The sequence below is a fragment of the Nitrosopumilus sp. K4 genome, from assembly GCF_018128925.1.
GTDB lineage: Archaea > Thermoproteota > Nitrososphaeria > Nitrososphaerales > Nitrosopumilaceae > HKST03.
The window spans coordinates 847,957-904,953 of record NZ_CP067007.1 but is presented as its reverse complement, the minus strand read 5'-3'; the positions used below and the strand labels follow the sequence as shown (position 1 = coordinate 904,953).

Genomic DNA, 56,997 nt, shown 5'->3' with positions numbered 1-56,997 from the left:
TGTTTCTCCAAAGGAGATAAAAAAAGTCACCAAAGATATGCGCTCAATGGTACAAATTGGCAAAATAGTATACCCTAACATTGCTCATGTGACACTAGATGAATATCTGTTCTCAGCAGTCCAAAAATTAAATTCACAACACTTCCATTTGATGCCCGTACTGTCTCTTGATTACCAACATGTTGTGGGAATTGTAAATGACCAAATGATTATGGATTTGCTTGTTCAAGAAGAACAAAAATAACTATTCCAATTTCTCACATTTACAGCCTTTGACCATGCATTTGCCGTTGCCCTCGTAATGCCTGTAATCATCGTGATAACACCCAATTTTTGAGTTGTTGCAGTGCATGTCCTTCCTTTGTTTTCAGTCAATTATAATTATACATTAATTGTATTGAATGTGTTGGCTGGAATCAAAAGCGTTGGCAGATTTTTCTTGTTTATTGTAGGTGGGTTAGTTGCAATAATTGTTGGCTCTTTTATGATTCGAGGAACCATGCATTTATGGGACAAGCCTGATTCTGATAAAAAATCAGATGAAAATGACTAAAAGGAATGCTGGGAAAATCTAAGTACAATGTTGCAGGACTCTTCTATCCAGAAATCCCTAGATCAATACATCAAAAGACGAATACAGGAAATTCCTTCTGAAATAAAACAAACATTTCCAAATGTAAAGAAGATCTGGAAATGCGACAATGAGTTGGATTTTCTTTATGGGTATTATGTCGGAAAAATAGAGGAAGGATCACTTCGTTATCTGTTAAAAGCAACGCGTGCTTCTGCAGGGGGTTTTATAGATACTTTTGAGATAAGAGGAATAATTGAGATGCAAAAGGAAGAACTTCAGCAAGCAATCAAAGAAGGGCTTTTAGTGAAGTAGAAATACTACGTCGGTTGTATCAAAACATGGTAGGGCCTAAAGATGGCGGATTTGGTTTTGATCAATCAAAAAAATACACCAATGTTGACAATCTGGATGAGATATGCGTCCAATGTCAGGCAGGCCAACATAAAAAATGTCTTGCAAAATCAAAACAACAACCCAACTGTGAATGTGAACACTGCATTGTCTATGGCTAAGTTCTTTTTTTGATGTAAATTTTTTAATAATGTTAACTAGCGACTTAACCCAATGTCAACTCAATTTGAATTCAATTGCACATATTGTGGGAAAGAGTTTGGTGATGATGTTATTGAATTGGCAAAGCATATTGGTAAAGAACACGATCCTGTGAGATCAAAAAACTAATCAATTAGATTCAATAATACGTTTATTGCAGAATATTCATGACCAAGGCTCAAAAGATTGCCGCATGGATTGGAATTATTGGAGGTGGCATTGGGTTTTTCTTCTTCTCTCAATTTGCTGCTGAAGCCATGAGATAATTTGAAAATTAATTATAGTATTATTTTCTGATTTGAATTATGGGTTTGATTTCTGAACAAATAAAAAATTTTTTGAATGTTCAAAAACTAGGCTTTGTGGCATCTGTTTCAGATGGTAATTCTCCAAACATCTCTCCTAAAGGGACCATAATTGGGTGGGATTCAGACACACTTGCATTTGCAGATATTCGCTCACCGGACACAATGAGGAATCTAGAAAAAAATCCTCTTGTTGAAATCAATGTAATTGATCCTCTCTCACGTAAAGGATTTTTATTCAAGGGTAAGTCACGAATAATAAAAAATGGAAAAATATTTGATGATGTTTTGACTCATTATAGAAAAGCAGGAATCCAGAGTCCCATAAACGCTATTGTGTTGGTTAATGTCACAGATGTCCAAGACGTAATTTCTCCGTTATATGATTTGGGTGCAACAGAAGATGAAATTAAATCAAAATGGAAAAAATATTTTGCAGAATTATGATTTGTCTAATGTACCTGTTTTTTTCTTGAGTTTTTCAAACTCTTCTTTGGTTTTTTCATGTTCTTCTCTTTCTTTTTCTAATAATTGCTGAACTGTTTCAAGCTCTTTTTCTTTCATGCTTAGTTTTGACTTTAGTGATCCCACCACTGCACTTGCCGCTTCTATGATCCCACTGTTTCCTTTTTGGCTGTTTGTCTGGCTTGCGATAAATTCTTGTTCTTTTATAGACAATGGTGTGGTAGTATCTGTCATCGGGTTTTCTGATGTGGTTGTGAATTCCTGTCTTGCATTGTATAGTCTGGCATTTACTTCTTCAAGTTCTTGTTGTGCTTGGATTTGCTGTGCACGTATTTTGTGTAATGATTCTTGCTCTGCTGAAACTTGAGATTTAATTTCATCATATTCTTTTGTAATTTTTTCTACTTCTTGTTTGATTTTTGCAAGATTTGATTCTGCTTTTCCCAGCTCATCTATTGATTTTTTGTTATTGTTTAATTTTTCATCTGCACTTTCAATTTTTGTTTTAAGTTCTTTGTATTCTCGCTGAACTGTGTCTAACTCTATCTTTTTTTGGTTTGTTTCTTTTTTTACCTCCATTAGGTTGCTTACTGCTTGCTCGTACTCTTCTTTGACGTTCTGCAGTTTTTGATTAATATCTTCAATTTCTTCTTGTTTTGCTCTAAATTGTGTTTGAAGACTTTCTACTTCTTTTTCAAGCTCTTCTTTTAGAACAAATTCTTCACTGTTTTCAGAGATTACCTCTTCTTTGTTCTCTTTTTTCTTTCCAAAAAGACCCATTGTTTTATTCCCTTTTGCCCCAAAAGATGAACGTTTCTTTATACTTTCTTTGGCCTGTTTTTGATGAATTTGATGTAGAATCCAATTGCGCCTATTATGATACCTCCAATTAGTGCCATTGTTCCAAGTTCTGAACTAGTTGGATTGATGTTTGGTGCCAAAAATAACAACAATGCGCCTAGAATAATTAGCGCAAATCCTCCGCTGTTCTTTGATCTGTTGTGTTCGCTGTGAGCCATTTTAGATATATTCTGCAAGAGTTTTTGCAACTTGTTTTCTGCCAATATCTGAAATGAACGGTCCTATCTTTGGACCTCGTGATGTTCCTAGAATTATTTGGTATAATATCTTGAAGAAATCTTTTGGTTGAACATCATTTGATTTTGCAATTTGGTAAATCGTGTTTTGAATGTCTTCTGGCTCGTTATCTGCCCCAAGTGTTTCTGAAAGTATTTTCAGTGCTTTTTTGGCATTGTCATCTAATTCAATTTCTGCTTTCTCTTGCTGGTCAAACTCGTCTGCAAAGTTTCCTGCAAGTTCGATGAGTTTCTCTACCTTTGGTTCTGGGTTTTTAATTACTCCGTAATCAATTAGCTTTTTCATTACTCTTTCTTTTCTGTCTTCTTTGAAGATCTTTGCAAGTTCTACTAAGAGCCTATAGTTGACATGGGTGCTGGCCTGTTTTGGGATATCTAATAGATTGACATATTCATACAGTCCTTTTGATTTTGTTAATTTTGCTTGGTTGTCTACCTTTAATTTTCCAAAGAATATATCTTCCAATTCATTATATTCGTTCATTAATGATGGAATATCTTCAAATCCAAGCTCTCTTGCACCCGTAATTCTTTTGTAAAGTAATAGTAAGATTGATTTTGGGTCTCCGAACTCTAGCCATTTTTGTGCAGTTAGTACGTTTCCCAGTGATTTTGAAATCTTCTTTCCGCCTTTGTCTAAAAACATCTCATATTTTACGTGGTGTGGATGTGGATAGTTTAAAATTTCATCTGCTACCCAGTCATTTACTTTTACTGAATCCATTATGTCTTTTCCATAAGCTTCAAATCTTATGTCAAATGCTGCCCATCTTGCCGCAAATTCAACTTTCCATGCTAATTTTCCTAAATCTTTTCCAATGTCTGCTTCTCCATCATGGCCACACCCTTTGATCATTTTTCCTCCAATTTCTGCATCATGACACTTGTATCTGACCTTTTTTTCGTTCTCAAGATACTCAAATGATTCTGCAGTGTATAATTTGCTGCAGTTTGCACATACTGGAAAATATGGCAGAAATTTTTGATATTTTTCTTGTCCTACCAATTCTGAAATCTTATCTCCGATCTTTGTACTGTTTTGTAAAATTGTGTGAATTTGATCCTTTAGGAGTCCTTTTTTGTATGTGTCTATTGCTCTTCTAAATTCGTATTTTATCCCTGTTCTGTCAAGCCCATCCAAAAGAATGCTGCTCATATGCATTCCGTATGAATCATGACAACCAAATGGATCTGGGATTAATGATACTGGCTTTGCAAGATGTTCCTCTAATGACTCTGGAAATCCCTCGGGAATTTTTCTTAATCCGTCAAGGTCATCAGAATATGCAATTAACTCTGATTTGTATCCTAAATTTTCTAATGCAAGTTTAACCCCGTATGCTCTGACTGCATCGCCTAAACTTCCTATATGTGGAACCCCTGATGCTCCTAATCCACTTTCTACTCTAAGCAAATCTAATTTTCTTCCAAGTGATTTTTCACGTTCTAGTAATTCAAATGCTAACTTGTCTATCCATGTACCTTTACCGATTACTTCCTGTTGTTCCATTTTCTTTACAATGATTTTGCCATGTATGGCCCATATAACGAATACCCTAATTTTTGATAATACTCTCTTGTTCCTACTGCACTAATTACGAGAAGCTTTTTTGCGTCAAACTCCTTTTTTGAAATATTTTCAGCTTCTTTCATTAGGTGTTTACCAAGTCCTGAATGTTGTATTTCATTTTCTTCTTTTTGTCCAATCTTTAGGGATTTTCCATAAACATGAATTTCACGAACAATGCAATTGTTTTTCACTTCGTCCCTGTGTGCTATGCTGCTGGGTTTTCTTAATCTCAAAAATCCATAGATTGACTCATTTTCATCTTCAAATGACAGGAATACTTCTTTCCCTCCTGATGATTCGTAATCAATTCTGTTTAGTTTAAGATTTGATTCTTGAGATTTTTTATTTGATAATCCTGCTTCTCTACATCTAATACATCTGCATGACAAGCCTTGTTTTTTGAGGTTTTCATGAACAATTTGCCTTAAATTCCCTGATTTTGGGCCTGCAATGATTTCATTTGGGGATATCTCCCTTTGCACTCTCATAATACGTACCCACTTTGGAACGTTTTTCTTTACTTCGGTTAGAACTCTAATCATTTCATCATTTGAGTATGGAGTGTATTCTCCTTTTTTGTATTCATCATACATTGGAGTGTTTTCAATTACTAATGATGGATATATTTTCAGCATATCTGGTTTCAGATTTGAATCTGTGAATAATTTCTTGAAATCAGAAATGTCTTCTTCTGGTGTCACTGTTGGCAATCCTGGCATCATGTGTGCAACAATTTTGTATCCAGCGTCTTTTGCAATTTGAAATGATTCTGTTACGTCATTGTAGTTGTGACCTCTGTTTACAATGTCATAAACTCTTTCTTGTAGTGATTGCACTCCTATTTCTATTCTTGTAATGCCATAATTCAACATATCATCAACATGCTTTTGTTTACAATAGTCTGGTTTTGTTTCTATAGTGAATCCTACGTTTCGAATTTTTGCATGTTCGTTATTTGATTTTGCTTCTTCTAGCGACTTTGAATCAACTCCATTTAATGCGTCATAACATGATTTGATAAAATTTTCTTGATAATCTTTTGGCATGAAAAGAAATGTCCCTCCAACAATCACAATTTCCATTTTAGATGGATCATGTCCAAACGCAATTAGTTTTTCAATTTTGGATGTGATTTGTAATTTAGGATCGTAGTTGTTTTCAATAGCGTTAATTGTAGATGGTTCGTTTCCAGTATAGCTGTTTGGTGAGTTAAACTCTATCCCTCCTGGGCAATATGTGCATCTGCCATGTGGACATGCAAATGGTTTTGGCATCAATGCTACCACTGAAACTCCTGATGCTGTTTTCATTGGTTTTTTCAAGAGCACTTTTCTCAATTTCATAAAGTCTTTTTCATTCACAACTGAAAGAATTTCATGATTTCTTGGAATTCTCTCAAGTGAATATTTTGCACATATTTTTTTTATTTCTTCTTTGACTTGTTTTTTTGTTGGATCATTTATTGTAAGTAAATTCTGTGTAATTTCCGTGCATGCTTTTGATAATACAGAATCTAGTTTACTCATGCAAATTCATACTGATTTAGACATAAATTCGTTAAATATTTGGCTGATTTGATGCCTATCTACGTCTGCTTGTCTTTCTCTTTGTAGTCTTTTTCTTAGCAGCTGTCTTTCTCTTTGTAGTCTTTTTCTTAGCAGCTGTCTTTCTCTTTGTAGTCTTTTTCTTAGCAGCTGTCTTTCTCTTTGTAGTCTTTTTCTTAGCAGCTGTCTTTCTCTTTGTAGTCTTTTTCTTAGCAGCTGTCTTTCTCTTTGTAGTCTTTTTCTTAGCAGCTGTCTTTCTCTTTGGTTTTGATTCTATCTCCACTTTGAGATTTTTTAATTCTGAAATCTCATTTTGAATCCTCTTTATTTCTTCTAAAATCTCTGGTGTTACTGCAGACTGGGTTTGAGACATCTCTTGTCAGTTTGGGACTTTCTGTATAATTTAAGACTTTTTGGATTTTGTTCTTGCTATGGATTACTTACTTGGGGCTGACCACTCTGACTTTTTTGTTCTTTTTTGTATTCCATCTTTAACCAAATTGGAGTGATGATTGTAGTCACTGCAACCATTATGACAATTGTAGAATACACATCTGATGTCAATGCTCCTGATGATACTCCAACTCCTGCAACAATGAGTCCTACTTCCCCTCTTGAAATCATTCCTATTCCTACTCTCATTCCTTGAGCTTTGTCTTTCAGGAACATCATTGCAGGTAGACCGCAACCAAATAGTTTTGTTACAATTGCAATTGCAATTATGATTCCGCTTAGCATGAGTATTTCCAAATTCACTTGTCTAAAGTCAACTTGTGCGCCGATGATTGCAAAGAATAACGGTGCAAAAATCAACCCTATTTTTCCAATGTAGTTTTCGACTTTTTCAAATACTTTGGTGGTTGATAAGGCCATGCCTACTGCAAATGCTCCTACGATAGGTGATAATCCAATTGATCCTGCTAATGCAGCTGCTCCAAAAAAGCACGCAGTAGCAATTCCTTCTACACTGCCTTTTGCCTTCCACAATCTAGGTGTGATTATTTTTGGAATTACAAGCACTGATACTATGAGCATAATTGCAAAGAATCCTAACACTTGAAGGATTGTGATTGTAACTTCCATTATGTCTATGTTGTCTACTCCTCCTTCTCCTCCTGCAATTGACGATACAACAGATAATATGGCAATTGCTAAAATGTCATCTACTACTGCAGCTCCTATGATGAGACGAGCTTCTGGGGTTTTTAATTTTCCAAATTCACTTAATACTTGAATTGAAATTGCAATACTTGTCGCAGTAAGTGCAGTTGCAATTAACATTGATTGTAATGCATCAAATCCAAATACTTGAAAAACTACCAAACCTGCAAAAAATGGAACTACAACACCCAACGTCCCAACTGTAAATGATGATTTTCCTCCTTTGAGGAATTCTTTTGGCGTCATCTCCAATCCTGCCATGAATAAAATTACGATTGCACCGATTTCTCCTAATACTCTTATCTCGTCGTTGATGTGAAGTAATGGCAATCCATCTGCATCAAGAATGTATGCTCCTAGTGCAAATGGCCCTATGATCATTCCTGCAATTAATTCTCCTAATACGATTGGAAGCTTGAGTCTTAGAAATAATTCTGCCATTAATTTTGCAGCAAATAACAGGATTCCTACACCTATGATCGTTTCAATGAAATGTGCCTCAGCTGCCAATTTTTTCCCTATTTGCTTTTAGAAATCGGCAATATAAGGCGATATTTAGTTGAAAATTATTTCGTATTTGTTAAATTATGTGATTTTTGTAGAGTTTACAAAAACTCCTTTCTTTGATGTGATCTGTCCTATCTCTTGACTTGAAATCTTATGTTTTTTGAAAATTGATTTTATTTTTGATGCTTGATCTTTTGGTGACACTACACAAAACCCTACGCCCATGTTAAACGTCTTGTACATTTCTTCGGGTTTTACTCCTTGTTCTTCTATCAGTCCCATTATTGGAGGTAATTTTGGCAGAGAATCGATATCATAGCCTGTTTTTTTGAGCCTCATCATCTTTGTAAATGAGCCTCCTGTGATGTGAGCCAGGCCATTTACTTTGCATTTTTGAATGATTTCTAGTACTGGTTTTACATAAATCTCAGTTGGTCTTAACAATGCATCTCCTATGTTTCCTATTCCTTTGACTTTGTCTTTTACTGAATATTTTGATAGTATTGCTTTTCTTGCTAAAGAATACCCGTTTGAATGAATCCCTGTGCTGTTTGCCCCAATTATGATGTCTCCTGGTTTTATTTTGTTTCCCAACACCATGTCTTTTTTTGATACTAATCCTACTACCATTCCTGCTAAGTCAAATGCAAATCCTTTACCTTCTATCACATCTGGCATTATTGCTGTTTCTCCTCCGACAATTGGCATTGCAGATTTTTTTGCGCCTTTTACCAGTCCTTCGACTATTTTTTTGAAAATTGTTTGATCGTTTCTATTTGCTGCAATATAATCGACAAATGATATTGGTGTTGCTCCAATACAGATAATGTCATTAACATTCATTGCAACGCAATCAATCCCTATTGTGTTGTATTTTTTCATCATGTTTGCAATTACTACTTTTGTTCCCACTCCGTCTGTATGTGTTGCCAAAAGTTTTCCACCAGGAATTTCCACAATCCCTGCATAATGTCCAAACCCATGTGTTATCTTTGCCATCTTTTGGAGTTTGTGTGTTGATGCAATCATTTTTCCAATTGCAACTTGGCTCTTTTTGATTTTAGAAATATCCACTCCTGCTTTTTTGTAGGTTAGGGCCATGATTTGATGCGGATTTGTTTTGAATAAAAGAATTTGCTTGTGGTTTCGATCACATGTACATTCCAGCTATCTCTTCTCTATGTTCTACATATTTTTGAGATAACTCGCTAAATTCTGAATGAAGCCTGTCTTTTTCTTCCTTCAATTCTGTTGTGTCTATGTTCATGTAGTAGAAGCGATTTAATGCTTCAATCAGTGTGGCAGCTGCCGTTGGATCTGGTGCTATCTTGTCTGCCTTGGCAAGCAAGGTCAGCCCTTGAATTTCTCTGACTAGGCATTCATTCAAAATGCCTCCTGGAAGACCTGTGATGAATCCTTGTGGGATCATGCTGATGTCTCTGTCTGCCATTGTTCGTACCAAATCTTCTTCTGCTGCGCAATATGCTTTGTTGTCGTGTTCATTACTTGCAACTCCATCTAAAATGACAATCTCTTTTGAGCCCTTTGATGCTGCCCAATCTAAAATAGTACCTACCAGAGAATACAGTCCTTCCATTCTTAATGTGATTTCACAAATTATTGCACACACCGTTCCTTTTTCATCCGAATAAAATCTGAAGGGGTGACGCAGTCTACCTTTCATGAAAACTGTAGATGGTGGGAGGTATTTTGATCTCATGACTCCTATCTCTTTCATATCTAATTGCTCAATTATGTGGTTAATCGCAATTGGACCTACAAGCCCTGCGCCAACAAATCCTGCAAATATTATTGGATTTTTGAATTCTGATTTTTTAAACTCATACACTTCTGCCTCTGGAAATCCCTCTGCCATCTCTTACGTCGACCCCTTCTGTCTAATTACTCTACTAGCTAAGTATTTTGTTACTAAAGTGTTAGACGTTTTTCTGTTTAGTTGCCTTTTTGCATGAATAAGCTTAACATGAGTCTTCCTTTGTCTGTTATCGAATAGATCATGTTTGATCCTACTGCTTCTTTTTTGACAAAATTATAGTCAACACATAGGTGCAAATAATTCAGAAATGACTTTTTCATCCTGATCTTTGATTTTGAATACAAATCCGAAAACGTCATCGAATTGCCTCTAAGTTGATACAGTAATTTCAGAAGAGACAGTGTGCTGTAATCTCTTGTTCTTGCTTTTACTGCATCTAGTACTTGCTCGTCTCTTTTTATGATAAAATCTTCGAATTGATCTGCTACCTCTACAGGTACGTATGTTAGTCTTGCTCGCATCATACCGTATGGTACGGTACATTACCTTATTAATCTTAAACCCAAGCTTTGTTGATCTATCTAGCTGGTTTTTTTACACTCTTTTTCGTGCCTGCAGATTCAATTTGCTTGTTATATTTGTGAATTTAGAGTAAATCACCCACTTTAAACAGGTCCGTTTTGATGTTTTCTCATGGAACTGGAATTGATGGTAAATGTGGGATTAACCATGGTTGGACTTGTTATGCTCTGTTATGGGGGAAACTGGCTTGTAAACGGCGGTGTTGCAATTGCTAAGAAATTAAGAATCAGTAATATTGTAATTGGAATGACTGTTGTTGCATATGGTACATCAACCCCAGAACTTGCAGCAAGCATAGCTGCGACTGGCGAACACAGTGATATTATTTTGGGAAATATTATTGGAAGTAATATTGCAAACATTGGAATGGTAATCGGAATAGCTGCTATGTTGACTCCTCTTGTTGTTAAAAAGACAACCCTGAAAAAAGACATGCCAATAATGCTTGGTTTTTCATTACTTTTGATTGCATTATCTGTTGATGGTTCTATTTCTCAATATGATGGCTTGCTGTTAGTTGGGTTGCTAATTGCTTTTACAATTTACACATATCGTGATGCAAAATCACAACGTGAAGAGAATAATGAAGAGGCGCCTCCAGAAAAAGGAAATGTTTTCTTGCGTTCATTTGGTTTGATGGGTGTTGGAATCCTGCTTCTTTATTTTGGCGCAGAATTTACTGTAGATAATGCAGTAATAGTGGCTCAAACATTTGGAATTTCTGAACGTATAATTGGATTAACTGTTATTGCAATAGGAACTTCATTACCTGAGCTAATTACATCTGTAATTGCTATCAGAAAAGGCCATGCTGATATTGGAATTGGAAATATCATTGGAAGCAACATCTATAATATTTTGATGATTATGGGTGTGGCATCAGCATTGTATGGCGTTGCTGTTTCGGATCAAGTCTTTGTTGATTATGCCATTATGATTGCATTTAGTTTTGCATTGTTATTTGCAATGATGAAGGGAATAATCTCTAGGAATGTTGGGATTGCTTTGGCAATTGGATATGTGATTTATCTCATATTTGGTTTTTCGCTAAATTAATGACGATATTCATCAAAACCAGTATGGAATTTAACGTTTTAAATTGGAATTACCTTGATTCCTTCTACTTTGATAGATGGTGTAATAGATGGCAATGATGCCCACTGGATGACATTTTTTTGATTATTTCCAACTGATGAAATATTTTGTAATAATGTTGGCAGATTGTGTACTATTCTTGCTGATCTTCCTGGATTGACCTTGCCGTTTTCAATTATCTGTATTCCACTTCTTGCAGTACATGAAAAATCCCCTTTGATTGGATTCACTGCATATGTATACCATAATCTTCCTACAAGTAAACCGTGCTTTGTATCCTTGATCATTTCTTCTTGTGATGTATCTCCTTTTTTTACTCTGAGATTATGGGGTGCTGATATGGGGATAGGTTCAGAACTTCGGCCCATTGGCGAACCTGGTCTTGATGCATTGCCCGTAGACTGTGTGTTTTCTTTAAAACTATCAAAAAGATTTGAAAATGTATTTTTAAAAATTCCTTTTTCTATGAAACTGTTGCTGTTAGTTTCTACGCCTTCATCATCAAATGATTTTGTTCCAATTCCTTGCATTGCATGTGGGTCATCAATTAGACTAAATTCATCTACTGCAATTTTTTGATTAATGTTGTTTGAAAAACAACTCTTCTTTTCTGAAAATGTTTTGAAATTAAAATTTGCTGCAAACACAAACGCCAACAATTCCCCAACTGAATATGGCTCAAAAATTACCGTATATGTGTCGTTTTCGCATTTTTTTGGATTAATTGATTCTATGCACATCTTTCTTGCATCTTGGCCTATTTTTTCAGGACTGAATTGATCTAGTGTTCTACAACATTCTTGGCCTAGTCCAGATACTGGCATTTCGCCCTTGTCTGTCTCTGCATTAATGATACCTGAAATGTATGTGGCTTTGTCATTTAGATTCAGATCATTTGAATTTGACAATTCAAAATTTTCAGATACGATGTTTAGTGATCCTGAAATCGTAGAAATTTTCTTGTCTTGTGCAGAATTTATCATAACTTGTGCGATATCTGCTGCTTTTGTGCCTGAAATATTGTATAACTTGTTATCAAAAGTATTTGGAATTTTTTTGTGGTTTGATTTGTAGGGAAGTGATTTCCAAAATTTTAGCGGTTTTAGATGTGTGGTTGTTTGTAATGCTTTTTCTATCATATCTTCTATGCTTTCTTGTTCGTTTGTTTGAAACGACACACATTTTTTGTGATGGATTAGCCGTATTCCAAAACTCTCATCAAAATTTTGTTTGATTTCTGCAATTTCTGAGTCTGTGATTCTAATTGTTGTGATTTGTTTTTTTACAAACACTGATTCGCATTCATCAATTTCAAATTTTTTACAATAGTTTGATGCCTTCTCAAAGGCAGACATTTACTTTCTCCGTGGATTTGTATATTGGAATTTGTTTATTTTTATCAGTTCTGCATAAGATCCAAACTGTGATGCATCTGAAATAGAATCTAATCCTTCATCTTGCATGCCTTCTTTTTCAAAAGTACGAAGTTTATCATAGTTTGTGTTTCTCTCAGCTGGCACTCTTCCTATTTCCCTGATCATTCTTCTAATCTCTTTGGGTCTAAGCAGTTGTCCGTGCTCTGAACCCGCTGATGTTGATATGCTTTCATTGATTAGAGTTCCTCCGAAGTCATTTGCCCCCCACATTAGTAAGAGCTGTGACATTTTCTGACCTTCTTTGACCCAAGACATTTGGATGTTGTCGATGTATTTGTTTAGCATTATTCTTGCAACTGCATGAGTTAGAAGCACGTCGTTTCCACTACCTCCTTGTTTTATTCCTTCATGTAATTGATGTTTGTACATCGGTGCTTCACTGTGAACAAAATTTAACGGAACAAATTCTGTAAACCCTCCTGTCTCTTTTTGAATTTCTCTTAATTTTGCAATGTGTTTTACTCTGTCTTCTGTGGTTTCAATATGTCCAAACATCATAGTCGATGTTGTGTTGATGCCCAAACTGTGTGCTGTTTTTATTACCTCTATCCAATCTTTTACGCTGATTCTTCCTGGTGATATTTTGTCTCTTAATGGTTGATCTAAAATCTCTGCTGCAGTACCTGGAAGTGTATTTACTCCAGAATCCTTGAGTCTTTTGAGGTATTCTTTGATTGATACCTGAGACCTTGAGGCCCCATAAAGAACCTCTTCTGGAGAAAACCCGTGAATATGTATGTCTGGAATCTCTTTTTTTATCTCTCTACATATTTTTTCATACAGATCTCCTTCCATGTCCGGTGGCAATCCTGCTTGAATGCATACTTCTGTTGCTCCTAACATGTGTGCTTCTTTTGCACGTCTTACAATTTCTTCAGTTGGAAGAAAATACCCTTCTTCCTCTCTAAAATCTCTGCTAAATGCACAAAAACCACATTGTTTGATACAGACATTTGTAAAATTGATATTTCTATTTACTACATATGTTACAGTATCTCCTACTCTTTTCTTTCTTATCTCGTCGGCTACTAATCCGACTAGATGAAAGTCTAATCCTGTTGTATTGTAAAGTCTTAGGCCTTCTTCTTGTGTGATTTCTTTATCTGAAAGTGATTTGTTTAGGATATCGACAACTTGTGGATCAGCGTTTTTGAATAATCTGTCTAAATTAATGGTCATCTCCAATACTCCTCTTTTACTAATCCTTCCTCGTTTTCAATTAATGTCATCTTGTCTCTTAACTCTTTGCTAAGAAATGAAAAAAATTCTGGATATGCCGGGAATCTACACTTGAGATTAAATCCTGCATTTTTTGAATTTTCATTTACCTTGTTTATTGCTGGCCATGCGAATTCTGGATTCACATAATCTGGCGTAAGAGGTGATATTCCGCCCCAGTCATTAATTCCCACTGACAAGAAACTTTGATATGATTTTGGAGAAAGATTTGGAGGTATCTGGATATTCATTTTAGGCATTATGATTCTGGATAATGCAACGATAATTTTGAAGTAATTTTCATTTGCAGATGGGTGGCCATTCATTCTTGTATCTAGTTTTGGTTGAAAATTCTGCAAAATCACCTCTTGTATGTTTCCATACTTTTGATGTATGTTTTTTATTGCAAAAATTGAATCAATGATTTCCTCTGGTGTTTCTCCGATGCCCACAAGAATTCCTGTGGTCATTGGAATTTTCAATTTCCCGGAGTTTTCTAAAATCTTCATTCTTGCTTTTGGTCTTTTACTTGAAGCAAGGTGATGTGGCATCCCTCTTTCAGTTAGTCTTTCACTGATGTTTTCAAGCATTAATCCCATTGAGACATTTGTTTTTTTGAGTTCTCTCATTTCTGCAATTTCTAAATTGCCTGCATTGGTATGTGGAAACAATCCCTTTTCTAATGCTTTTTCAGATGCATGAATCAAATATTCTGCCGTAGACGCAAAGCCATTTTTATTGAGCCACTCTCTTGCTTCTTTGTATTTTTCCTCTGGTTTTTCTCCTGTTACAAATAAAACTTCAACACATCGGTATTTTTTTGCCATGTCTAATAATTCTGAAACCTGGCTCTTTGACATTAGAGATAGTTTTTCTTCGCCTGGTTCTGCTTTGTATGTACAGTATGAACAGGAATCTTTACACAGGTTTACTAAATTGAAAAATGCTTTTTTTGAAAATGTTACCGTATTTGATTTGAATTTTTTTCTTAGTGTTTGAGAAGTTGAAAACAATTCATTAGCGTCAACTAGGGCATTCTCATAAATCTGAATTGCTTCGTCTCGTGAGACCTCTTTGTTATCTAAAACGTTGTTTAAACTCTCAGAGTTTAATACAAGTTTGTTCAACAGAAATGAATCTTTTGTAGGAGTATTTATGCTTGATTCTCTTAATTTCCGTTTGGTCTCTCTTCCAAAGTGATTGTTACGTTGGTAGTTCGTCCATCTCTTAGAATCTCTAGGATCATTTCATCTCCCACTGACTTTGCTCTCTGAAGGTGAATCAAAATATCGTCAATCTTTCTTACTTCTTTTCCGTCAACTGAACGGATGATGTCTCCTCCTTTTGGATAATTTATGCCATCAACTGATATGATGTCTTCTGAACCTCGTAATCCTGCTTTTGATGCAGGGCTATCATCTACTACTGTTACGACCAAAAACCCTACTGCATCATTAAGGTTCAACACTTTGGCCAAATCCGGATCAATATCTCTTCCTGAAATTCCAATCCATGGATGATTGTATTCTCCTTTGGCAATTAAATTGGGAACAATCTTTGCAATTGTCTGTGATGGTACTGCAAATCCTACCCCTGTAAATTCCCCCGTTGTTGATTGAATGGCTGTGTTGATTCCAATAATTTCTCCTCTCATGTTCAATAATGGCCCTCCTGAATTTCCAGGATTTATTGCAGCATCTGTTTGTATGACATCTGGAATTGAAAAACCAGAACCTGATGGTAACAATCTGCCCAATTGACTGACAATTCCGGCTGTCATTGAACCTGATAATCCAAATGGATTTCCGATTGCAGCAATTTGTTCTCCTACTTTGAGATTTGAAGAGTCTCCTAAAGTTAATGGATGTAATAATTTCAAATCGGCATTTACTTTGATAACTCCGATATCTGTAAATTCATCATACCCTATAATGTCTGCATTGTATGATCTCCCGTCAAGAAAAGTGACTATTACTTTTGTTGCATCGTTAATTACATGTGCATTTGTGATGATGTGTCCTTTTTTATCAAAAACAAATCCGGATCCCACTCCGTTTGATGACTCTGATTCTCCTCTTTGAACATTTACTCTGACAACTCCTGGTTCTGATTTCTCAAAAATCTCTACTAATGAAAGTTCTTTTGTATATTGACTTGATTGACCAATTGCACTTGGAATGTTTGATTCTGTCTCAATAATCTCTGGTTCTATTTGTGTGGGTAACAAAAATGCCCCAAATACTGCAACAACTATTGCAGCACCGACAATTCCTCCAATTAACCCACTTGACTTATCCATGCGATTCTAGTTTTTTATTTTTTATATAAAAGGCTCACTACTATACGCTGATTGAACTTTGAACATGATCCTTCATTGAATAACTGCGCCCTCTCCATGATACTGATGAAGAACTTTTTGCTTGAACCAACCCTGCCAAAAATCCAAAAACAACAACAAGACTTCCAATTGGTGCAAATACTGAATATTTCAGTTTCAAAAATAACGCCTTTTTGACTTCGATTACAGAACCTGTGTAGATCAGAATTGATGATAATGTAGACGTTGCAAATAATACTGAAAATGAAATAGAATCTAATGCAAAAACTGCAGAGTATATTGTAAATGGAAATGGCATAAAAAGCAAAAACAATACTGCAAAGAAAATTCCTATGGCAATTCCTCCACTCTGCAGATAAAGCGGTATCATCAAACGCTTTAATGCATTCCACAGCGTTGTTCTGTCTCTTGCCCAAACAGCGCTGATTAGGTGTTCTCCTCTTACCATCTTTATTTTGTATCCTTGTTCTTTGACTTTTTTTCCTAGTGCCCCATCTTCTATGATTTCTTGTTTTACCCCTTCATGAGTTCCAACCTCGTCGTATGTTTTTTTCTTAATTATGAAGAAACTTCCAAAAAAATACCCTGTATTTTTTGCTGGATCATTAACCTTGAGAGCGGAAAATCTTGTGTGAAGAAATGTGGATATCATTGGCAGTGTAATTTTTGTCCAAAAATCAAATGAGAGCATTTTTGGAATAACTGACAAAGCATCAAGATCAAATGAAAGCAAATGTGCAACTGCAAGTGAAATCACTGTCTCTTTGTGTTTCGTGTCTGCATCTGTAAATAACAACAACTCTCCTGTTGCTTTTTTGTATCCTTCCATACATGCCCAGTTTTTCCCCATCCATCCTTCTGGTTTTGGTTGTGCATTGACATGAATTATTTTGGAATCTTTTTTTCCATACTCTGAAATTATTTTTTCTGTATTGTCTTCTGATGAATCATTAATTACAATTATTTCATAGTTTTTATAATTTTGATTGATCAATGATTCTAGACATTTTCCAATATGCTCTTCCTCGTTTCTTGCTGGAAGAATGATTGAAACTTTTGGGGTGGTGTCGTTTGTTTTTTCAAACTTATCTAAATACGGCGTATGTCTAAAAGAATCTAGCATTGATTTTATTAAAAACATCCATGCTACTGCAATTCCAATCATTATCGAAGTGAAAACATAGTTGAAAATATCTACTGCAAGTTCCATGAAATTACATCTCTGCTTCTTCTTTGATATTTTGCAATGCCTGCTCGGTTCCGCTTTTAATGTGGTTTTTAATCATTCCTGTAAACATACTCATCATTCCTGTTAATTTGATATCCCAAACTGCCTCTAGGTTTGTTTTCCCATCTTGAGGTATGATGTTGAGTGTTTTTGTTCCTTTGATAATCCCCTTTGTAAATACGGCCTCAATCTTTTCTTTTGGTTTCATGATTACTTCTTGCATGCATTTTTGATCTCTAAATGCAATTGTGATCTCTCTTTTGATGGTGTTTCCTTCTTTTGAAATGGTCTTGGTTTCTTTAGTCCCCTTCCAAAACTTTGGCTCACTGTCAATATCTGATACTATTTCCCAAACTTTTTCCACTGGGGCGTTTATTTGGATTGATGTTTCAATTATTGCCATCTCTACACACGTTAATTCCGCATTAAATATATTAGATTCCTAGTTTGTTAGAAATAGACTGTGATGGGCAATTTGCCTAAAATCCGGAACCGTAACTCCAGTTCTAATGGCATTTGCCAAACTTCCGTCACAGTCACTTACACTAAAAAAATGAAACCTTCAAAATACATGCCAAAAATTGGAACCTTTGATGGTGCGGGCTTTTGGAAAAATGCTTTTGCTCATCAACGCGGAAAGTTACTAAAAAAAGTAAATGTGCCTGAAGATCAAATTGTTGCTCTTGTGAACAAAAAGTATCAAGAGCTTCCTGCAGCACTAAAATATGATATTGAAACAAGTGGAATACAAAAAAAAGATCTTTTGTAAATTCGAAATTCATTTTAACAGGAAAACTTTGGGGTAATCATGACAACAGTAACTTATGATGATTTTGCAAAGTTAGACCTTCGTGTTGCAAAAATTGTTTCAACTGAACCCATACCTGGAAAGTCTAGAATTGTTAAAGGGACTATTGATTTGGGTGATGAAAAACGTGACGTCATTATTGGTGGTGCACAATATTATCAACCTGAAGACATTGTTGGAAAAACTGTAATTGTTATTGCAAACTTGGAACCAAAAACAATGGCTGGTGTTGAATCAAATGCAATGTTGTTAGCAGCTGATGTTGATGATAAGCCATACTGGCTTACTGTTGTTGAAGATGTTCCGTTAGGAAGCCCAATAAAGTAATTAATTTGAAAGGGAGTCCAACTTACCTCCCTTTATCCATATTTTCAAAGTAGATTCTTTGGGAATCATTTTTTCTGAATTGGATGCATCTGATTACAAAATTTGTATAAAAGATTTAGTTTAGTTATATACTGATTTTTTATTTAAAAGAGAAAATGAATGAAATTGGGTTTTGACCTATGATTAGTCATAGATCATTAGGTCTTTTTCTTCTAATAGTGCATGTAAGTTGTTTACTGATCTGTAAACATCTGGTTCTTTTTTAGCTCCTGTACAGACAAGTTTTCCTGACGAGAATAACAAAATGACTGTTTTTGGATCTAACATTCTGTGGATGAGTCCTGGAAATTGCTCTGGTTCATACATACTTCTTGGAAGTGTTCTGGCAGCTTGCTCTAGGTGAATTTTTCCACCCAAGTTAATTGAAGCTACGATATTTTGAATTTCAACTACGGCGTCTTTTTTTACTTTAATGCCGCCTTTTCGAAGTTTTTGAACAACTGTCTTTACTGCTTTTCTTGCCATTTCTTCTGATTTAGAACCAGTACATACCATTTTACCTGAAGTAAAAATCAGCGTTGCAGTTTTTGGACTTTTTAATCTAAATACAAGTCCTGGAAACTGATCAGGATGATATTCTACGTCTGGAAATGTTCTGGTAATCTCATTCAAATCCATTTTTTGATCTACAGAAGCTGAGGCTACTACATTTTCCACGCTTACAATAGGTTTTGTTTGTGGCATATTCAGATTTTTTCTATCTGAACTATAATAAAAGCACTCGCCATTTTTTCACCTTCCAGTACAGATTTTTTACAGTTTTTGGCATCAAAACTAGTCTTTTCTGGTACTGTGACGAATGATTTAATTTGGATCCAACGATCGCTGAGTTATTGGATTTTAGTAATTTTGACATTGATCAATTTTTTGGATTTGGTGATGATACTAATCCTTTAATGATGTTAATCTGGATAATTCCAATTTTCATTTTCATTTTCTATGGTCAGAGGATTCAACTTCAAGTGACATCTGGTGAAATCAAAAAATCAATTAAAAAATTGGAATTGTACAAAAACGAATCGCGTACTGAACTTATAGATTATGTAAAAAAATCTATGAAACCAAAAAATGATCCTACTGAAAAAATTGACAGATTCTTAGATTATTTTACAATTATGCCTGTTGATATGGATCCTAATGGAATTGTTGAAAAAGTGAGACATATTGTAAGGTCTAGAGAAGATTTTTCAAGAGAACATGTAAAATCCTTGTCTCCTGATACAGATGAATTTGAATTAACCAAAGTTCAAACTTTACTTGAAATTGCCACTTCATTGCAAATGATTTACAAAGTAATCAATCATCTGTTTTTAACTGCAAAAAAACAAAACAACTATCCATTAATTTTGCCCTTGCAAATGATACTTCCTTTTATAATGGAAGAAGCCGAAGCAATCCACAAAGCAATATCTGCTTTTAAACTTGGCCAACCTGTAGGTGACGGAATTGGTCCTATGGTTGTTGGTAAAATGATGTTAAATACTGAAAAAAAATCTGCTGCATTCCAAACAGTATTGTCTCAAACAGAATATGAAGGAAGAAAATTATTTTTGTTAAAAGCTGAAGGTCCTGGTTCTACTGTTGGAAGACCTGGAGATGCTGTTGAAAAAATTGTTTCTGAAAATAAACTTGATCTTATCATTATGGTTGATGCTGCATTAAAGATGGAGGGAGAAGATTCTGCAACAGTTGCACAGGGATTTGGAGCTGCCATTGGTGGGATTGGAACTGAACGCTATCAAATTGAAGAAATTGCATCCAAAAATAAAATTCCTATTTTTGCAATAGTCATTAAACAATCTGTTAAAGAAGCAATTAATTTGATGACCAAAGAAATTGCAGACAAAGCCGACAATGTGCGCTCTCAAGTATATGAAATGATTCAAGATAATACAAAGCCTGGACAATCTGTTTTGCTAATTGGAGTTGGAAATACTATAGGAGTTCCACAATGATGTTCTCTAAAGAAAAAATAATTCTTCCATACACCTTAGAAAAGTGTAATTCGTGTAAAATGGAACGAAAGCGAAGTTTCAAGGAAGGTGATTGCTTGTTTTCATCTATAAACAAATGTAATTCTTGTGATGGTATGATGGTCATTGAAAAAATCTTTGGTGAAACCGTAGAAAAATAGATTCTATTCTGCTGCGGTTGTCACTGTTACCCCGTTTTCATTTGGAATGAACGTGTGCTCTGCTTGTGCAACTCTTTGTTCATTTACTTCGATTAGCACAGGATATGCTTGAACTGCTTTTTTCTTTACTAGGTGCTCTAACAATTCTTTTGCTTCTTTTACTTCCCATTCTTTGGTAATCCATCTTAATGCAAATGGCAGCATGTTGAAGTTTTCCCAAATAAAATCGAGCAGTTTATCTGCCTTTTCGTTCTTTGTTTTCTTTCTAGAATTTATTGCAAAAATGTTTTTGATTTGTCCATTTCTGACAAAACCTCCGCCGTTTTCAGTTGTAACAAATGGTTCACATGCGTATGCTGTGTTTTCAGATAATGAAAATCCTCCAATTGACCAAATGTTTGGGATTGATTTTCCAGCATGAATTGTATATTGTTCTAATGAATGACCACTAAGATTTGCAATGGGTTTGTATCCTAATTGCTTTATTGTTGTCTCTATTGTTCTACCGATATCACTTGCCTTAACACCTGTTTTGATCATTGACATTGCATTACTTAGCGCATCCTCTGCTGCTTGCACTAGCCCATCATACTGCGGATCATAACAAACAGTCACAGCAGTGTCTGCAATGTATCCGTTAATTTGTGCACCGAGATCAATTTTTACTAAATCCGAATCAGTAATTGTTATTGGATCGTTTGGTTCGGCCGTATAATGTGCTGCAATTTCATTAATACTTGTATTTACTGGGAATGCGCATTTTGCTCCTCTTTTTCTAATCTCCTCTTCTACCTCTTCACAAATTTCATAAACTGTTTTACCAACCCAGTTTTTCTCCCTTACTCTCTCTCTTACTTCTGCAGCAATTTTACCTGCTTTGATATAGTCATCTGTTTGCAATGATTTTGTCTTCTTTTGTGTGCCTTTAAAATCATTATCTGTCAAGCTTAAATTGGGCAACTTTTACGATTTACTGGGATCGTGGTCTAGCTTGGTATGATTCTGCGTTTGGGACGCAGAGGTCGCGCGTTCAAATCTCGCCGATCCCACCACTCAATCATTATGTTATTATCAAATCACATGCTAATACTCTTGCCGAGCAATGAGGAAGAGTTAGAGTAATGACTTTAGATGAAGTAAAACTAATGGCTCTGAGCTCCGGCACGTTTTTATGAATTCTTTCCAATTTTGATTCAATTGAAATTTGAACGTCGAGATATCCTCTTGATAGTTGGATTGTTGTTGTTTATGGTAGGATTACTGCCATTCATGGCTCCAATTTATGCTGCTTTGGTTGTGATTGCAATGTATTTTGGCATCAAAATCTATGTTGGTAGGCGCAAAAAATCAATAGAGATGGATGTTGGGGAAGGTCTATGTGCTGAATGTGGCTCTAAAATATTCAATAAACGGTGTCCTCACTGTGATTCTCAAAACGAATGATTCCTACGCACACCTTAAAACTGAAATTGAATAACTTAAGATATATGACTTTAACAACTAGCTCAACTTTTCCTCAATTTCATTCTAAAATGAGGCTGTTACCGACTCAAAATAGACAATTACGATGATTAGAAATATTGCTATACTGTTTTCCGTACTTTTTCTAGGAATAATCATAATTCCTGCTAGTGCTCAATCTTTTCCTGACCATGTCGTAATTAACGAAGTTGACTTAAATCCTCCTGGGGATGACTCTGTAAATATTTCAGAATGGGTTGAGCTTTACAATCCTACTGATTCTAAAATTGATGTTAGTGGATGGGAAATTGCATCCACCACTGTTTTGAAAAAAACAATGACAATCCCTGCTGGAACGATCATTGGTCCTGGAAAATTCTTAAAATATTCTTATCAAACTGTTTGGTTTACTGATTCAAATGATTCTATTGAACTGCGTGACAAAAATGGAGTTGTAATCGACAAAACTCCTTTGTTTGCTGATTTGAAAAATGATTTTTCATCATGGCAAAGAATCTATGATGGATATGATAATGATTCCATTACTGATTGGAAGTTTGCAACATCAAATGCTGGCTCTTCAAATGGAAAACAAACCTTCTCTGAGGAACAACAGGGAACATATGTTACTTTGTCTGTAGATAAACAACATTATCTTTTTGGAGAGACTGCAAAAATATCTGGAAAAGTTTCTGAAGAAGTAGTGATTACTTATCCGTATTTCCAACCTGAAAAAGTTATCCTGACAATTTCTGGTCCAAATTACAATAAAATTGTTGAACTATACCCTGACATGAATTTGAATTTTAAAACATCTTTGAATCTACAAAAAGTTCTTGGAATTTCTGAGGGTACATACAACTTGAATGTAAAATATGCTGGTGCAACTTCTCAGACAAGTTTTACCGTGGGTGATAAAATAATTGAAACTGAAATTGTTCAAGAAGGTTCTATAACTCTTCAAACTGACAAATCTGTATACATCCCTGGGCAAACCGTTGTTTTAACTGGGACCACCTCTAAAATAATTCCACTCGAAGGTCTAAAATTCACCATAACTAATCCTGATGGTATTGTTATTGCAAATGGCAATCTGTTTCCAACAAATGGAAAGTTCACCACCACTGTATTTGTCAGTCCTGTCAAGCCTGTATATGGTACCTATGAGGTGATTGGCGAGTATTTTGACAAGGCAGTAAAAACAACCTTTGAAGTTTCTAAAGACGTAAAGGAATCTGTGCCTATTTCACTTTGGACTGACAACGTAGCATATGGATTGGGAGAAACTGTTCAGATCAGTGGACGATTAAACAACATTTGGATCCCTTCACTTGACTTAGAAATCATCCAAACGAAAAATACTTTAGGCTCTACTACTAGCACTTCAAGTTTTAAAATCTTAGATGTTGCGCGAATTCAAGGTGACGGTTCATTTGCATATTCATTTAATATTCCAAATGAACAACAACGATTAGGTGATTACAGAATTACAGTGTCTAAAGAAGTTGGCACTGCTTCAAAAATAATCCATGCAGTTGTGAATCCAGACGAATTTGTTGTATCTGATGAACCCTTGACCCTTCAAACAAACAAACCCTCATATGATTTTGGAGAGACGTTGATTCTAGATGGGTTCATCGCAAATCCTACAACACGTTCTAGCTTTGAAACCGCTGTTGTAACAGTTTTTGTTTTGAATAATGATGGCACTCCTGTATCCATAATGGGTGTTCCTGAAGGTGCTAGGACAACTAGCAAAGATCAACTAGTTGTCGTGCCTTACAAATTAACTGCCATACCTGAATCTTCTGGCAACTTTAATGTTAAATTAGATATCAACAAAAATGCCTTCTTTGAAGGCACCTACAAATTAAAAGCACAATACAATGATCTGACAAAAATAATTTCATTTGATGTTGTTGATCCACTAAAACAAACAGGTTCTCAAACACTTACTTTAAACAAAGAAGTGTTTGGCTTGGGGGAGAAATTACTTTTGAGCGGTATTTTGCCTCCTACTGGTCAAACTTCTGTAACTGTATCTCTTACAAAACCTGACGGTAGTGTGAGAAATTCTGGTGCAACAATTGAAGATCAAAGGTTTTCTTGGACTTGGACTACCCCTATTTCTGAAAAACCATTGGCTATAAAATCTGAAGGCCGCTCATTAACTGTGTCAAACTACGGTGTTTACAAGATAGAGGCTTCAGTTCCTGGATATTCAAAAACCATTTTCTTTAAGGTATCCTCTGATCCTGAAAATGACTCGCTTAGCTCAACGCCTATCTTTGTCTCCACTGAAAAATCAATTTACAATGCAGGTGAAAAATTAAAGGTGGTTGGAAATGTTATCCCCCGTCAACAAGGTGATGAGGGCTTGGTTGTGCCTGATCGTGTAACAATACGTGTCTTAAGCGGCACATTCCCTTACAAACAAATCCTGGAATCTCAAGTTTATCCTAAAGTAGGTGGCTCTTTTGAGAGTCTGTTTGATTTGCCTATCACTGTGTTCTCCGAGGGTCAATACAAAATACATGCAATTTATCAAAACAAAAAAGTTGAATCCTCATTTGGCGTTGTAAATGACTTTACGTTTGGTTCTGATGATGATGTTGAACTATTATTGTCCGCTGATAAGGCTGAATACTATCCAGGTGATGTTGTAGTGCTTTCTGGAAAACCCAATAAACTGATCTACTTGGAAAAATTTGATGTCAGCGTAATTAAAAAATCTGATACCGAAATAACATGCGGCTCATTTTTCTGTGGAAAACATGTTGGAAAAGTAACCACTTTAAGACCTAGCCCCTCTGGTTCATTTACTTATCAATTTCCGATAATTGATTTGCCTTCAAGTATTGGCAAATACGAATTTACAGTTGATGCTGATTTTGACACAAAATCCCTTCCATTCAATGTAGTTGAAAGACCTGCTGAGATGAAAACACCTTCAACTATTATCGAAAAAGAGAACCGAATCACAGAATCTGATGTGTCTGTTACTATTTTACAAAAATCTGTGGATGGAAATAACGTTGCACCCCGAGTATTTTCTGGTTCAATGCTTACCAATAGAGTTGATCAGGCCGATGTGAATCTGAAAATTACATCTGAATCTGGTGTTTGCATTATTGGACCTGATTTGGAATGTCTTGTAAAGGAATCCACAAGAAAACCTGGGCAAATCTATGAAGTTGTTGAAGTTGATGGTATGAGTCTTAAGGTCAGATATAGTGGACCAGATGTGCGTCTGGAGAAATTTGACATTCTCCCAGAATCCTCTGAAGAATTTTTATCTGATATGACTTGGAATGTAAGTATTCTAAAAGATGATCAGGCCTCTAGGTTCTACTATAAAATAAACTACAAGACACTAGAGTAAGTTCCAAATACTCTTCTTTTGCAAAATTATTGTGAAGATTCAAGTTTTGATGTTTTATCAAGATGATCCAAAAAAGTGCACAGCTGCTAAGATGATAAAGTTTGGACTTGCAAAAAGCATTAAAAAAATTACAAGCAAAAGTTTGGTTTTGGATCCTTTCTCAGAGCACTTCTTATTGCCTAGTGAAAAAACACTGGCCAACACTATTGTTGGGATTGACTGTTCGTGGAATTTGGCAGAGCAAGCATTTTCAAAAAAATTTGATGGGATAAAGAGAAAACTTCCCCCCCTTTTGGCGGGAAATCCTGTAAATTATGCCAAACTTAACAAATTGACTACTGCTGAAGCACTTTCTGCTACTCTCTTTATCTTAGGTTTCAAAGATGATGCCCTGAAACTGCTTGACAAATTCAAATGGGGTCACACCTTCTACGAGCTAAACCAAAATTTATTGGATGAATATTCCAAGATTGAATCCGAATCTCAAATTGATGATATTCTCAAAGATTATGGGTTATCAAATTGATTTTATTTTTTTGATAATTATGATTGCAGTGATAATTATAATTGGAATTATTATCCATGCGATTTGATACACGTCATATGTGTCAAACTCTACTTTGTCTTGATTTGCTTTTGGTAGTTCTTCATAGCTTTCTGTAACAAGAAAACTAGTCGTATAGTAATCTGGTTTTAACACTTTACTTGAAATTGCAAATATTTTCAGACTGTTTGCGCCTACATCCAATCTGTTGATGGTATCCTCTTGGAGATGAACCTCTGTTGTATTTGATCTGACCTCTGTTGACTCTGAGGCTATTACGTTTCCCTTGCTATTTGAGACAAAAAAGAGAATAGAATCTGCATTAATTGTTGATACTTGTATGCTTATGTCTGAATTTTTGTTGATGATTTTGGGCATCTCTATGTGTGATATTTTGGGAATTTTTGCCGCCTCAAATTCTGACCAATGTCCTACTTCAAATGGATATGTGGAATCATTAAAACTGCTTACTGCTATTGTTCGTGATTCTGGTGAATATGATTTTAAGAAAAATGGTCCATTACTAATTACTGCATGATTGTTGGTTTCTATCCATTTTATTGATGATTCATATCTTGAATCAAAATATTCTTGATTGTTCTCAAAACCCTGAAAAACTTCTGGAATGTAATTTGTTCTTTTGAATTCTTCCAAATATTCTTGAATCAGTTTAGAATCTTTTGGAATGATGAGTGATACCCAATTGACATTTTTACTTGTGGCTCCTGATCTGGAATATGATACCTTTCCATCAAGCACTGCCTCTTCCATTGCTGCAGATATTTCCCATGGTATCGTGCTCCATAACGCAGCCCAATCTGCAATTTCTCCTTCATCAAAATGCCAATAATCTACATAAACTTCTATTGTGTCTTCGTCAATTGGATTGATCCCTTTTATTGTTTGAACTGTTTGTGCAGCTCTTGGTGTAAACTCAGTATCAAATGTTTTGTCATTTTCGTTTATCTGCGTACCCCATTCAATTGTAAAGTATAATGAATACAAAATATCATTCATATCCATCATTTGCCCATTATGCCATTTGCTAAATTCAAAATCAAATGTAACTTTGCTAATTGATTGTGTTTCTGGTGATACATTGACCCACTCTTGATTTTTTGGATCCCAAATCATTGCATCTTTGGGTACGTTCATTTTGCTGGTTGGACCTGCTGTTTCAACATTCCAACTTGCTCTTACTGGGAATGTTTCTCCAGAAAATGGATGTTTGAATGTTATAGGGTCCGAAATTATTCCCCAAATATGTCTACTATAACTATCGCTTAAACCCATCACTGGATTCCATGCCCCTTGATAGATTTGCTTTACCCCTATTACTAATTCCTCTTTGTCACCTTTGGCGTTTATTGGCGTGAATCTGCTTGGAACACCTGCACCAAAATCATTTACTATGCCATTGATTTTTTCATTTACAACATATTGATCAATCTTACTTGCAAGAAAAATTCTCACGGATTCATTAATCCCTTCTGTTATTGCCTCTTGAATCAGACTGCTTCTTTCTTCTGATGATTCAAAAGTACCTGTGTAGATCTTCTGTGTTAACTCGTCAATTTTTTCATTTTTGTAATTCCAATAATTTGGGTCATTGAATCCTGGCATGTTAGAAAACCATGGGGAATACATCTGTCCTATCCCTACTGAATCATATCTTACAAATGCTGATCTTCCCCACCCTTCTGTGTATAAATTCCATTTTAGATCTGATGGGTCTGAACCATATACTATTACAAACGCCTTGTTCAAATCTCCGAATTCTTTTTTCACCTCAAATCCTATGTTTTGTAGTTCTGAGGCTAAAATCTCCCCAATTGATTTTCTTACAGGATCATCGCTTCTGATAAAGATTGTAATTTCGATTGGTTTTCCATTGAACATCCACTTTTCATTAATTTTTTTGGCATCTTTTGACATTAATGCATCTGAAATCATTTCTTCTGCAAGTGTTGGGTTGTATCTGAAATTGAATTTCTCTAACTGTTCTATGATTGTAAGGTACTCCGGATCTGAGGGGCTATAGTATGAAATCATTGGAGATCCATATCCTCCCATAAGCTCATTTACAATTAATTTTCTATCCACCAGATAGTTCAAAGCAAATCTTACTTCTTTAATTGAAAACGGGTTGAATTTTTCTGTCTCTGCAGGATTTGTTAAAATACTGTATGATCCTCCCGTTGAATCAAAAATCCGTAGCCCTTCTCTTGAATCTGAACTCTCTAACCTATCTGATGAAATTCTATAATAGTAAATGTCTAAATTCCCATTTCTTACTTCTTCTAATGCAGTATTTTCATCTAAGTATTGAATGAATTTTACTGTTTCAAAAAACGTACTTTCTCCAAACACTTCGAATCCAGAAAAAGTTCCTCCCAACAGAGCTAGTATGAATACTAGCAATAGTTTCATGACTAGTCTCTTTAGTTGAAGTACTAAAACCTATTTAGAATTCTATTTCATAATAACCTGAATTTTTTACTCTTAAGACCTATATCACGTTGATTAAAACAAAATGAAAATGAGATTTTTCCCAAACATGATTGAAGGGTTACGAGGAATAATCCCTGGCGGTATTTCTGCAAAGGATTTTGCTGTAATTACAAAAACTTCAGAGTCTGACTCGGAGAAAGTTTTAGATGAATTTGTTAAACGTGGTATAGGGGCTAAGGGTGAAAGTCTGTATTATTTTGAAACCAGTGATAAATTAAAGGCTGCAATTGAATTAATTCAAAATGGTTTTCCATTAGACGAGATATCTGTCATTTTAGACTGGAAGGATTTTGAGGGTCTTGTAGCTGAGATTCTTTCATCAAAGGATTTTGCTGTAATTAAAAATCTCATCCTGACAAAGCCTAGGATGGAAATTGACGTAATTGGAATTAGATTGGGTGTTGCCATGTTAATTGACTGTAAACATTGGAAGCGGTATAGTGCCAGTGCATTGACTGAAGCTGTAAAAAAGCAAATTGAAAGGACAAAAAAATATGTCTCAAAAACACAAAATGCATTAGCAGTACCTGTTATAGTCACTCTGTATCAAGACAAAATTGACTTTATTGAGAACGTTCCAATAGTGCCTGTTTTTCAATTCTCGTCTTTTATTGATGAGTTTTATGGGAATCTGGATAACCTGAAAACTATAGGAACAAACTAGTGACGAATAGAATCACACTGCCTATCAGGAACCCTTTAGTTATTTTCAAAGAGTTATCCAGAGCTTTTGAATAATCCTCAAAAATCCCCTGACCCATTATTTTGACTTCTGTTTGATTTTCTAATATTTCGAATTTACCTGAAGTTGTTTTCTCTTCTGCATTCTTTGCAATACTAAAGAACCACTTTGATAACTTGTCTGCACTTGTAATCAAACCTAATTGGTAGTATCCATTTTTGTTTCTGGCTTTCACTGGTGCAAAATGTGTGTCTGAGGTGCAAATTTCTAACAGATTGTAATCTCTTTTTGCAAAGTTTTCTACAATTTTCTCTCTTACTCCATTTTCCATATTGTTTGCATCTGCCCATCCTAAGAAGTATTTTTTTTCATTAATTCTGAGACATACTATTCCTAATCCTCCCATTCCTAAATCTTCTGTCCATACATCCATGTCGTCAGAATTTGCATATCCGAATTCTATTGGATAATTTTCTTTTGTTATCAGGGAATCTAAACATGATTTTGCAGCCTTTAGCATGTCTTCTCCGTCTTCTTTTGAAATTTCAGGACCCATTGCATTGTGACAATCTACGATCATTATCCTCGTATAGTTTCTATTCTTTGCATATTGTTCGATCTCTGTTTTCATGTAACTTGGAATATCCTCCATGCCGTGAGGTGATAATGACAAAAACAACAATGGATTATTGCCAAATAACAATCCTATGACTCTGGCTTTGTTGATTTGAACTGTTACTGGTTCTGTACAAACAAGACCTTCTTCAGTTACCTTGCTTTTGTCTAAATTCTTCAAATAATTCTCAACTTCATTTTTTGATGGTAAGTTTAACGCATGATCAGAAATACTATGCATTACCATTGCAGATGCATCTAGGTTTTTGTAAATTAGGTATGGGATGTTGCTTCCTCCTACTGGATGATATGGTCCGGGGTGAATCTCTGGCAAAACCATTCTAAATTCTGAATTTCCTTCTGATGATAATAATCGAATTTGAGATGTTGACACTTTAGTTTTGCTTGAGCGCTGCTCCATTATCTCTTCTGCTTCTGTGTAGTCGTTTCCTTGGGATGCAAGATATGCTTGAATTGTTTTATGTGTACTTTCCATTCCTGGTCTTCCTGCTCTATCTGTCAACACTGACCACACACTTGCTATGATCAAAAACGCTATTCCATATGCTAGTGTAATTGGATTTGTTAATGTCTGAATCCATATGTCTTGTGGAATTAAAACCAAAAACATTGCTAAAGGTTGCACAAAACATATTGCCCATGCTTTTTTGATACTTGCTCCTAATGTAGTTGTAAAAATCCCTATTCTGAAACTTGCAAACAAAAACATTCCAAACGTTACAAAAAACAAAGATGCCTCTTTTACTAATACAACACTTGCTAGCAGTCCCATGAATAATGTGACTACCCATAACATATTTGCAAAAAGTGATGCATGAAGTACTTTTGAATATTCTTTCTTTTTTGTAAACCTCGTATCAATTAATTGTGATACTGCTAAAACCCCCACTACAAGTGGTATTCTCCACAAAAAATCTTCTGAACCGAAATATCCAAGATATGTTGTCGCAGTAATTACTGCTCCTATGGCCAATGACGCAACTAGAGAAAAGTAATGAGATGATGGATTGATCAGTGTAAGGGAAAACCTGTTGTGTATATTTGAAACGTCGTCTGAAGATTTTTCCATAATTTGATCACGGAGCTAAGAAGATATCGATTGCCCATGAGATTGCAATTAAACTAATTGGAATTGACACCACAATTTTTGGATCTATTCTGAATCCTTTTGTCTCATCTTCAAAGAAACGCATGAGACCTCCGCTTGATGCTGGAAGTGGTGCTGATTTCTTTTTACTGCTCATGGTAGCTTTTGTCCCCGGATTTTTACATAAAAACTTTATTGTTTGTTTTTTATCTTATCGAGCGTCTCCATAATAGAATTGATCGATTTTAGAATTTCTTGCTGTTTTTCATGATCTTTTTCTGATTCTAACTCTTTTGATAGATTTTCAAGTTTCTTCTCTAAAATAGATTCCAATGTGCTTTTTTCCACTTTTTTATCTACATGTGGAATCTTTCTGTTTTCTGGCTCTCTTCCACAATTGACACACAAGGCTTTTCCGTCTTTCATCACTCTTACCCCTGAACAGTATGGGCATGGCTCGCTAAGTAATGTGGCCCCGTTGAGAAGCATTTCTGCTGCTTTTTTTGTAAGATCTTTTGACACACTTCATTTTGATTTTTCTGTCTAAAAAATCATTATTTGACTATGGAATAAATCCAAACAAGGCTTAATAGTGCGTTAAATGGCATCTTCATAGAACGTATGGCAGTAATTTGTAATACATGTGGTCTACCTGAAGATCTATGTGCTTGTGGCGAACTTGCTAAAGACAGTACTAAAATTATAATTCGTTTGGAGACTAGAAGATTTAAGAAAAAAGGAACTATGATTGAGGGTCTGGATCCAAAATTAAACAATCTAGAAAATGTTGCCAAAGAACTCAAAAGTAAATATGCTTGTGGTGGTACTGCAAAAGATGGGTATATCTTTTTACAAGGAGACCATCGAGACACGATTAAGGATTCTTTGATTAGTTTGGGCTTTCCAGAATCAAGCATTGAACTCCATTAGACCAAAATTGCAAGAGTCTAACAAAATTCTTCAAAGTTTAGGTATTCCACATTCTGCATTACTATCTGTTATTTTTGGAATGATGTTGTTATCATTTCCAATGGGATTGTTTGTTGTTTTTAACACTGATCTGGGATCTGACATTAATTTTGATTATCCTCTTTTTGAGCTTAGTTCTTTTAGTGGGCTGGATCTTTCATTACCATTTGCTGTGACAATTGGTGATGCATTTGTATTGTTGTGGTCCCTCTATGCAATTCTTTTTGCAATGTCTATTTTTGGACCAAAAAATGGATTTTTGCAAACTTTATCCCCGCTTCTTTCTTCTGGAAAAACTGTTTCTGATTCGAATTATCTTGTTTCTATCACAAAATGGTTTTCCATCTTAATTCTGGTTTCAGCTATTGTTACTTTGACTCAAGAGGGGTTTGGAATTGAAACTTTGCCCCCTCCTGCTGACAATGATTTGGAGCAATTCTTGCTTGTAACATTGGCTCCCCTAGCTGAAGAGATTGGTTTTAGGGCATTATTGATAGGAATCCCTGTTTTTGCATTATATGCCCATAAGTTTTCTGCAAAGTATTTTTTTAAATCCCTTTGGAATCCTAATGCAAATCTACACGTTTATGATTCAAAAAAAGCTCTGGTTTTGATTGTGCTTGTTGGAATCCTTTTTGGATTTGCCCATATTGCCACAGGTGAACCGTGGAGTGAGGGTAAATTTGCACAGGCTTCTGCAAGTGGAATTATTCTTGGATGGCTATACTTTAGATTTGGTCTATTACCTGCAATTGTTGTTCACTGGGGGACAAATTATTTTATTTTCTCTTATGCACACTTTGTATCTCAAATAAATGAAATTTCAGTCGATGAAGCATTTTATCACCCACTGTTAAATTCTATGGAAGTGATCTTTCTAATTTCTGGTGTTGTTTCTTTAACCCTCTTGATTTTGACTTATTTTAACTCAAAAAAGAAATCTCAATTAGAGATTTAATGCAACTTTAAGTCCTTTGTATCTATTTCTGATGGTGACCTCTGTAACTCCTGCAGCTTCTGCTACATCTCTTTGTGTTTTGTTTTCGCCATTTGTCACACATGCTACGTAAAGAGCTGCTGCTGCCAATCCCATGGGATCTTTTCCAGCTGAAATTTTATTCTCTTCTGCTGTTTGCAAAATCTTTGTTGCTTTTCTTTTAGTTTTTTCAGATAGCCCTGCTTTGCTTGCAATCCTGGAAATACATTTGACAGGATCAACTACTGGCATTTTCAAATTTAACTCTCGTAGTAATAGGCGATAACATCTTGCAATGTCTTTTCTTTTTATGTTACTTGCCTGCCCGATATCTTTTAGTGTTCTTGGTGTTTCAGTGTCTCTACATGCAGCATACAATGCTGATGCAATGAGTGCAGATATTGATCTTCCTCTAACCAATCCTTTTTCTAATGCCTTTCTGTAAATATAAGCTGCTTTTTCAATTACTGCATCACCTACTGCAAGTTTGTCTTTTAATCTATCAAGTTCACTAAACGCTTGTCTGAAGTTTCTGTCAACTGGTTCATGAACTTGACTTCTGCTGTCCCACGTTCTTAGTCTTTCAATTGTACTTTTCATTGATGCTGTAAGTGGTTTTCCAGTAGCATCACGATTTTGAGGATTGATTACAGTTGCTAATCCCATGTCGTGCATTGCAAGTGATGTTGGAACTCCTGCTCTGCTTTTGTTTTCTCCTTCATTCGAAAATGATCTCCACTCTGGTCCTGATTCTTCTACTTTGTCAGTAATTACAAATCCACACTTTCCACAAAAATTTTCCCCAGTATTTGCATCTGTAACTAGGGTGCCTTGTCCACATCTTGGACATCTGTCTTTTGGATTTACACTTTTAACCATTCATTTTACCTCGCGAACTTTTTATGATAATATTTAACCATTGCTGATTCATTTCTTATAAGTCTGTTGGTGATCTCATGCATAATTTAGCGTATTTTTGGAAAATTTGATTAATTTGATTCTAAAACACTTTTGATTTTTTGTGTGATGTGTGGTTTTTCGTTTTGTTCTAAAAGGAATTCTAAATCTTCAATATTATCAACATCCCACATTATTCGTTTTGAAAACACAAGCGCTACATTTCGTGTGTGAACCTTAGCAGTATTCATGTGGATTTTGTAACTGTCTTCGTCATAATGGGTCTTCATTAAATTCACTGGCATACGTACTAGTGCATTTGTTCCGTCAAATCTTCTAGATGGAACTACAATTGCAAAATTTGGTGGTATCTTGTAGTTTAGAATAAAATCGATATCTTGTGTTTTGATAAATGGTATGTCTTGTGGAAATACTATTGATGCATCAAATCCGTTTTCTAATAGATACTTGTCAGCTAAAGCCACAGCTCCATTAACACTTTTTTCTTCATCGTCTATGATTGAAATTGCATTGAATTTTTTTGCCATGTCTATTGCACTTTTTTCTTTTGTCACAACAATTATTTTTTCAATTTGAGGTGATATTGATAATGTATGTAAAATTTCTTCTAGCATGATTTTGCATAATTCTTCTTTTTGACTATCTGATAAATTTAGGCGCGTTTTTGCTTGTGAAAAAGTCTTTACTGGAATGATTGCTGCTATTTTCAAGTTATACGTGCACTTGTTTTAAAATGAAATTTGCCAATGCGTCTTCGGCAATTTTATTTTTCATTGTGATTTTTGTGTCGTAAACTTTCATGTCTAGATTTTGAATTTTCTTTATCAATAATTTATCCTTGGAATCTACAATTATGTTTGAACACACATCAGAGTACATCTTTGCAAGGCCATATGCATTTGTTTCAATCCCTGCAGCTTCCATGTATTTTGCAGCAGGTCCTGTTATTGCCTTGTCTCCGATTAATGGACTTACTGCAACAACCTTTTTCTTTATTTTTGATAACTCTTTTCTAATCCCTTTAATTTGTAACATTGGACCAATTGATGTTAATGGATTTCCTGGTGCTAATATGACCATATCTGCATCATGAATTGCATTTACTGCTTCAGGATTTGGTCTGGCTTTGTCTGCACCGATATATTGAATTCCTTCTACAGGATCTTTCCCTCTGTGTTTTACCCAGTACTCTTGAAGATGTAATTCTCCTTTGTCTGTTATGATTCTTGTCTCTACGCTGTTATCTGTAACAGGGATTATGTTTGCACTGACTGCAAATTTCTCACACATCCATTTTGTAATATCGCTCAAATTTTTGCCGTTTTTTAACATGTTTGTTCTGATCAAATGTGTTGCAGCATCTCTATCTCCAACTCTGAACCATGTCTCTTCTCCAAATACTTCCATCTGTCTTAGAAAATTGAAAGTGTCTTTTTTGATTCCCCATCCTTTTTCCTGATCTAGTAAATCTGCTAACCCATAGACAATTGTATCTATATCTGGACACACATACAATCCGTATAACCAGTAATTGTCTCCTACATTGCTTACAACATTAACTTTTGATTCTTGAGACACCAGTCCTCTGACTAACTTTACTGAACCTGTTCCTCCTGCTAATACTGTAATCATCCTATTTTCTCCTAAAACTGTTAAAGTCTACATGATTCACTACATATTACTTTTTCAAAAATCGTCGATCTGATTTTCGTTTGACTGGATAAGTTTATTACTTTCAGAATCAGCAATTTTCTTGTGTCTAGGGCTATACTGTTAACAGTATTAATTGCTGGATTAATTGTATTTAGTAGCAGTTCTGCAGCATTTGGCGCACAATTAGATGCAAGAATTAATCCTAATAATGCTGAATCTCCATTTAAGATGAACTACCAAAAGACATTCTTTATTGAATATCCAAACGGTGGTCAACTCTTTGATGAACTTCATCAAAAGACCTGGACAATTTCTGGAACTGCCGATTCATCAAACCCAGGCGTTCAGCATTTGATAGAAAAATTAAACCAGAATATTGCCGATGATGGTAGTCAGGCCAGAATTTCTGATCTTAATGTTATCTATGATATTCATCTTAAAGGAAGAAACCTCAACACTTCTATTGATTATAAAATCATCATTGAAGGAACCCTTACTGACTATGTTATCACAAAAGATCAAGTCCGAACTTTGATTGATTTGGGTTGGCGAGGGCTTTCAACTAATGAAAAAATTGTAATTGACGGTGTTGATATTAACCACCCAATTAACCTTATTCAAGAAGAAGAACCCACTCTTTATAATGTTCTAAAAGGTACTGAAGGTGAACAAATTTTTAATAAAAAAATGATTGATGCTGATTTTATCTTAAAACAACCATTGACAAATTGGCATTTCTTGTTTGATCCAACTGGCATCAATGTGGATGCAGGAACATTTGGATTGAGTGAGGATATTTCTGGATTTGTTGTCTCTAGCTGGACTATGGGTGAAAGCAGTCTAAGGGAAGGCAGACAAGTAGAAAGAGTCTTTGAAGCAGAAGTTACTGCTGATCAAAGATATGTCTTTAGAAGTGTTCAATCCTCTGATCAGGGAAATCTTTACGCTATTGGATTTGGTGCACTAGATGTTTTAGATGGTGTTGAAATTGCTGGTGTTACTCCAAAGCCTCCAGAGGGCTATGCCACAACTTCTACTGGTGAATTTCCTATCTTTATCGTATATGGAATGGCAGCAATGGCAGCCATTGGTGGTGGTGCATTCTTCATGTTTAGTAATCGAGCATTAAAGAATCAACAAGAGGGTCAACAGGGAATTGCTCCTGATAGATTAGTTGGTTATCAAACAAGTTCCTCTTCTGGCGGTTATCAAACCAACAGAGGAGAGGCACAACTAAGAGATGAGTCTGATTACACACAAACTCGTAGTGTATATGAGGAATCTGCCCCTCAAGAAACAACCACTCCTCCTCCAACAGATGCTAGCAGGGAAGAAGCAGCATGTGGATGTGCTGCATCTGCAGAAATGGGCTCTGAATGTGATTGTGAAATGCAAGGCTCATGTCTTTGTGATGCAACATGTGGCTGTGCTGCAGATGTGTGCAAAGAACATGTAAGTTCTATGCAATAATCTGAATATTTTCTATTTTCAAAAATTTTGTGTGCTGGGAGTAACCCTCCTTCTGTTTTCACGATATTACGCTTTGCAGCCTACCTGAACCTGGTGCAAGATCCTATGGTTCTGTTTGGCTTTGCTCCATATGGGGCGGCTCTTTCATTCCTTCTCTGGCAATCTCAGGTTTTACCATCACAGTGCACCAGGTTGGATTTTTTCTGCTCCGTTGCCAACCATCTCTGGTTATCCATCTCCGGATCATATTTCTTGCATGGAGGGAGGAGTTTCCTCTGCCGTAGCAGGATGTCGTGCTCCAGCTCACTACTTGTAATGGTTTTGATTTAATTTGAGTATTGCTTTTTTGGCTTTTTTCCTATTATGAATAATGTTCCTAAATCACGTTTCCATTTTTGATTGCCTCTGGGATTTTTGATTTGTTTTGTTTTTGTTTCAAACCCTGCATCATTGAAAAGTCTCCTCCATTCTTGTTTTGAATGTAGATGCATCTTTAGATTCATCATCTTTGCCCACCTTGCAGTTGCCTTGTTGTCTTTATAGAAATCAGTGCCACAGAAAAACTCTCCTTCTGATCTTAACATCTTAAAAATTTTTGATAGTGATTCTTCAATTGAATCTACATAGTATAACGACTCCATGGAAAAAACATAATCAAATTTTCCTCTGTATCTCCAAGACTGAATATCTGTATGGATGAAACTTTCTTTCTTTGATATTTTCTTTTTGTTTGCTTGATTGATCATTTTCTTGCTTTTGTCTATGCCTATTGCTTTTTTACAGTTTTTTTCTTGAGCGATTTTTCTTACAACCCATCCATTGCCACATCCTACATCTAAGAACGTAAACGGTTTTTCAAATCTGATTGTTTTTAGAAAACGCTGAACATTTTTTCCATGCTCTCTTTCCATTAATTCTGCTCTGCCGTTTTCAGCCCATTCGTCAAATGTTTTCTTTACCGGATCCATGATTTTTTGATGTCTTTTTTACATTATAACCTTAAGTTTACTGGTTTTGGGTATGAACAAGTTCTACGTTTTGCTTATATCAAAAACATGTGTTGAGATATTGAAACAAAATGCCTGATGAATCTTGTAGATCTTGTGGTGGAACTTTGGTAAATTATTCAAAATGTGTTGAATGCAATCAAGTGAATCAATTAATTTGTAAAAACTGTGGTCTGTTAACATCTGAACAATTCCATTCCCTTTGCATGTATTTTATTGAGAATGTTGCTACATCTGTGCCCGGTATCAAGTCAGGCAACTATAATCTAGTTGCCTTGACTTGATTCTAAACAATTTGAACAGTTCTTACTAATTATGCCTGCCTAAGTTTTAAGTAATATGAGCGCAGGTTTTGATCTCTGTATGCAAAAATTTGTGGTCTGGGGTTTAGCAATTCTACTTTTAATGCCTGTTTATGCAAGTGCCCAAACTCCTGATAGAATTACCCTTCTTGATAATTTTGGTGAATATGATTACGGTGAACCTCTGTTCATTTATGGAAATGTGGCAAATCTGCTTCCTGACTCTTTTCTGATAATGCAAATTGTCAATCCTGAAGGTGACTTGTGTCAAATACAGCAACTGATTCCTATGTCAAACGGTGTTTTTCTTAGTGATTCTATTCCTTTAGAAGGCAGAATCTGTGGGTTGCCCGGAGAATATGAAGTAAAATTATTTTACGGTGATTATTCTACAAATGCTTTCTTTTCTGTATCTTCAACTGAATTTAACGAACCAACAAATGAAGAAAAGACTATTGAAGCAAGAATTTTGGTCACTGATTTTCTCTTATTGATTGATGATACTTTTGGACTGGATTCATCAAATCAAATTGATGTATCTCAAAACAACATTGATGAACTAGAAAAAAATTATGTTGATTTATGGTCTGAATTTTATTCTGAATCTTTCTTGTTTGAAATCACTCCTATTATACGACCTGTTATCTCCTCCTCTCTTGATTCGATTGAATCTTTATTAGAGAATAATGAGATTTCATTTGAAATTGCAAAATCTATTGAGAGTTCAATATTTTCTGCAATATTTTATTATGAAATAGGAGATAAAAAAAGAGCAATCGATATTTTGTCTGATGCATTTGTTGACATACAAAATGTAAATCCGGAAAAAACCCCTGCAAAACGAGCGCCTTCTTTTGATGAATTAGAGGAGAGCTTGTTGAACTTGATGAAAAAATCAGACACTGTAATGAATAGAACTGTAAAAGAACAAATTGGATTTATTTTTGCTCGAGGAACTGCTCCTGTATACTCTGGATATATTTCAGATTTGATTGACTTGCTCTCAAAAGCAAGATTTCTTGACATAGTTTCTAGAAATGAAAGTACCTTGTATGGGGTAGTTAACAGTGACTGGGAATCACTAAAACCTTCTCTTCAATCAAAAGATACTATTGAAGAATTACTTGAATCAAAAGATCGTGTGTCATCCTTGTATGATGCAGCCATTTTGCTTCGTGAATTAGATAATGTGGAGAGATTTATCTCATCAGATAATGAGGACAACTCTGATTTGGCCAATCTTATTGCTCCTGATTGGAACAATTTGTCTTCGGATTTGGAACTTGCCTCTTCAGTCAGTGACATCCTAGAGTCTGAAACAGAAATACGACAAATGAAGCAGATTGTTGATATCTCTTCTCGACTTTCTAATGCAGTTGAAATTTCTAAGACAAGCGGATTGAGCAGTCCTTTTGTTGATGACTGGGAATCCCTTCTTTCTAGAGTTGGAAATGCAGATTCTCCTGATGAGATATTGGGTATTGTCTCTGAATTTGATGCTTCTATGAATGAACTTCGTGAAAAAAGAAACCCTCTCTCCATCATGAAATTTGAATATCAATCCATGAAAGAAAAAGCTGAACTGCAAGCAGATTATCGAAACCTCTTTCTCATTAACAACGCATTAAAAATTCTAAATACTGCTGAAAAGATGAATTCTGGCAATCCCTCTGTAATGAGAATTGATCGAATTGAGGTCTTGCTGACATGGGTGAATTCTCAGGCCCCAAAAATCAAATCTGATTTGGATTCTTATGATCAAGATGCATTAAAAGTTCGTGCAAGTGATATTTTACAGCGTGCAAAATCTCTTGAAAATCTCGTTGATTTGAGTCTCAGGAAAAACAAATTCCTTCCTGGATATGTTGATTTTACAGAATCATTTAATGAAGAAATTGATCAAGTACGTGATCTTGTAATTGCAAATGATCTTGATGCTGCAGATAGATTGGTCAGAGAACTCTTTGATGAATGGAAAAAAGTTTCAAAAGCATATGAAGATGATCCGTATGGTTCTGATGTTGGATATAGTGGTGATGAATTAATTCGAATTGATTACCGTGAAAAATTAGAAAATCTTTCCAATGTAGTCAATACTTTCTATAATAGCGGGTTTGCAGCTTATGCTGAAGAATATAATCAGATGACTTCTGATGCTTATGAATTAATTGAAATTGGAAATTTCGTTGATGCAGAGTCTAAAATCCTGGAAATTGCAGAATTCTTGAGTGAATATCTTGTAATGACTCATCCGAGCATCATTTATGATATCAACTATGATCCTGAAAAAGATATTTGGATAATACACGGTTCTGTTGAAAAATCCATTTTTGATAGACGAGAAAACCTTTACGTCACAATTTACAATATGGATGGAACCTCTCATAGTAGTTTAGAGTTTACTGATACCAAACACGGTGATTTCTATACTCAATGGATTGCACCCACTGAGCCTGGTTTGTATGTTGTAGAACTTCAATTCAAAAACACCAAAGCAACTCAAATAGTAAATGTCAGTGAACAATTTGAGAATGTTTACACTCCCTCTGATCTGAACATGGTTGATTTGGCTAGGGATTTTGAAGAATTACAGACTTTTATAGAAAAATTCAGTGGTGAGCCATCTGTGTCTCATCCAAAAATTTCCTCTCTCATAAACGAGATTAAGTTGGGTTTGGCCAATAGGGATGCTGAGCAAGTTGATGATAAACTAAATGATCTCAAATATGCCATTGAGCGATATCTCCCAATACGTTCACGCTCTGCAGTAGTCGAAGTAAACTATGAAAATGATGAATTAATTGTTGCAGGAGCTGTACAAAAAACACTTGCCTTCAGAGAAGATCTCTTTGTTGATGTATATGATCAAAGAGGAAATCTTGTTGAAGAAATTGCATTAAAAGACAATTCCTCTGGCTTGTTTAACGAAGTATTGTCAAAACCATTTGAATCTGGAACTTATGTGGCACAACTACAATACCATGATGTTGTTGTGACTGATTTCTTTAATGTTCGATGAAAGATTATTTTGCATTTTTTACTATGTTGAATAACTGTCTTACTGCTAATTTTGGATGATGTGCTGCAAGTTTTACCATGTTTGATAATCCAAAATCTGCTTTTATAAAATCCAAAAACTCTTCTGGATTGAGCTCATTTATGATGTCAAGCTCATTATCCCATTCCTTGTCTGATAGTCCAATCCATCTATCTTGAACTTTGGATGCGGAATTTATCTTGGATTGGATTTCTTTTCTCCAGTTGTCTTCATATGGCATCAATGATTTTTCATTTGTGTTTCCTGATTTTATTGCATTTGCTGAAACTTTTCCAGCAACTCTTCCAAATTTTATCGCATATCTGATTCCTTCCAGAACAAGAGGATTTGCTTGTCCTGCTGAATCTCCTACTAACATTAAGTTATTGTAAACAGTCTTCCTTGATAATCCGTCATTTGGAATTAATCCATAATGAAACTCAATTGGAGTGATTTTTCCTAGTTTTTTTATTGGGCCTAATTTTTTTTCCATCAATTCTTTTAATCTTTCAGTAGGATCTACATTGGATTCTGGTTTACCTATTCCTACTCCTATTCTTACAATTTTTTCTGAAATTGGGAAAATCCATGCATATCCTGCTGGAGAATATTCTTGACCTACCATTAACCACCATGTGTCTCTTTCAACATTTTCAGCTTCTACTTCGTATTCGGCCCCTGCACCAAATCTTTCCCACTGAGTAACTAGATTCATCGCTTTACACACTGTTGAAGGAAAACCGCTAGCATCGATAACAACTTTGGAATGGAATTCTATCTGTCCGTCCTGATTTGTTCCTTTAACCCCTACAATGTCCCCGTTGCTATTTTTTATTACGTCTGAAATGTTTGTTTTTACAAAAATTTTAGATCCTTGCATTTCAGCTTGTTTTGCCAACCATCGATATGTTTTTCTCACATCTAAAACCGCTGCTCTGTATTCTGTATCGCTAATTGTTACTTCGTTATTTGGAGAACAGAATGAAAACTTTTTGATAGGATTAAAGCAGTCGTTTGGGATGCCAAACTCTTTGATGTTCTGAATCCATGTAACCCCACTAGTCCTTACTGTCTCTGCAATTGTTTTTTCTTTTTCAATCAATGCAACACTAATGCCGTTTTTTGCTGCCTCAAATGCTGCAGATGACCCTGCTGGACCTCCTCCTACCACAACAAGATCAAAATTGAATTTCTGTACCAATTAATCTAATTTTAAAATGCTTGGATATAATTTTGAGTATTTGATACTATTTTTTCAAAACAGGCGTTCCTGTTGAATCGTTTTCACGCTCTGGATCAAAAGTGCTCATGTGTGCAGGATCCCTGTGCATAAAACTATGTACTTCGCCTTGCTTTTTTCTACAAAATTTTGAATGAATTGTTTCTTGCACTTTTAGAGTATCTTCATTTTCATGAAATAACCTCTTACCACATTCTGGGCATGTGCTTTCAGGCATAAATCCTGTCTGTATCAAATCTATTTAGATGTTTCAGAAAAACTGTTTTTTCATTGATTTTATGAAAACCTAAACTTTAATGCATTATTTTCTCTTGTATTTGTAATGGCCGAACTTGAAATTTCTTCATTCTTAATTTGGTCTGTAATTACAGCTGTAATTATGGGTGTTACTGGAATAAGCTACAGGTTATACTTGAGGAGAAAAAACAATGAGATCTCTTCATCTTGAGAAAAAAGGACTGCGATGTTTGGCAATTGCTGAAAGTTTTAGACAGAATTCAAAAAAATCAATTCTTTGCGGTTTAGTTATGAGACGTGATTTTTTAATAGATGGGTTTGTTTTTGGTAGTGCTACACTGGAAGGCGATGATGCCACTGATGTAATTTTAAAAATGTATGCTGATCTAGAACGACCTGATGTCAGCTATGTGATTATTTCTGGATTGATTGTATCTTTGTATAATATTATAGACATCAAAAAATTATTTGACAAGTTACAAATTCCTATAATTGGAATAACATACCACGAATCATCTGGAATAGAATCTGCAATAAAACATCATTTTCCAGAATCATACAAATCAAAAATTTCAGAATACAAAAAACTTGGAACTCGAGAAAAAATCACATTGCATACATCCAATGATGTTTTTATCCGAAAAGAAGGCTGCACCACTAATGAAGTTAGAAAAATCCTTGATGACTTGACATTACAAGGCTCTTTTCCTGAACCAATACGTGTGTCTCAGTTACTTGCTAGGACCTTGCTCCAAAAAGGTCTAACCTTCTGAAGCTGCCTTTCCGCCATCTACGTTAAGTATGGTGCCTGTAATCCAATTTGCTTCATCTGATGCTAAATACAATACTGCATTTGCAACATCTGTTGGTTCTCCGATTCTTGCTAATGGAAGTCTTTCTTCTAGAACCTTTCTTGCTTGAGGATCGTCAAGATATGGTTTGATCATTCCTGAATTAATAATTCCTGGATTGACACAATTACATCTGATGTTTCGTCTTGCATATTCTACAGCTATTGCCTTTGTGAACATGGAAATTGCTGCCTTTGTTGATGAATATGCTGCCAAATGTACTCTTGGAATAGCTCTTTCACCTGAAATTGAACCAATGTTGACTATTGCGCCATTTCTGACCTCGTACATTTTCCCCAATACCGCTTTTGTCATGTGAAATACTCCGAATAAATTCACATCGATTAATTTTTTAATTTCTGAATCTTGCATTTGGTGAAAATGAACAGGATCATTAATTGCTCCTGCGTTATTTACTAAGATGTCTATTTTGCCATATGTGTCGACAATTTGATTTACTGCTTGTTGTACTTGTGATTCATCTGTAAGATCACATGTCACTGAAGCTGTTGCTTCTTCGTTTCCGATTTCTTTTCTTGCTTTTTCTAGGCCTTCTAGATTTCTTGCAACTAGTATTACTTTTGCACCTTCTTCTACGAGTCTTTTGACAACTCCTTTTCCAATATCACTTGATGCCCCAGTGACAATTGCAACTTTATCTTGAACTCTCATGATTTCTGATGATTATTGTATCTTATAGAATTTTTGGTATTTTTCACTCTTAATTCTGTCAATTATGACTCGTTGATTTTTTTGATATATGCTAATATTCCAGTATAGTCTATCTTTCCAAATCCCATATCTGATGCATTTTCGTAAATTTCTTGAGCCTTTTTTATCATAGGCAAATTAACTCCGTTTGATTTTGCATAATCAGTTATTGTAGCGATGTCTTTTTTCAAGTTTTCTAGAGTAAATGTTGCATCAAATTTATCATCAATCATTTTGTACGCTTTTTTCTCACTCATTCCTGTTTTGAAATAGGTTGAATTCAGTATTTCAAGAAATATCTTTGGATCTATATTGGATGCCCTGACAAGAGTAATTCCTTCAGACAACGCAAGTGCTAACATGGCAATTTGAAGATTCATTGCCAATTTTACTGAATGTGCAATGCTTTTTTCTCCTAAATAGAATACTCTATTTCCTATGGTTTCAAACACTTTTTTGAATTTTTCAAACGTTGATTTGTGACCTGATGCCATGACTACTAAATCACCTGATATGGCTACATTTGGTCCTCCCATAACCGGAATGTCTAGTTTGTTTATTTTGAATTTTTCAAATTCCTCTGTAATTTTTTCCGATTCTGATGGGTCAATCGTACTCATATCTGCTACTGTCAATCCATCATGTTTTCCAAAAACAATTCCGTTATTGTCAAATGAAATTTGACGTACTGCCTTTGAATCTTTTACAACTATGATGACTATCTCTGAGTTTTCTGCAACTTGTTTTGGTGAATCTACGACTTTTGCTCCTTTACTTTCCAGTTCTTTTGTTTTTTCTCTTGTTCTGTTGTATACTGTCAAATTATTTCCTGCTTCTAACAAATGCAGTCCTACTGCGTTTCCTAGCATTCCAGTGCCTATGATACCAATATTCATGATCTGATTTTCTCCGTTTTGTGATTTATTTTCTTTCTTCATCTTTTACTTCCCATTGACTGTTTCCAAATCTTGATGCTTCAAATTCAATTTGTCCAATTGTTTTTTCGCCTTTTCTTACTTTTGCATAATCAAATTTTCTCATTTTGAAAATTCTTTCTTTTGGTTTGTAACCTCCTTCAATAACTTTGATTTTGAATCTTTTACTTGCCTTGATAATCATCTTTCTTGCTACCTGCACATCTCCAATCCATGAAAACATTTCAAAATCCCCAAAATTTTTTGTGCTCACAGTATAACCATACAGTCTTGCTTCTAACTTGGACTTTTGAGATTTAGTCTGTTCATTTAACCATTCGATGACTTCTTTACCATGACCTTTTTCTATCCCAAATGTCTCTGAGTCTTTCATTTATTCAAAATAATATTTTAAACAATAATAATCATTTCAAAATCTGTTAAACTAAAATAATGAATTTGCAAACAAATCATATGCTTACTGTGGATTGTAGGGAGGTTGTCTCAATCAAAAATGAATTATTAGTTTATGTCTCAGATCAAGTTGCCGCAATTCCCACCTTGAAAAATCATCAATTTACACTGTCTATGTTTGATGATGATGAAACCATAGATACAAGCGTAGTTATCTCTTCAATAAAGGAATTTTTAGATTCTATTGGTGAAGGTCATAACTTTGCGGTAATAAGCAACAACGACGTTATTTCGATAAGATCAATAACTGGAAAATCAATCGAACGTGATTCGCCCCCACCAACTGGAGAAATGTTTTCATGTACTCATTGTGGTTTTGTTACTCGCTATGAAGTGGAATACCAAAACCATATGAAAATGCATTATCTCTAATTTTCATTAAATGAAAACACTGTTCTTTTCTTAAATTCCGGAATTTGTTCTTCTATTGTAAAATCATACAATGGAAAACGTTTTTTGTATTCTCTAAGGAAACTTATTGCAACTTGTTTTGTTTTGAATGTTGTTCTGATCCCCTCTAGATTAAACTCTTTTCCAAATGTGTCATATGCAATAATGTTGTATTGATTTGACCTTACATGATATTTTGTACTAAAAAACCAAATAATCCCAAAACACATAACAAAAAAACCTGTAACTGCTTTGTCTAGAATTTTTTTCATGAGTTGGGTTTCAACAGGATCTTTATAAGGACTAGGTGCAGAAATTCCTTGTGGATAAACCTTCAAAAAATAATGTCACAAAAGTATATTGTACTAAATGTGATTCTGTTTTTGACTCCCGAAAAAAATTTGAAAAGCATCTTGATGAACATGCTGGCGTATCTTGTGATGTTTGCCCTATAGACACTGCTATATCCAAATTCACTAATTTGTTTAAGAGGAAATCTTCTCATAATTTGGAATAAGTTTTTTAAACAATTTTAGTAATTTTCTGTATGAAAAAAGGAATAATCATAGCTGGTGTAGTTGCTGCTGTGATTATTGGAATCATTACATCTTATTCATCTTCTTCTTCTGAACAACTCAATATGGACATGACTCGAACTCATGGTACTATTTCTACTGCTATGGGCTCCGCACTACTGGGAGATCCCTCTGCTCCTGTTACTATTGTCGAATTTGGCGATTACCAATGCCATCAATGTTATAATTGGTTTCATAATACCAAACCCTCTGTTTTTAAAAATTATGTGGATACTGGAAAAGCAAATTTTGTCTTTGTTGATCTTGCCTTTTTAGGACGTGATTCTCCTAAAGCAGCTCAGGCAACCTATTGCGCTGAGGATCAAGGGAAATACTGGGAATTTCATGATGTATTGTATAACTCCCAGGAATCTCAAATTGATAATGGATGGGCAAATTCTGAGCGATTGAAAGCTTTTGCCTTTAGTCTTGGTCTGGACATGGAATTGTTTGAAAGTTGCCTTGATTCTGGCAAGTATTCAAAACGTGTTCAGTACAATATTGCTGAAGCAAAGAAACATGGCGTAAGAGGCACTCCTGGATTCTTTATTGTTGGACCTGATGGACAGCAACAACAAATTAGTGGTGCACAACCCTATTCTGTTTTTAAACAGGTAATTGATTCTATGATCTAATATGACAAATACTCTGAATCTTGTATTTTCAAATCTCAGATACGTGGTATTGGCATCGTTGATTTTCATTTCGATGTTGATGGGGCTGCTGATAATCTCTGAGTATATTTTCCTTGAACCTTATGTTGTAAGCCATATTCCTAAAGGGACTGAGCTTGGTTTTACACTAATTGTTATTTTATCTGGACTTTCTGCCCTTGTAATCCCAATGAATGTTTATCGAATTAATATTTTAAAAAGCTCCAAAAAGAAGATGGGTGGCAGTGTTTTTGGCTCATTTATTGGAGCAGCTGCTGGTGCGTGTAGTTGTGGGCCTATTGGGTTTGCAATTATCTCTACATTTGGAACTATTGGGGCAACTGCATCTGCATTTCTGACAAATTTTGAAATTCCTATCAGAATTGCAGCAATCATACTATTACTCATTACGTATTTTACTACCCTCCGATCCTTGAAAATTGAATGCAAGGTTAATTCTTGAATCAATAGACTAAGAATTACCTATTAGACAATTTTTTACAACCTTGAAATGTATCTTTTAGCAAAAGAATCCTTTTTTGTGACGCTGATATTTGTCCCAATTAGGCCTAGTAGAAGAGATCCAGAAGATGATGAATTAGAGAATAACGACTAGTATTCTCTATGTTTATTTTATCTGTAAAAATGAGTTTGTAGGAATGTCTATGTTTGTATTGTTTTTTAGTTGAATGATTTTTGTTAAAATTTCTATTCCTGTGATTGTTCTGATACTGGGTTTGCTAAAAAAAGAATTTGCATCTACTGCAAACACTTTTCCTCCTTTGACTGCTCTTAATGAATTCCATTCTTGATTATTTTTTAGAATTTGATTATATTCTTGAACTGTCCTTTTAACATCAAAACCGCATGGCATTAATATTATTGTGTCTGGGTCTGCTTCTCTGATCTCTTCTATTGTTAAACGTCTGGAATGTTCTCCTGTTTTACTGATCATATTTTTCCCTCCTGCTATTTCTATCATCTGTGGAACCCAATGTCCTGCTGTGAAAAATGGTTCTATCCATTCAATTGCCAAAATTTTAGGACAATTGCCGTTTCTTATTTTTTCAATTCTTTGAATTCTTATTTTTAATGACTCTACTATCTGTGATGCTTTTTCTTGTTTGCCCAAAATTTCTCCTAACTTAATGACTGAGTCGATGATCTCATCTACGTTATGTGGATCCATTGAATGAAGAATTGGTTTTTTATCCAAAATTTGCACTGCCTTGTTAACCTGATTTGTATATGCTGCACACACTTCACACGTCTCTTGAGATATGATCAAATCCGGATTTGCACGTTTTAGATTTTCTTCATTTAAAACAAAAATATCTTTTCCTTCTTTTAGTAATTGACATGTTGTCTGATCAATTTCATTACTGCTGAGATTATTAGAATCCACTACTGAATTAATTACTATTGGTTTTGATTTTGCCCCTTTGGGATAAAGACATTCGTGTGTTACTCCTGTAATTTTTGCTTCTTCTCCAAATTCATATAGCAACTCTGTGGCGCTTGGCAAAAATGACACAATACTGTTGATTGGCATTTGTTCAACTTGGATTTTGGCCCTTAAACATGATACGTTGACTGTATGTCAATTTGTGCTATTAGGCAGATTAATAGGCTTATGCTAGGCACGTTTTTTGGTTGTCGGCAAATTCTCAAGATATTCGAAAATCAATTCTTGCAAAATGGCATGAGGATTTATCCAAATATGGCAATCTTCATTCTTCTGATTCTGTAAGTGGTTCGAGCCCTCCCTCTGTTTTTGTTGGTTCTTACAACTATCCCAAGGTCTTCGTCGGACCGATGGTCCCTCCTATTCACGGTGATACTGAATTACTTGATAACCCTGAAAAATGGAGCGGAAAATCACTGGAAGAAATTGTAAACTTTCGACTTAATTTGGTTAGGGGAATTCAAAAAATTCCTGTAAATCAAACTGAGGGGAAGTATCTTGAAAATTTACAAGAGCTTGCGATGTCTTCAAAACCTACTGATTCTGATTTAGAATTTTTTAAATCAACATCTTCTAATATTTCCCTTGATGGTGAAAGTGCCCCTTTTGGTCCTATTGGTGAAATAAAATCTGCAAAATTTTCACATTCTTCCACTGAGAAATCAATTGAAAAAACATTCTATGATCATGACCTAAAAGCTCAGGATGCTGTTCTAAATTTGTATAACTCTGGAATTGAAATCTCAAAAATTCAAAAATGTTTTAGCATTGGTATGCTTGGACATGACCGAAAACTAGTTCCTACAAAATGGAGTATTACTGCAACCGATGATATCATATCAAAATCTCTTGTTGAAGAAATTTTAGACTATCCATTAATTGATTCTTATCGTATTTTTTCTTTTGAGCATTTGGGAAATGTTTTCTCAATAGTGTTGTTTCCTCACAGGTGGATATATGAAATGATTGAAGCATGGTATTCAAATGGTGTTTTGGGATTTGGCTCTGATCATGAAGATGCAAGAGGAATTTCACATCCTCCTGCAATTGCTGGAGCATATTTTGCTGCAAAGCTTGCAGTATCTGAGTATTTGTCAAAACACAAAATCCAATCTGGGGTTGTTATTCTTCGAGAAATCAGACCTGAATATGCAATTCCTGTAGGTGTTTGGCAAGTTAGAGAGGGTATTCGTTCTGCTATGAAACAGAATTATCTTCTTGCTGATACTTTTGAGAACGCTTTAGATTTGGCTTCTAAAAAAATGAGCATAAGTAAAACTGAATGGTTGTTGAAAGGAAATATTGTAAAATTAATGAAACAAAAAACAATTGCTGATTTTTTCTAGCCATTATGCTCAACTCCTTTAGTTATTTCAAAACATAACATCTCATTTCTAATGTATATTTTTGATAGACTCTTGTCATGAGTTCATTAAGATGCAAAAAGTGTTCAAAAACCATCCCCAAACATGAAAACTATGCTGTAGTGTTATTCTTGGTTCAAGATAGGATTTCTGAACCAACATATGAGCATCTTTCATGTCCTGAAAAATTTTCTTGTTCTGACCAGTGTTGAGCTATTTATTGGCCAATTTCTGAAATTCCCATATTGCAAAATTGGAATCTTATGGCCGGAATGGGTATTATTGCTAGCCCAATTCTATTTGCCTTAGTTGTATTCCCTGACACTTTTAGCTTGAGCTGGAATCAAGGTCGTGGGGGATTTCTGTTTGCTCTTGTTTTCATAATTGCCGAATTAGTTGGACTAAAAATTGTAATCTCTAAAAAGAGATTAATTTCTGTAATTCCTCTGGCATCTCTTATGATTGTGTATTTGACAAGTTTGGAATATGGATTACGCGATTATATTTTAGATTCAGCTGAACATTATGGTGTTCAGTTAATTTACTCGTGGACTTGGTTATGGGATTTTGTATTGATGACTTTGTTTGTAATGTCTGCTCTGAGCATGTTCTTTGGTACTAGATGGATTCGTATTGCACCTGCAGGCCCAATATTCTTGGGAGGGAGTGCGATAATTCTTTCATTGGATGCATTTTTCCCCTATGATTCACTTGGTCCATTACAATACGTTGTACCTTACCTTGTTCAAACAAATGTCTGGCTAGTCACTTTGTTTGATCTAGGTGTTGCAACAGCTCGTGATAACATAATGTTCCTTAAAGGCGACTATGGCCCTATGGTCCTCCAAGTTTTTTGGCCATCTGCTGGAGTTCACAGTATTATCATCTATTCCTTAGTGATGGGTGCATTCTTACTAAAAATGAATATTCCACGACATAGAAAATCAATTTACTTTGCACTTGGAATTTGCGGAACAATTGGTGTAAATGTAATCCGAATATTTTCATTATCTTGGTATGCTCTAAAAGTAACTACTGATGCGGCTAAATGGGAAGAATTCCATTCAGTAGCTGGAGAAATTCTGTTTTTGCCTTGGCTCTTTATCTTTTTATTAATTGTAATTCTAATTGAATCTAAGAGATTGAAAAAATTAGAATCTGAAGGAAAATCTGTCTCTAAAAGTAACTAGTGATACTGCTTTGACCTGAAATCTCAGACAATTCTGAAACTTTCACGCCTAATCGTCTAATTGTTATTTGTTGATCAATTAGTGCATCTTTTAGCAATTGCTCTGCATTCTTTTCCAATTCTTCCAAACTATCAGTTGGATTTCTCAGCATTCTAGATTTTGTTTTATTTGACAAGTCTGATTGAATGAATTGAACCCCTACTGATTTGAACATTCTATTGTTGTTTAGAACAATCTTGTGCAATTCTTTACATAATTGCTTCAAATTCTCAGATAAGAAATCAAAATCTTTTGAATCTTTTTTTAGTGTGATAAGTTTGCTAAATTGAATTGTTGGTTCTCTTTCTTTAACCGGGTCTGTGTTTATACCTCTTACTGAATTAAAAATATAGGTACTACTTTTTCTTCCAAATTCTTTATTTAACGTAAATACATCTAATTTTTTTAAATCTCTTACTGTCTCAAGATTCATTTGAACAAATCTTTCTTCCGTTTTTTTACCTATTCCTGGAATGTCCCTTATTTTTAATGGATCTAGAAAAGCCTCTACTTTTTCAGGTGGCACTATTGTTAACCCGTCTGGTTTTCTAAAGTCTGAAGCTATTTTTGAAATTAATTTATTGGGTGACACTCCTATGGAACAACTCAGTTTGAGTTTTTCTCTAATTGCATTCTTAATTTGTTGAGCAAGATGGCTTGCTTTTTCATAACTTCCATCTGTTCTTTTTGTAACGTCTAGATATGCCTCATCTCTGCCAACATATTCAAAAACATCTGAATTTTCTTTCATTATTTCCATTCCTTTTTCAGACATTTCACTATAGAATTCAAAATCAACTGGCAAAAATACTGCATCTTCTCTTCCCTCTAATCTCTTTTTTGCAAACATTATGGGAATTCCTGATTTTACACCGTATTTCCTTGCTGTGTAATTAGCAGTGGCAATAGCTCCACTGTCTCCTCCTCTGTCTGAAAAAACACACACGCACACTGGTTTTGATTTTAATTCCGGCTTGCGTATCTCTTCACACTGGGCATAAAAATAATCAAAATCAATGTGGAAAACTATTCTATTTCCCAATAATCTTTGTATGGTTTTTGATTATTACTATATTTTGAATTCATTAAATATTGTTCAATTCTTATGTTGTTTATGGATTCGCCACTTTCTTCAGGTGAGGATGGAATTAACATAAAACCTGAACAAATGGAAAAAGAAAAACTGTATCATTGTATTTTCAAAGATAAAATCCTTTTAGTTTTCAAAGATTTTCAAGATGTACTGAACTGCTATGAGATAGAGGAAAAAAACCTTGTAGATAAGGTTAAGAATTCCAAAAATATTGATGTTGAAAAAATTTTAGAGGACTATATCCAACAACAGAACCTTAAAAATAAATAAAAGCCAGAGCACTTTTCGTTATTAAGGAATAGAAATTGAGTGATCCAAAAAAATCCAAAGATGCAGAAGATATTTTGTCTGAATTTCAAGATTCACAAAAACCAGAACCAGAACCACAATTAGATGCACCAGAACCAGAACCACAATTAGATGCACCAGAACCAGAACCACAATTAGATGCACCAGAACCAGAACCACAATTAGATGCACCAGAACCAGAACCACAATTAGATGCACCAGAACCAGAACCACAATTAGATGCACCAGAACCAGAACCACAATTAGACACTCCTCAAGAAAAACAAGAAACAAAATCTGAAGAACGCGATGTAATTTTTGTAGGCACTAAACCAATTATGACGTATGTTTCAGCAACACTTACTCAACTTGCTAATATGGAAACTGTTACTATTAAGGCAAGAGGTAAACGAATCACACAAGCAGTAGATGTTTCTCAAATGATTGTAAAAAGAATGGATACTGTTGGCTATGTAATTAGTGATGTTAGGATTTCGTCGGATTCACTCACTTCTCAAGATGGAAAACAGCGTAACGTTTCTACTATTGAAATTGATATTACAAAAAAATAAGATCAGAAATCTAATTTTAGTTATTTTGGTAGCGACAACGGTTATCACATTGGTTAACGTCTCATCAAATTCATGTGGTGTAAAACATATTCAGCTCATCAATGATTTGAACATTTATGAAAATTCATTAGATCCTGAATTTTGTGAAGAAACACTTGAAAAAATATATTCGTTTAATGAACAATGTGAGCCTCAAATGGAAATTTTAGATTGTGGCTAAATCACGTCGTTTAGAAATGTGATTCCAAAATATATCAGACTGATGCTTAGTCCTAACATCATGATTTTGTAATTTTTGTTTGATAAAATTCTTGCACTTTTTTTTGCTAAAAACGCAACTGAACCTAACCAAGCAAAATCCATCCAAATATGTAGCAAAAATAATACTATGATTCCTCCAAATGCCCATATCATCATTGCATCTGAAATTAATTTGAAACCTACACTTAACCACCATGCTATGAAAAATGGATTCAGTGCGCTAAGTGTAATTCCTGCAATTACTGCTCCGTGTTTTTGATCATTTTGTAATGTTTTTCTTTTTTGAAATAATGATTTTATTTGGATTCCTGCGAAAATAAAGAGTGTAATTGCCCCTACTATTGAAATAACTGTTCTAAACTCTGGAAAAACTTCTAATGAAAACACTCCTATTCCTAAAAGAATTACTAGGGGGAACTCAACAATTGTATGCCCTGCGGCCATTTTTATTCCTGCTCTGGTGCTTTCCTTAGTGCCATAGACAATGTTTGCTGCAAATAATGGACCTGGTGCCATCACTCCTGATGCCGATATTATTACTACTGCAAATACAAAATCTAGAATATGGTTCATTTGTCTAATCTGATAATCTGAATTTTTCTCTCTTCTGATTTATCTGTACATCGTGTCTTTTAATTGCCTTGATTCTTCTTCGGTTTCTTTGATCATGACTTCAGCTTTTTCTGCTTCTTTCTGTAATAGTGACATGTCACACGCAATTCCTGGAATCAGTTTGCCCATTGCCTCACAAAGTTTTGCACTTGATCTAAAATCAGGACCTGTTCCATCTGAATGAAATAAAATAACAATCACATCTTGTTCCATTAAACTTGCTTCATTAAGTAACATTCCTGGAATTCCTGGAACAACGCCGTTTTCTAATACTTTGAAACCTACTTCTTTAATTTTTTTCCTAGCTTCTTCGGTGCTTCCAACTGCAACTACCTCTTCTGATCCTTCAGGAGTTTTAACTGCAACGCTACTTACAACTAATTTAATTTTCTTTTTTCTTGCCCAGTTTAACATTAATCTTGCAGCAGTTCTGTGTAGTGATTCATGAAGTGTAAGATATGATAGGAATATTGAAACTTTAGACTCTTCATTTACAAATATTCTTGTAGGAAAATTTGGTTTTCCATCTTTAATTAGACTGATGGGGGGAAAACTATCTGACGATATGACTCCTGTAATTGAAAATTTTGAAGTATGAATCATCGATTCTGTTGAAATTGCACTGCTGAATCCTACTGAGGGAAATCCATCTATCAAATAACCTCCTTCAAGATCCATTTTTTTTAATTCTCTAATTCTCATTTTTGTAGACAATACATTATTTTCAAATGAATTGAATAAAGTTTTTACTAATTTGAAATACTATTTTTTTAATTTTGCAAGTAATGCTGCATAAATGAATGGAAGTATTGTTGTTACTTCTGCATGCAACGTTGCTTGTCGTGCTCTTTGAGTAACTTTGCCCCATGATATTGCCTCTCTAACCAGTGCACCGCTAAGACTGCCGTCAAATTCTTGTGCAGTGGTTATGTAAAACGCATAGTCTAATCCTTCTCTGTACTGATTCCACCATAATGTGTGATGTTTTGAAATTCCTCCCCCTAACATCAATGCTCCTGATTTCTCAGCCTTGAAAATTAAACCTGATAACAAATTTGCATCTTCAGCCAAATTCAATTTAAAATCACTGTGTTTTTGTGAAAATAACCAAATCTGACTACCGACTGCACCATCCATTATTCCTGGAACAATGACGTTAATGTTGTTTTTGTATGCCCAATACAGAAATGAATTCTCTCCTAAGTTTTTTCCTATCATTTTACAAATTTGGGCTGTGGACATTTCTTTTACTCCTTTTTGATACTCTTCTTCCAAAAATGACTGCATCTTCTCTTCAATTAGTGGTCCGTAACTGTCCATTGGCACCAACACATTTCCTAATCTATGGATGTTTTGATCTGCTAACTCTCCATCATCCATGGTAAACGATCCTTCTTTGTAATTTGAAAAATGTCTTGCAATGTCATGATCTAATGCACCGCATGTTGTAATGGCTACATCAAACCATTTGTTCTTCATCATGTCTTTGATAATTCCTCTTAGCCCTGTTGAAACAACTGCTCCTACAAATGAGACAAATCGTAAGCATTTTGGATCAGTGATCATCTCTGATAAAATATTTAGCCCATCTGAAAGATTAACCGATTCAAATCCTCCTGATTGTGATAATTCTTCAAATATTTTTTCTAAGGATGTATTTGAATTTATTTCGATGTCTTTCACAGGTCTACCGGGCGTTACCATGTCTTATTCCCTTGATTACGATTATAAAATTCTGCCTTGAAAAATTGGAATTTCTTTTGGTGTTTTTAAGAAAACTTTAAACCCGCCTAATAACACCAAATTTCGAATGACAGGTAGAATTAAGGTAGGTTTAGTTGGTATAGGAAATTGTTTTTCTGGTTTAATTCAAGGTATTGAATATTATCGTCAGAATCCTTCTCAGCAAGTAATAGGAATTATTCATGATAAATTAGCTGGTTATGGAATTCATGATATTGACTTTGTTTGTGGTTTTGATGTGGGTGAAAACAAAGTTGGAAAACCTTTGATGGAAGCAATTTACGAATACCCCAACATGGTAAATTGGGTTCCTAAAGACACCATGCCAAAAACTGATGCCAAAGTCTATGAAAGTCCTATTTTAGACGGTGTAGGGTTATGGGTTGAAAATAGAGTAAAACCAATCAAAAGCTCAAAAACTACTGAAGAAATTGCTGAAGAAGTAAAAAAAATTATCAATGAAACAGGGGCTGAAATTATTGTTTCTTATTTGCCTGTAGGTTCAGATAAAGTAACTGAGTTCTGGGCACAGATTTGTCTAGATACTAATACTGCATTTGTAAATTGTATTCCTTCGTTCATTGCATCTGATGAAACATGGGCAAAAAAATTCGAAGAAAAAAATATCCCCTGTATAGGTGATGATATCAAAGGACAAGTTGGTGCTACTATCGTTCATAGAACTTTAGCAAAACTATGTAATGACCGTGGTACAAAAATTGAAAAAACATATCAAATCAATGTTGGTGGTAACACTGACTTTCTTAACATGAAAGAGCAAGACCGATTAGTCTCAAAGAAAATTTCTAAAACTGAAAGCGTTCAAAGCCAACTTGATGAAAGGTTAGATGATGATCAAATCTATGTTGGTCCTTCTGACTTTATTCCTTTCTTAGGTAACACAAAACTCAT

At 35.0% G+C, this 56,997-nt stretch carries 63 protein-coding genes, 1 tRNA gene and 1 other RNA gene (2 of these 65 cut by a window edge); 28 read left to right on the top strand and 37 right to left on the bottom strand.

Features of this window, described 5'->3' with window-relative positions:
- The 4 genes from NsoK4_RS05440 to NsoK4_RS05425 form a co-directional block, all read left to right on the top strand.
- Positions 1-244: the 3' end of a cation:proton antiporter gene (locus tag NsoK4_RS05440; RefSeq protein ID WP_211685916.1), read on the top strand. Its footprint begins 1,367 nt before the window's first position; only the last 244 of its 1,611 coding nucleotides appear in the window; the start codon falls outside the window, past its left edge; its stop codon occupies positions 242-244.
- A 162-nt stretch (positions 245-406) separates the two neighbouring features.
- Positions 407-553 carry a hypothetical protein gene (locus tag NsoK4_RS05435; protein WP_211685914.1) on the top strand — a complete coding sequence of 49 codons (147 nt, stop codon included), beginning with the start codon at positions 407-409 and terminating at the stop codon, positions 551-553.
- A 27-nt stretch (positions 554-580) separates the two neighbouring features.
- On the top strand, positions 581-886 hold the full coding sequence (locus NsoK4_RS05430) for a hypothetical protein (protein ID WP_211685912.1): 306 nt from the start codon (positions 581-583) through the stop codon (positions 884-886).
- A gap of 545 nt (positions 887-1,431) precedes the next feature.
- Positions 1,432-1,878 carry a pyridoxamine 5'-phosphate oxidase family protein gene (locus NsoK4_RS05425; RefSeq protein ID WP_211685910.1) on the top strand — a complete coding sequence of 149 codons (447 nt, stop codon included), beginning with the start codon at positions 1,432-1,434 and terminating at the stop codon, positions 1,876-1,878.
- Here NsoK4_RS05425 and NsoK4_RS05420 read toward each other — a convergent pair.
- The 9 genes from NsoK4_RS05420 to NsoK4_RS05380 all read right to left on the bottom strand — a co-directional run bounded on the left by NsoK4_RS05420 (position 1,873) and on the right by NsoK4_RS05380 (position 10,076).
- Positions 1,873-2,676, bottom strand: coding sequence for a DNA repair protein (locus tag NsoK4_RS05420; RefSeq protein ID WP_211685908.1), 804 nt, complete (start codon positions 2,674-2,676; stop codon positions 1,873-1,875). The genes NsoK4_RS05425 and NsoK4_RS05420 overlap by 6 nt on opposite strands.
- Positions 2,677-2,714: 38 nt before the next feature.
- Positions 2,715-2,915 carry a hypothetical protein gene (locus tag NsoK4_RS05415; protein ID WP_211685906.1) on the bottom strand — a complete coding sequence of 67 codons (201 nt, stop codon included), beginning with the start codon at positions 2,913-2,915 and terminating at the stop codon, positions 2,715-2,717.
- A gap of 1 nt (position 2,916) precedes the next feature.
- On the bottom strand, positions 2,917-4,503 hold the full coding sequence (gene lysS, locus NsoK4_RS05410; RefSeq protein ID WP_211685904.1) for a lysine--tRNA ligase: 1,587 nt from the start codon (positions 4,501-4,503) through the stop codon (positions 2,917-2,919).
- 5 nt (positions 4,504-4,508) lie between these two features.
- A complete protein-coding gene (locus NsoK4_RS05405; RefSeq protein WP_211685901.1) occupies positions 4,509-6,089 on the bottom strand; it encodes a tRNA uridine(34) 5-carboxymethylaminomethyl modification radical SAM/GNAT enzyme Elp3 in 1,581 nt (526 codons plus the stop codon).
- 55 nt (positions 6,090-6,144) lie between these two features.
- On the bottom strand, positions 6,145-6,480 hold the full coding sequence (locus NsoK4_RS05400; RefSeq protein ID WP_211685899.1) for a hypothetical protein: 336 nt from the start codon (positions 6,478-6,480) through the stop codon (positions 6,145-6,147).
- Positions 6,481-6,536: 56 nt separating this feature from the next.
- Positions 6,537-7,778, bottom strand: coding sequence for a cation:proton antiporter (locus NsoK4_RS05395; protein WP_211685897.1), 1,242 nt, complete (start codon positions 7,776-7,778; stop codon positions 6,537-6,539).
- Between the two features lie 75 nt (positions 7,779-7,853).
- Entirely contained in the window at positions 7,854-8,876 is a 1,023-nt protein-coding gene (gene purM, locus NsoK4_RS05390; RefSeq protein ID WP_211685895.1) for a phosphoribosylformylglycinamidine cyclo-ligase, read from the bottom strand.
- A 49-nt stretch (positions 8,877-8,925) separates the two neighbouring features.
- On the bottom strand, positions 8,926-9,651 hold the full coding sequence (locus tag NsoK4_RS05385) for a proteasome assembly chaperone family protein (protein ID WP_211685892.1): 726 nt from the start codon (positions 9,649-9,651) through the stop codon (positions 8,926-8,928).
- A gap of 77 nt (positions 9,652-9,728) precedes the next feature.
- Positions 9,729-10,076, bottom strand: coding sequence for a hypothetical protein (locus NsoK4_RS05380; RefSeq protein WP_211685890.1), 348 nt, complete (start codon positions 10,074-10,076; stop codon positions 9,729-9,731).
- Positions 10,077-10,245: 169 nt separating this feature from the next.
- Here NsoK4_RS05380 and NsoK4_RS05375 point away from each other — a divergent pair, with 169 nt between their 5' ends.
- The gene (locus NsoK4_RS05375) at positions 10,246-11,190 is read left to right on the top strand and encodes a calcium/sodium antiporter (protein WP_211685888.1); all 945 of its coding nucleotides are present in this window, start codon (positions 10,246-10,248) and stop codon (positions 11,188-11,190) included.
- Positions 11,191-11,228: 38 nt separating this feature from the next.
- Here the strand turns inward: NsoK4_RS05375 and NsoK4_RS05370 are convergent, their stop codons facing one another.
- Genes NsoK4_RS05370 through NsoK4_RS05345 form a run of 6 tightly spaced genes read right to left on the bottom strand, consistent with a single transcriptional unit; the run spans position 11,229 to position 17,852 of the window.
- Positions 11,229-12,584: a TldD/PmbA family protein gene (locus NsoK4_RS05370; protein WP_211685886.1), complete on the bottom strand. Its 1,356-nt coding sequence runs from the start codon at positions 12,582-12,584 to the stop codon at positions 11,229-11,231.
- Positions 12,585-13,844, bottom strand: coding sequence for a 5-amino-6-(D-ribitylamino)uracil--L-tyrosine 4-hydroxyphenyl transferase CofH (cofH, locus tag NsoK4_RS05365; protein WP_211685884.1), 1,260 nt, complete (start codon positions 13,842-13,844; stop codon positions 12,585-12,587).
- Positions 13,841-15,010, bottom strand: coding sequence for a 7,8-didemethyl-8-hydroxy-5-deazariboflavin synthase subunit CofG (gene cofG / locus NsoK4_RS05360; protein ID WP_211685882.1), 1,170 nt, complete (start codon positions 15,008-15,010; stop codon positions 13,841-13,843). The genes cofH and cofG overlap by 4 nt, the downstream gene beginning before the upstream one ends.
- Before the next feature lie 41 nt (positions 15,011-15,051).
- The gene (locus NsoK4_RS05355) at positions 15,052-16,182 is read right to left on the bottom strand and encodes a S1C family serine protease (protein WP_211685880.1); all 1,131 of its coding nucleotides are present in this window, start codon (positions 16,180-16,182) and stop codon (positions 15,052-15,054) included.
- Between the two features lie 40 nt (positions 16,183-16,222).
- Positions 16,223-17,431: a glycosyltransferase family 2 protein gene (locus NsoK4_RS05350; RefSeq protein ID WP_211685878.1), complete on the bottom strand. Its 1,209-nt coding sequence runs from the start codon at positions 17,429-17,431 to the stop codon at positions 16,223-16,225.
- Positions 17,432-17,435: 4 nt separating this feature from the next.
- Complete coding sequence (locus NsoK4_RS05345) at positions 17,436-17,852, bottom strand: type II toxin-antitoxin system RatA family toxin (RefSeq protein WP_211685876.1); 417 nt, start codon at positions 17,850-17,852, stop codon at positions 17,436-17,438.
- A gap of 150 nt (positions 17,853-18,002) precedes the next feature.
- On the opposite strand from NsoK4_RS05345, the gene NsoK4_RS05340 reads away from it, so the two are divergent.
- The gene (locus tag NsoK4_RS05340) at positions 18,003-18,218 is read left to right on the top strand and encodes a hypothetical protein (protein WP_211685874.1); all 216 of its coding nucleotides are present in this window, start codon (positions 18,003-18,005) and stop codon (positions 18,216-18,218) included.
- A gap of 39 nt (positions 18,219-18,257) precedes the next feature.
- Positions 18,258-18,584, top strand: coding sequence for a tRNA-binding protein (locus NsoK4_RS05335; protein WP_211685872.1), 327 nt, complete (start codon positions 18,258-18,260; stop codon positions 18,582-18,584).
- A 183-nt stretch (positions 18,585-18,767) separates the two neighbouring features.
- Here the strand turns inward: NsoK4_RS05335 and NsoK4_RS05330 are convergent, their stop codons facing one another.
- Positions 18,768-19,328, bottom strand: coding sequence for a TATA-box-binding protein (locus NsoK4_RS05330; protein ID WP_012214981.1), 561 nt, complete (start codon positions 19,326-19,328; stop codon positions 18,768-18,770).
- A gap of 149 nt (positions 19,329-19,477) precedes the next feature.
- Between NsoK4_RS05330 and NsoK4_RS05325 the strand changes: the two genes are divergently transcribed.
- Together NsoK4_RS05325 and NsoK4_RS05320 are read left to right on the top strand one after the other, a co-directional pair.
- Positions 19,478-20,599: a DUF1512 domain-containing protein gene (locus NsoK4_RS05325; protein WP_211688950.1), complete on the top strand. Its 1,122-nt coding sequence runs from the start codon at positions 19,478-19,480 to the stop codon at positions 20,597-20,599.
- Positions 20,596-20,778: a hypothetical protein gene (locus NsoK4_RS05320; protein WP_249110994.1), complete on the top strand. Its 183-nt coding sequence runs from the start codon at positions 20,596-20,598 to the stop codon at positions 20,776-20,778. The genes NsoK4_RS05325 and NsoK4_RS05320 overlap by 4 nt, the downstream gene beginning before the upstream one ends.
- Before the next feature lie 3 nt (positions 20,779-20,781).
- Here NsoK4_RS05320 and map read toward each other — a convergent pair whose 3' ends face one another.
- The gene (map, locus tag NsoK4_RS05315) at positions 20,782-21,678 is read right to left on the bottom strand and encodes a type II methionyl aminopeptidase (RefSeq protein ID WP_211688946.1); all 897 of its coding nucleotides are present in this window, start codon (positions 21,676-21,678) and stop codon (positions 20,782-20,784) included.
- A 75-nt stretch (positions 21,679-21,753) separates the two neighbouring features.
- Here map and NsoK4_RS05310 point away from each other — a divergent pair.
- The 4 genes from NsoK4_RS05310 (at position 21,754) to NsoK4_RS05295 (ending at position 26,147) form a co-directional block, all read left to right on the top strand.
- A tRNA-Pro gene (locus tag NsoK4_RS05310) sits at positions 21,754-21,830 on the top strand.
- Positions 21,831-21,975: 145 nt separating this feature from the next.
- Complete coding sequence (locus tag NsoK4_RS05305; RefSeq protein ID WP_249110992.1) at positions 21,976-22,221, top strand: hypothetical protein; 246 nt, start codon at positions 21,976-21,978, stop codon at positions 22,219-22,221.
- Between the two features lie 124 nt (positions 22,222-22,345).
- Entirely contained in the window at positions 22,346-25,621 is a 3,276-nt protein-coding gene (locus NsoK4_RS05300; protein WP_211685870.1) for a lamin tail domain-containing protein, read from the top strand.
- A gap of 31 nt (positions 25,622-25,652) precedes the next feature.
- Positions 25,653-26,147, top strand: coding sequence for a DUF367 family protein (locus NsoK4_RS05295; protein ID WP_211685868.1), 495 nt, complete (start codon positions 25,653-25,655; stop codon positions 26,145-26,147).
- Here NsoK4_RS05295 and NsoK4_RS05290 read toward each other — a convergent pair.
- Complete coding sequence (locus NsoK4_RS05290; RefSeq protein WP_211685866.1) at positions 26,139-28,595, bottom strand: ABC transporter substrate-binding protein; 2,457 nt, start codon at positions 28,593-28,595, stop codon at positions 26,139-26,141. The genes NsoK4_RS05295 and NsoK4_RS05290 overlap by 9 nt on opposite strands.
- 109 nt (positions 28,596-28,704) lie before the next feature.
- On the opposite strand from NsoK4_RS05290, the gene NsoK4_RS05285 reads away from it, so the two are divergent.
- On the top strand, positions 28,705-29,340 hold the full coding sequence (locus NsoK4_RS05285; RefSeq protein ID WP_211685864.1) for a hypothetical protein: 636 nt from the start codon (positions 28,705-28,707) through the stop codon (positions 29,338-29,340).
- Here the strand turns inward: NsoK4_RS05285 and NsoK4_RS05280 are convergent.
- The 3 genes from NsoK4_RS05280 to NsoK4_RS05270 are packed head-to-tail and all read right to left on the bottom strand — an operon-like array spanning position 29,324 to position 31,603.
- A complete protein-coding gene (locus NsoK4_RS05280) occupies positions 29,324-31,063 on the bottom strand; it encodes a DUF2070 family protein (protein WP_211685863.1) in 1,740 nt (579 codons plus the stop codon). The two genes, NsoK4_RS05285 and NsoK4_RS05280, sit on opposite strands and share 17 nt — an antisense overlap.
- Before the next feature lie 7 nt (positions 31,064-31,070).
- Positions 31,071-31,238, bottom strand: coding sequence for a preprotein translocase subunit Sec61beta (locus tag NsoK4_RS05275; RefSeq protein ID WP_211685861.1), 168 nt, complete (start codon positions 31,236-31,238; stop codon positions 31,071-31,073).
- Positions 31,239-31,273: 35 nt separating this feature from the next.
- Positions 31,274-31,603: an Sjogren's syndrome/scleroderma autoantigen 1 family protein gene (locus NsoK4_RS05270; RefSeq protein ID WP_211685859.1), complete on the bottom strand. Its 330-nt coding sequence runs from the start codon at positions 31,601-31,603 to the stop codon at positions 31,274-31,276.
- Between the two features lie 99 nt (positions 31,604-31,702).
- Between NsoK4_RS05270 and NsoK4_RS05265 the strand changes: the two genes are divergently transcribed.
- Together NsoK4_RS05265 and NsoK4_RS05260 are read left to right on the top strand one after the other, a co-directional pair.
- Positions 31,703-32,011: a translation initiation factor gene (locus NsoK4_RS05265; RefSeq protein ID WP_211685857.1), complete on the top strand. Its 309-nt coding sequence runs from the start codon at positions 31,703-31,705 to the stop codon at positions 32,009-32,011.
- A gap of 7 nt (positions 32,012-32,018) precedes the next feature.
- On the top strand, positions 32,019-33,008 hold the full coding sequence (locus NsoK4_RS05260; RefSeq protein ID WP_211685855.1) for a CPBP family intramembrane glutamic endopeptidase: 990 nt from the start codon (positions 32,019-32,021) through the stop codon (positions 33,006-33,008).
- Here the strand turns inward: NsoK4_RS05260 and NsoK4_RS05255 are convergent.
- From NsoK4_RS05255 to cofD, 3 genes are all read right to left on the bottom strand, one after another.
- Positions 32,997-33,905, bottom strand: coding sequence for a transcription initiation factor IIB family protein (locus tag NsoK4_RS05255; protein ID WP_211685853.1), 909 nt, complete (start codon positions 33,903-33,905; stop codon positions 32,997-32,999). The genes NsoK4_RS05260 and NsoK4_RS05255 overlap by 12 nt on opposite strands.
- Before the next feature lie 110 nt (positions 33,906-34,015).
- Positions 34,016-34,654, bottom strand: coding sequence for a 2-phospho-L-lactate guanylyltransferase (gene cofC, locus NsoK4_RS05250; RefSeq protein WP_211685851.1), 639 nt, complete (start codon positions 34,652-34,654; stop codon positions 34,016-34,018).
- 1 nt (position 34,655) lies between these two features.
- Entirely contained in the window at positions 34,656-35,576 is a 921-nt protein-coding gene (gene cofD, locus NsoK4_RS05245; protein WP_211685849.1) for a 2-phospho-L-lactate transferase, read from the bottom strand.
- Between the two features lie 123 nt (positions 35,577-35,699).
- On the opposite strand from cofD, the gene NsoK4_RS05240 reads away from it, so the two are divergent.
- On the top strand, positions 35,700-37,067 hold the full coding sequence (locus NsoK4_RS05240) for a hypothetical protein (RefSeq protein ID WP_211685847.1): 1,368 nt from the start codon (positions 35,700-35,702) through the stop codon (positions 37,065-37,067).
- Between the two features lie 29 nt (positions 37,068-37,096).
- Here NsoK4_RS05240 and rnpB read toward each other — a convergent pair.
- An RNA gene (rnpB, locus tag NsoK4_RS05235) (RNase P RNA component) lies at positions 37,097-37,374 on the bottom strand.
- A 19-nt stretch (positions 37,375-37,393) separates the two neighbouring features.
- Entirely contained in the window at positions 37,394-38,035 is a 642-nt protein-coding gene (locus NsoK4_RS05230) for a bifunctional 2-polyprenyl-6-hydroxyphenol methylase/3-demethylubiquinol 3-O-methyltransferase UbiG (protein ID WP_211685844.1), read from the bottom strand.
- Between the two features lie 402 nt (positions 38,036-38,437).
- Here NsoK4_RS05230 and NsoK4_RS05225 point away from each other — a divergent pair, with 402 nt between their 5' ends.
- A complete protein-coding gene (locus NsoK4_RS05225) occupies positions 38,438-41,395 on the top strand; it encodes a hypothetical protein (protein ID WP_249110990.1) in 2,958 nt (985 codons plus the stop codon).
- Positions 41,396-41,399: 4 nt separating this feature from the next.
- Here the strand turns inward: NsoK4_RS05225 and NsoK4_RS05220 are convergent, their stop codons facing one another.
- The gene (locus NsoK4_RS05220) at positions 41,400-42,614 is read right to left on the bottom strand and encodes an NAD(P)/FAD-dependent oxidoreductase (protein WP_211685842.1); all 1,215 of its coding nucleotides are present in this window, start codon (positions 42,612-42,614) and stop codon (positions 41,400-41,402) included.
- Between the two features lie 46 nt (positions 42,615-42,660).
- On the bottom strand, positions 42,661-42,870 hold the full coding sequence (locus NsoK4_RS05215) for a hypothetical protein (protein ID WP_211685840.1): 210 nt from the start codon (positions 42,868-42,870) through the stop codon (positions 42,661-42,663).
- A 105-nt stretch (positions 42,871-42,975) separates the two neighbouring features.
- On the opposite strand from NsoK4_RS05215, the gene NsoK4_RS10125 reads away from it, so the two are divergent.
- Positions 42,976-43,101, top strand: coding sequence for a hypothetical protein (locus tag NsoK4_RS10125; RefSeq protein WP_256438668.1), 126 nt, complete (start codon positions 42,976-42,978; stop codon positions 43,099-43,101).
- A complete protein-coding gene (locus NsoK4_RS05210; protein WP_211685838.1) occupies positions 43,082-43,663 on the top strand; it encodes a DUF99 family protein in 582 nt (193 codons plus the stop codon). Before NsoK4_RS10125 ends, NsoK4_RS05210 begins: the two co-directional genes overlap by 20 nt.
- Here NsoK4_RS05210 and NsoK4_RS05205 read toward each other — a convergent pair.
- The 3 genes from NsoK4_RS05205 to NsoK4_RS05195 all read right to left on the bottom strand — a co-directional run bounded on the left by NsoK4_RS05205 (position 43,652) and on the right by NsoK4_RS05195 (position 45,760).
- Complete coding sequence (locus NsoK4_RS05205) at positions 43,652-44,413, bottom strand: SDR family NAD(P)-dependent oxidoreductase (RefSeq protein ID WP_211685836.1); 762 nt, start codon at positions 44,411-44,413, stop codon at positions 43,652-43,654. The genes NsoK4_RS05210 and NsoK4_RS05205 overlap by 12 nt on opposite strands.
- Positions 44,414-44,475: 62 nt before the next feature.
- The gene (locus tag NsoK4_RS05200) at positions 44,476-45,390 is read right to left on the bottom strand and encodes an NAD(P)-dependent oxidoreductase (RefSeq protein ID WP_211685833.1); all 915 of its coding nucleotides are present in this window, start codon (positions 45,388-45,390) and stop codon (positions 44,476-44,478) included.
- Positions 45,374-45,760, bottom strand: a complete 387-nt coding sequence (locus NsoK4_RS05195; protein WP_211685831.1) for a hypothetical protein — start codon at positions 45,758-45,760, stop codon at positions 45,374-45,376. Before NsoK4_RS05195 ends, NsoK4_RS05200 begins: the two co-directional genes overlap by 17 nt.
- A gap of 59 nt (positions 45,761-45,819) precedes the next feature.
- On the opposite strand from NsoK4_RS05195, the gene NsoK4_RS05190 reads away from it, so the two are divergent.
- Positions 45,820-46,212: a C2H2-type zinc finger protein gene (locus NsoK4_RS05190; protein ID WP_249110988.1), complete on the top strand. Its 393-nt coding sequence runs from the start codon at positions 45,820-45,822 to the stop codon at positions 46,210-46,212.
- On the opposite strand, the gene NsoK4_RS05185 is transcribed toward NsoK4_RS05190, so the two are convergent.
- A complete protein-coding gene (locus NsoK4_RS05185) occupies positions 46,209-46,502 on the bottom strand; it encodes a hypothetical protein (RefSeq protein ID WP_211685829.1) in 294 nt (97 codons plus the stop codon). The genes NsoK4_RS05190 and NsoK4_RS05185 overlap by 4 nt on opposite strands.
- Before the next feature lie 275 nt (positions 46,503-46,777).
- Here NsoK4_RS05185 and NsoK4_RS05180 point away from each other — a divergent pair, with 275 nt between their 5' ends.
- Complete coding sequence (locus NsoK4_RS05180) at positions 46,778-47,440, top strand: DsbA family protein (protein WP_211685827.1); 663 nt, start codon at positions 46,778-46,780, stop codon at positions 47,438-47,440.
- A 1-nt stretch (position 47,441) separates the two neighbouring features.
- Complete coding sequence (locus NsoK4_RS05175; protein ID WP_211685825.1) at positions 47,442-47,921, top strand: hypothetical protein; 480 nt, start codon at positions 47,442-47,444, stop codon at positions 47,919-47,921.
- Between the two features lie 165 nt (positions 47,922-48,086).
- On the opposite strand, the gene NsoK4_RS05170 is transcribed toward NsoK4_RS05175, so the two are convergent.
- The gene (locus tag NsoK4_RS05170; RefSeq protein ID WP_211685822.1) at positions 48,087-49,010 is read right to left on the bottom strand and encodes a cobalamin-binding protein; all 924 of its coding nucleotides are present in this window, start codon (positions 49,008-49,010) and stop codon (positions 48,087-48,089) included.
- A 101-nt stretch (positions 49,011-49,111) separates the two neighbouring features.
- On the opposite strand from NsoK4_RS05170, the gene NsoK4_RS05165 reads away from it, so the two are divergent.
- Both NsoK4_RS05165 and artG read left to right on the top strand, forming a co-directional pair.
- A complete protein-coding gene (locus NsoK4_RS05165; protein WP_211685820.1) occupies positions 49,112-50,269 on the top strand; it encodes a hypothetical protein in 1,158 nt (385 codons plus the stop codon).
- A gap of 290 nt (positions 50,270-50,559) precedes the next feature.
- Positions 50,560-51,477, top strand: a complete 918-nt coding sequence (artG, locus tag NsoK4_RS05160) for a thaumarchaeosortase (RefSeq protein ID WP_371816028.1) — start codon at positions 50,560-50,562, stop codon at positions 51,475-51,477.
- Here artG and dinB read toward each other — a convergent pair.
- Positions 51,464-52,558 carry a DNA polymerase IV gene (gene dinB / locus NsoK4_RS05155; protein WP_211685816.1) on the bottom strand — a complete coding sequence of 365 codons (1,095 nt, stop codon included), beginning with the start codon at positions 52,556-52,558 and terminating at the stop codon, positions 51,464-51,466. The genes artG and dinB overlap by 14 nt on opposite strands.
- Before the next feature lie 72 nt (positions 52,559-52,630).
- Here dinB and NsoK4_RS05150 point away from each other — a divergent pair, with 72 nt between their 5' ends.
- Both NsoK4_RS05150 and NsoK4_RS10200 read left to right on the top strand, forming a co-directional pair.
- Entirely contained in the window at positions 52,631-52,879 is a 249-nt protein-coding gene (locus tag NsoK4_RS05150; protein WP_211685814.1) for a hypothetical protein, read from the top strand.
- Positions 52,880-53,235: 356 nt separating this feature from the next.
- The gene (locus NsoK4_RS10200) at positions 53,236-53,469 is read left to right on the top strand and encodes a DNA-binding protein (protein WP_371816027.1); all 234 of its coding nucleotides are present in this window, start codon (positions 53,236-53,238) and stop codon (positions 53,467-53,469) included.
- A 216-nt stretch (positions 53,470-53,685) separates the two neighbouring features.
- Here NsoK4_RS10200 and NsoK4_RS05140 read toward each other — a convergent pair whose 3' ends face one another.
- Genes NsoK4_RS05140 through NsoK4_RS05130 form a run of 3 tightly spaced genes read right to left on the bottom strand, consistent with a single transcriptional unit; the run spans position 53,686 to position 56,046 of the window.
- The gene (locus NsoK4_RS05140; RefSeq protein WP_211685809.1) at positions 53,686-54,303 is read right to left on the bottom strand and encodes a LysE family transporter; all 618 of its coding nucleotides are present in this window, start codon (positions 54,301-54,303) and stop codon (positions 53,686-53,688) included.
- Between the two features lie 39 nt (positions 54,304-54,342).
- Positions 54,343-55,056, bottom strand: a complete 714-nt coding sequence (locus tag NsoK4_RS05135) for a proteasome assembly chaperone family protein (RefSeq protein WP_211685808.1) — start codon at positions 55,054-55,056, stop codon at positions 54,343-54,345.
- Positions 55,057-55,104: 48 nt separating this feature from the next.
- Positions 55,105-56,046: a deoxyhypusine synthase gene (locus NsoK4_RS05130; protein WP_211685806.1), complete on the bottom strand. Its 942-nt coding sequence runs from the start codon at positions 56,044-56,046 to the stop codon at positions 55,105-55,107.
- A 106-nt stretch (positions 56,047-56,152) separates the two neighbouring features.
- Between NsoK4_RS05130 and NsoK4_RS05125 the strand changes: the two genes are divergently transcribed.
- A protein-coding gene (locus tag NsoK4_RS05125) for an inositol-3-phosphate synthase (RefSeq protein ID WP_211685804.1) crosses the window boundary here: on the top strand, positions 56,153-56,997 show its 5' portion. 250 nt of this gene lie beyond the right edge of the window; 845 of the gene's 1,095 nt are visible here — the first part of the coding sequence; its start codon is at positions 56,153-56,155; the stop codon falls past the right edge of the window.

What these genes read in the sequence shown, in the direction of transcription:
- NsoK4_RS05230 (WP_211685844.1), bottom strand. Translation starts at nt 38,035, where the DNA reads ATGGATCCGGTAAAGAAAACATTTGACGAATGGGCTGAAAACGGCAGA.
- NsoK4_RS05380 (WP_211685890.1), bottom strand. Translation starts at nt 10,076, where the DNA reads ATGATGCGAGCAAGACTAACATACGTACCTGTAGAGGTAGCAGATCAA.
- NsoK4_RS05185 (WP_211685829.1), bottom strand. Translation starts at nt 46,502, where the DNA reads ATGAAAAAAATTCTAGACAAAGCAGTTACAGGTTTTTTTGTTATGTGT.
- NsoK4_RS10200 (WP_371816027.1), top strand. Translation starts at nt 53,236, where the DNA reads ATGACGTATGTTTCAGCAACACTTACTCAACTTGCTAATATGGAAACT.
- NsoK4_RS05175 (WP_211685825.1), top strand. Translation starts at nt 47,442, where the DNA reads ATGACAAATACTCTGAATCTTGTATTTTCAAATCTCAGATACGTGGTA.
- lysS (WP_211685904.1), bottom strand. Translation starts at nt 4,503, where the DNA reads ATGGAACAACAGGAAGTAATCGGTAAAGGTACATGGATAGACAAGTTA.
- NsoK4_RS05130 (WP_211685806.1), bottom strand. Translation starts at nt 56,046, where the DNA reads ATGGTAACGCCCGGTAGACCTGTGAAAGACATCGAAATAAATTCAAAT.
- NsoK4_RS05400 (WP_211685899.1), bottom strand. Translation starts at nt 6,480, where the DNA reads ATGTCTCAAACCCAGTCTGCAGTAACACCAGAGATTTTAGAAGAAATA.
- NsoK4_RS05215 (WP_211685840.1), bottom strand. Translation starts at nt 42,870, where the DNA reads ATGCCTGAAAGCACATGCCCAGAATGTGGTAAGAGGTTATTTCATGAA.
- NsoK4_RS05415 (WP_211685906.1), bottom strand. Translation starts at nt 2,915, where the DNA reads ATGGCTCACAGCGAACACAACAGATCAAAGAACAGCGGAGGATTTGCG.
- NsoK4_RS05300 (WP_211685870.1), top strand. Translation starts at nt 22,346, where the DNA reads ATGATTAGAAATATTGCTATACTGTTTTCCGTACTTTTTCTAGGAATA.
- NsoK4_RS05430 (WP_211685912.1), top strand. Translation starts at nt 581, where the DNA reads ATGTTGCAGGACTCTTCTATCCAGAAATCCCTAGATCAATACATCAAA.
- NsoK4_RS05320 (WP_249110994.1), top strand. Translation starts at nt 20,596, where the DNA reads ATGATGTTCTCTAAAGAAAAAATAATTCTTCCATACACCTTAGAAAAG.
- NsoK4_RS05150 (WP_211685814.1), top strand. Translation starts at nt 52,631, where the DNA reads ATGGATTCGCCACTTTCTTCAGGTGAGGATGGAATTAACATAAAACCT.
- NsoK4_RS05330 (WP_012214981.1), bottom strand. Translation starts at nt 19,328, where the DNA reads ATGCCACAAACAAAACCTATTGTAAGCGTGGAAAATGTAGTAGCCTCA.
- NsoK4_RS05210 (WP_211685838.1), top strand. Translation starts at nt 43,082, where the DNA reads ATGAGATCTCTTCATCTTGAGAAAAAAGGACTGCGATGTTTGGCAATT.
- NsoK4_RS05200 (WP_211685833.1), bottom strand. Translation starts at nt 45,390, where the DNA reads ATGAAGAAAGAAAATAAATCACAAAACGGAGAAAATCAGATCATGAAT.
- NsoK4_RS05280 (WP_211685863.1), bottom strand. Translation starts at nt 31,063, where the DNA reads ATGGAAAAATCTTCAGACGACGTTTCAAATATACACAACAGGTTTTCC.
- NsoK4_RS05375 (WP_211685888.1), top strand. Translation starts at nt 10,246, where the DNA reads ATGGAACTGGAATTGATGGTAAATGTGGGATTAACCATGGTTGGACTT.
- NsoK4_RS05275 (WP_211685861.1), bottom strand. Translation starts at nt 31,238, where the DNA reads ATGAGCAGTAAAAAGAAATCAGCACCACTTCCAGCATCAAGCGGAGGT.
- NsoK4_RS05345 (WP_211685876.1), bottom strand. Translation starts at nt 17,852, where the DNA reads ATGGCAATAATTGAAACATCAATCCAAATAAACGCCCCAGTGGAAAAA.
- NsoK4_RS05205 (WP_211685836.1), bottom strand. Translation starts at nt 44,413, where the DNA reads ATGAGAGTTCAAGATAAAGTTGCAATTGTCACTGGGGCATCAAGTGAT.
- NsoK4_RS05350 (WP_211685878.1), bottom strand. Translation starts at nt 17,431, where the DNA reads ATGGAACTTGCAGTAGATATTTTCAACTATGTTTTCACTTCGATAATG.
- NsoK4_RS05265 (WP_211685857.1), top strand. Translation starts at nt 31,703, where the DNA reads ATGGCAGTAATTTGTAATACATGTGGTCTACCTGAAGATCTATGTGCT.
- NsoK4_RS05420 (WP_211685908.1), bottom strand. Translation starts at nt 2,676, where the DNA reads ATGGGTCTTTTTGGAAAGAAAAAAGAGAACAAAGAAGAGGTAATCTCT.
- NsoK4_RS05190 (WP_249110988.1), top strand. Translation starts at nt 45,820, where the DNA reads ATGAATTTGCAAACAAATCATATGCTTACTGTGGATTGTAGGGAGGTT.
- NsoK4_RS05370 (WP_211685886.1), bottom strand. Translation starts at nt 12,584, where the DNA reads ATGTCTGCCTTTGAGAAGGCATCAAACTATTGTAAAAAATTTGAAATT.
- NsoK4_RS05140 (WP_211685809.1), bottom strand. Translation starts at nt 54,303, where the DNA reads ATGAACCATATTCTAGATTTTGTATTTGCAGTAGTAATAATATCGGCA.
- NsoK4_RS05180 (WP_211685827.1), top strand. Translation starts at nt 46,778, where the DNA reads ATGAAAAAAGGAATAATCATAGCTGGTGTAGTTGCTGCTGTGATTATT.
- NsoK4_RS05405 (WP_211685901.1), bottom strand. Translation starts at nt 6,089, where the DNA reads ATGAGTAAACTAGATTCTGTATTATCAAAAGCATGCACGGAAATTACA.
- NsoK4_RS05285 (WP_211685864.1), top strand. Translation starts at nt 28,705, where the DNA reads ATGAGATTTTTCCCAAACATGATTGAAGGGTTACGAGGAATAATCCCT.
- NsoK4_RS05225 (WP_249110990.1), top strand. Translation starts at nt 38,438, where the DNA reads ATGCAAAAATTTGTGGTCTGGGGTTTAGCAATTCTACTTTTAATGCCT.
- NsoK4_RS05255 (WP_211685853.1), bottom strand. Translation starts at nt 33,905, where the DNA reads ATGGTTAAAAGTGTAAATCCAAAAGACAGATGTCCAAGATGTGGACAA.
- NsoK4_RS05170 (WP_211685822.1), bottom strand. Translation starts at nt 49,010, where the DNA reads ATGCCAATCAACAGTATTGTGTCATTTTTGCCAAGCGCCACAGAGTTG.
- purM (WP_211685895.1), bottom strand. Translation starts at nt 8,876, where the DNA reads ATGGCCCTAACCTACAAAAAAGCAGGAGTGGATATTTCTAAAATCAAA.
- NsoK4_RS05425 (WP_211685910.1), top strand. Translation starts at nt 1,432, where the DNA reads ATGGGTTTGATTTCTGAACAAATAAAAAATTTTTTGAATGTTCAAAAA.
- cofD (WP_211685849.1), bottom strand. Translation starts at nt 35,576, where the DNA reads ATGATTACAGTATTAGCAGGAGGAACAGGTTCAGTAAAGTTAGTCAGA.
- artG (WP_371816028.1), top strand. Translation starts at nt 50,560, where the DNA reads ATGGGTATTATTGCTAGCCCAATTCTATTTGCCTTAGTTGTATTCCCT.
- NsoK4_RS05355 (WP_211685880.1), bottom strand. Translation starts at nt 16,182, where the DNA reads ATGGATAAGTCAAGTGGGTTAATTGGAGGAATTGTCGGTGCTGCAATA.
- NsoK4_RS05385 (WP_211685892.1), bottom strand. Translation starts at nt 9,651, where the DNA reads ATGGCAGAGGGATTTCCAGAGGCAGAAGTGTATGAGTTTAAAAAATCA.
- NsoK4_RS05290 (WP_211685866.1), bottom strand. Translation starts at nt 28,595, where the DNA reads ATGAAACTATTGCTAGTATTCATACTAGCTCTGTTGGGAGGAACTTTT.
- NsoK4_RS05340 (WP_211685874.1), top strand. Translation starts at nt 18,003, where the DNA reads ATGAAACCTTCAAAATACATGCCAAAAATTGGAACCTTTGATGGTGCG.
- NsoK4_RS05335 (WP_211685872.1), top strand. Translation starts at nt 18,258, where the DNA reads ATGACAACAGTAACTTATGATGATTTTGCAAAGTTAGACCTTCGTGTT.
- NsoK4_RS05195 (WP_211685831.1), bottom strand. Translation starts at nt 45,760, where the DNA reads ATGAAAGACTCAGAGACATTTGGGATAGAAAAAGGTCATGGTAAAGAA.
- cofH (WP_211685884.1), bottom strand. Translation starts at nt 13,844, where the DNA reads ATGACCATTAATTTAGACAGATTATTCAAAAACGCTGATCCACAAGTT.
- NsoK4_RS10125 (WP_256438668.1), top strand. Translation starts at nt 42,976, where the DNA reads ATGGCCGAACTTGAAATTTCTTCATTCTTAATTTGGTCTGTAATTACA.